Genomic DNA, 57,671 nt, shown 5'->3' on the forward strand with positions numbered 1-57,671 from the left:
GAGCAGGGCGAGGACGACCTTGGTGTAGAGCGTCGACTGCAGGTACGGCTCGGGCTTCTCGGGCTGGGCGAGCCACTGCTCGACGTCCGTGATCCCGGCGTCGGTGATGGCGTAGCGCTTGCGCTCGGGGCCGCCGCCGTGCTCGACGCCGTCGACCTCGACGAGGCCGTTCTTCAGCAGGCGCGACATGGTCGAGTAGACCTGGCCGTAGTGCAGCGGGCGGTCCTGGCCGAAGCGCTCGTCGAAGGCGCGCTTGAGGTCGTAGCCGTGGCACGGGCCGGACTCGAGGAGGCCGAGGAGCGTGTGTCCGATTGACATGATCAGACTCTACACCGTGCGTATACACGCGGTGTATACGCACGGTGTAGTGATGGCTTGATGTAATTGTCGTGGGCCGGCTTCCGCTGGTGGGGCCGCTCAGTCCTCGGCTTCCGGCTCCGGCCCCTGGCCGGTTTTCGCCGGGCGGCCGCGCTTGCGGATCGCGCCGACGTCCCTCGGCAGCCGGCCGGCGTCCGCCAGGGCCTTGCGGAGCAGGAACTCGATCTGCGCGTTCGCGCTGCGCAGCTCGTCGTTCGCCCAGCGGCTCAGCGCGTCGTGGACAAGCGGGTCGAGCCGCAGCAGCACCTGTTTGCGCTGCTGCGGCCGCCGGGGACGGTCCTCCGTCACTGGTAGAGGGTGCCGGTGTTCAGGACGGGCTGGGCGGCCCGGTCGCCGCACAGCACCACCATCAGATTGCTGACCATGGCCGCCTTCCGCTCCTCGTCCAGTTCCACGATGCCCTGCTCGCTGATCCGCACCAGTGCCTGCTCGACCATGCCCACCGCACCCTCGACGATCAGCTGCCGGGCGGCCACGACCGCGCCCGCCTGCTGGCGCTGGAGCATCGCCGAGGCGATCTCGGGAGCGTAGGCGAGGTGGGTGAAGCGCGACTCGATGATGCGGACGCCGGCCGCCTCGACCCGGGCGTGCAGCTCGGCGGCGAGCTTCTCGGTGATCTCCTCGGCGTTGCCGCGCAGCGAGAGGGCGTCGTCGTCGTGCGCGTCGTAGGGGTACTCGATGGCGATGTGCCGCACGGCCGCCTCGGTCTGGGTGGAGACGAACTCCTGGAAGTCCTCCACCTGGAACATCGCCTGCGCGGTGTCCTCCACCCGCCACACCACGACGGCGGCCAGCTCGATGGGGTTGCCGTACGCGTCGTTGACCTTCAGTACGGCGGTCTCGTGGTTGCGGACCCGGGTGGAGAGCTTCTCGCGGCTGGTGAAGGGGTTGACCCAGCGCAGGCCCTCGGTGCGGATCGTGCCGCGGTAGCGGCCGAAGAGCTGGACGACCTGGGCCTCGCCCGGGGCGACGGTGTTCAGCCCGCACATCCCGACGATCGAGGCGATGATCACGAGGATGCCGAGGGGGACGAGCGTGACGGAGAGGGGCTTGCCGATGACGGCCCCCGCGACGATGGCGCCGGCGCCGCCGAGCAGCCCCACGAGGCCGAGCAGCAGGGCGAGGCCGCCGCCGATGTCGTTGGCCGGGACCTCGCGGACCGGCGGCCTCGAAGTGGTGTCCGGCGTGGTGCCGGGAGTGGTCTCGGACATGGGAAAGCCCCCCTGTTGACGCTGGCTGCGCGGCGGCCGGAGCGCGCCTCGCACTGTCTAGCAAAGTGATAGCACATTATCGCCCTGTACGGTTTGCCGCACTACGCCGTACCGGGTTCCCGCCATCCGGGGTGCTGTATGTCACGTCCGTTATTGCCGTGATCGATGGGCGTTTGGCGGCAGATGCGGTGTTAGCTTCGTGAGCTGGGTTGGGGGCGGACGGACTGGAGCTACGGGAGAGATGGGCCGAGCGGACGCGCGACGAGCGCAGAAGAAGGGCAGTCGCCCTGAACAGGGCGGCAGGAAGCCCAAGAAGACCGGCATACGCCGGTTCTTCACGTGGAAGTTGCTGCTTGCCTACTTCTTGGGCGTGATCGCCCTGGGCATGGGGTCGTTCTACGCGCTCTACCTGTACGTGGACGTGCCCGGCAAGGGCAACGCCGCGGCGAAGGCGCAGAGCAACGTCTACAAGAACCAGAAGGGCGAGGTGATCGCCCGCCTCGGCGAGGTCAACCGCGAGGAAGTCCCGCTGTCGAAGGTTCCCGAGGACGTCCGGAACGCCGTCGTGGCCGCCGAGAACAAGAACTTCTGGACCGACCCCGGCGTCGACCTCAAGGGCACCACGCGCGGCATCGTCAACACCCTGATGGGCCGTGGCAAGCAGGGTGGTTCGACGATCACCCAGCAGTACGTCAAGAACTACTACCTGGACCAGCGCCAGACCGTCACCCGCAAGGTGAAGGAACTGATCATCTCGCTGAAGGTCCAGGATCAGACGTCGAAGGAGGACATCCTCGCCGGCTATCTGAACACTAGTTACTTCGGCCGCAACGCCTCCGGCATCCAGGCGGCGGCCCGCGCGTACTACGGCAAGGACGTCGACAAGATCACCCTTGAAGAGGGTGCCTACCTGGCCGCGTTGCTCCAGGCGCCGAGCCAGTACGACTGGGGGACGGCCAGCGAGGCCGGCAAGAAGAACGTCGAGGCGCGCTGGAACTACGTGCTCGACAAGATGGTCGAGAAGAAGTGGCTCGACCCGGGCAAGCGCCAGTCGATGAAGTTCCAGCCTCCCGGCCAGCCCAAGGCCCCGGAGGGCCTGACCGGCCAGAACGGCTACCTCGTGCAGGCGGCCCGGCAGGAGATGATCCGGGACCTCAAGCGCCAGGGCCGGCCGGAGAGCGACTTCGCCGCCGGTGGCTGGACGATCACGCTCAGCATCGACCCGAAGAAGCAGGCCGCGCTCGAGAAGGCCGTCAAGAACAAGCTGACCGACGACCTGGACCCGAAGGCCCGTGAGGTGGACGGTCACGTCCAGCCCGGCGCCGTGTCCGTGGACGTCAAGACCGGCCAGATCGTGGCGCTCTACGGCGGCCAGGACTTCATCAAGCACCAGACGAGCAACGCCACCCGCGGCGACTTCCAGCCCGCCTCCACCTTCAAGCCGCTGATCCTCGCCTCGGCCCTGCAGAACGGGTCGAAGACGCAGGACAAGAAGCCGATCACGTCCTCCACGATCTACGACGGCACCAACAAGCGCCCGGTGGTGGACAAGGGCGTTCCGGTCGGCTTCGCGCCGGAGAACGAGGACCAGCAGAGCTACGGACCGATCACCGTTCAGCAGGCGATGAACGACTCGGTCAACTCCGTCTTCTCGCAGATGGCCGTCGACGTCGGCCTCGACAAGGTCAAGAAGACCGCCGTCGAGCTGGGCATGAAGGGCGACTTCGAGGAGGTCCCCTCCCTGTCGCTGGGTTCCATGGGCGCGAGCCCGCTGGAGATGGCGGGCGTCTACGCCACGCTCGACAACCACGGCAAGAAGATCAACCCCAGCATCATCAAGTCCGTGTCCTGGAAGGGTGAGGCGTACAAGCTCCCCAGCCCGCTCACGAACGAGCGCGTGGTCTCCCGCAACACCGCCGACGGGATCACCGGTGTCATGACCGGTGTGGTCGACGACGGTACGGCGCGGGTCGTGTCCAGCTCCGAGTACCAGGTGGCGGGCAAGACCGGCACCTCCGACGACAACAAGTCCGCCTGGTTCGCCGGCTACACCCCCGGCCTCGTGACCACCGTCGGCCTGTTCGGCGAGGGCCCCGGCGGCAAGCAGGTCACCCTGCAGGGCACCGGCGGCGGCGGTCGTGTCAACGGTGGTACGTACCCGGCACGGATCTGGGCCGCGTACACCTCGTCCGTCTTCGACGACGACGAGGACAAGTCGAAGTTCGACCTGGACACCGAGGACGGCTTCGTGCCGCCGCAGGCACCGGTGGGGACCCCGTCCGCGGGCCCGACCCCGCCGGCCGCCCGCAACACCCCCTCCGGCACGCCCTCGGGACGCACCCAGTCGCCGACGTCGACGCCCGGCCGGCAGACCCCCTCGGGCAAGCCGACGCCGCCGTCGACCAGGCCGACTCCGCCCAGGCCCACCCCACCCACCCCGGGCCCCACGGCGCCCACCGGCACCACGGGTGACGCGTCGGGCACCCGCCCCAACGGCGGCATCGAGATGCCCTGAGCCGACGGCATCGGCACGAGGACCGGCCGCCCTCCCCACCGGGGGAGGGCGGCCGGTCCTTTGCGCGCGAGCCTCAGCCGCCGTTGACCGTGGTGGCGATCCGGTCGCCCACGTTCTTGTCGATGTTGCGCCAGTACTGCAGCGCCCGGTCCAGCACGGGCCTGCTCACGCCGTCCCGCAAATGGCCGCTCACATTGGAGACCAGCCGCTCGCGCGCCGCGTCGTCGAGGACCTGGCGGACCATGGTGCCGGCCTGGCCCCAGTCGTCGTCCTCGCGGTGCGGCCGGTAGGCCTCGCGCACCATCTCGCCCGACGCCGCCCAGCCCGCGATGTCCCCGAAGCGGTCGGTGTCGGCCGCCGGGCCGCCGTAGGAGTTGGGCGCGTACGGGCGGGCCACGTTCGCCGGCTCGTAGCGCATGGGGCCGTCCTTGGCGTACGAGTTCACGGCGGAGCGCGGCCGGTTGGGCGGGAGCTGGGCGTAGTTCGGGCCGATGCGGTAGCGGTGGGTGTCGGGGTAGGAGAAGAGCCGGCCCAGCAGCATCTTGTCGGGGGACGGGCCGATGCCCGGGACCAGGTTGGACGGCTCGAAGGCGGCCTGCTCGATGTGGACGTGGAAGTCGTCCGGGTTCCTGTCGAGCGTCATCCGCCCGACCTCGATCAGCGGGTAGTCGCCGTGCGGCCACACCTTGGTCAGGTCGAAGGGGTTGAAGCGGTAGTCCGCCGCGTCCTCGAACGGCATGACCTGCACATGCATGGTCCACGACGGCGCGTCGCCGTTCTCGATGGCCTCGTACAGATCGCGCCGGTGCTTGTCGGCGTCGTGCCCCGCCAGCTCGTCGGCCTCCGCCTGGGTGAGGAACTCGATGCCCTGGTCGGTCTTGATGTGGTACTTGACCCAGAACCTCTCGCCGCCGCCGTTGACCCACATGAACGTGTGCGAGCTGTAGCCGTTCATGTGACGCCAGGTCCTCGGCACGCCCCGGTCGCCCATCAGCCAGGTGACCATGTGCGCGGACTCCGGGGAGAGCGTCCAGAAGTCCCACTGCATGTCGTTGTTGCGCAGCCCCGTCCGCGGGTGGCGCTTCTGGCTGCGGATGAAGTCCTGGAACTTCTGCGGGTCACGGACGAAGAAGACCGGGGTGTTGTTGCCGACGAGGTCGTAGTTCCCGTGCTCCGTATAGAACTTCAGCGCGAACCCGCGCGGATCGCGCCAGGTGTCCGGCGACCCCTGCTCGCCGGCCACCGTGGAGAAGCGCGCCAGCATCTCCGTGCGCCTGCCGGGCTGGAAGAGGTCCGCCTTGGTGAACTGGCTGACGTCGTTGGTCACCTGGAAGGTGCCGTAGGCCCCGCCGCCCTTGGCGTGGACCACCCGCTCGGGGACCCGTTCGCGGTTGAACTGGGCCATCTTTTCGATCAGATAGTGGTCCTGGAGCAGGATGGGGCCGGTGTCACCGATGGTGAGCGAGTGTTCATCGCTCTCCACCGGGATGCCGACGTTGTTCGTGGTGTACGGGGTGTTCTGCGCCGAGTCGGTCATGGGACGCCTCCCGGAACGGGTGATGGCGAGGACGGGCAGCCGCCGCCCTCCACCCGAGCCAGTGAACTCCTGCCGACAGCGTGTCGGCAACACGGCCTTGGACACTGTCCGGAACTTCACCCCGTACGGACCAACCGGGCCGCCGGCCGCCTCAGCGCCCCGCCGCCGGCAGCGCCAGCTCGAACCACACCACCTTCCCCGTGCTCAACCGGGTGGCGCCCCACCGCCTGGCCAGCTTGTTCACCAGATACAGCCCGCGCCCGCCCTCGTCCGAGGGCCGGGCCTGGCGCAGCCGCGGCAACTGCGGCACATCGTCGCCGACCTCGCAGCGCAGCACGTCCGTGCGCAGCAGCCGCAGCGTGATCGGGCGCTCCGCGTACCGCACGGCGTTGGTGATCACCTCGCTGACCAGCAGCTCCACCCCGTCCGAGAGCTCCTCCAGGCCCCAGCGCGTGAGCGCGCGCCGCGCCAGGCGGCGCGCCTGACGGGCGGTCTGGGGACGCGGGTCCAGGAACCAGTACGCGACGTCGCTCGGGGCGATGCCCTCGAAGCGCGCCGCGAGCAGGGCGATGTCGTCGTCCCGGTCGCCGGGGCCGAGCATGCCGAGCACCTCGTCGCACAGCGGCTCCAGCGGGGGCGGATTCGGGCCGGTCAGCCGGGCCGTGTCGATCAGCCGCTCGCGCAGCTGCTCTATGCCGGTCCACACGTCCCGTATCCGCGACTCCACCAGGCCGTCCGTGTACAGCAGCAGCGTCGCCCCGGCCGGCGCGTCCAGCTCCACGGCCTCGAAGTCCACCCCGCCCACGCCGATCGGCGCGCCCGGCGGGACGCGCAGCACCTCCGCCCGGCCGCCGCGGTGCAGCAGCACCGGCGGCGGATGCCCGGCGTTGGCGATCACGATGCGGTGGGCGACCGGGTCGTACACCGCGTACAGGCAGGTGGCCATGCGGTCGCTGCCCAGGCGCTGCGCCTGCTCGTCGAGGTGGTGCAGCACCTCCTGCGGGGGCAGGTCCAGGCCCGCCAGGGTCTGGGCCGTGGTCCGCAACTGCCCCATGATCGCGGCGGACGTCATGGAGTGGCCCATGACGTCCCCGACGACCAGCGCCACCCGGTTGCCGGGCAGCGGGATCGCGTCGTACCAGTCGCCGCCGACACGGGCGGTCTCGGCGGCCGGCAGATAGCGGCTGGCCAGCCGGACACCGGTCGGCTGCGGCAGGGAGTCGGGGAGCATCGTGCGCTGCAGCTCGTCCGCGATGTAGACCTCGCGGCCGTAGAGGACGGCCTTGTCCACGCCGAGCGCGGTGTGCGTGGCCAGCTGCGCCGCGACCAGCAGGTCGTCGCCCTCGAACGCGGGCCGGTCCAGGCGGCGGATGAACACCGCCGCGCCGATCACCCGCCGCCGGCCGCGCAGCGGCGCCAGGATCGTGCGATGCCGCTCCGGTACGTGCCGGTCCTCGCCGAGCAGCTCCGGCAGGGCCGCCCGCGCGGCTGAGGAGTCCCCGAAGACGGGCCTGACACCCCGCAGCACCTCCGCGAGCGGCCCGCCTATGCGCACCTCGCACCGCTCCGCGGCCTCGACGGCCAGCTCCGGCCCGGGATCGGGCCGCTCCTGCGGGCCGTCGCCGTCGTCCAGCGCGCGCACGTACTCGGGCAGCCGGTCCGTGCGCCGCAGCCGCAGCACGACGGGCCCCACGGGCCGCTCGTCGCCCACGGGCAGGGGGTCGCGCAGATAGACGAGGATCGCGTCGGCGAAGGTCGGCACGGTCGCCCGGCACAGCCCCAGCACGATCTCGTCCAGATCGATCCCACGGGCGATGCGGCGCGTCGCGGCCCCGACGAAGCGCAGCCGCTCGCCGCCGCCGGAGGTGCCCGCGGTGGCCCGCACGGTGTCGGCGGTCCCCGGCCCGTCACCGCCGGTGCCGTCGTGGGGCGGCGCCCCGCCACCGGGCCCGTCCGCGCCGCGGGCGGCACCGGCGGGCGCACCGCCACGCCGCCGCGGCCCGGAGCCACCGGAGCCGCCGTCGACGGCTCCGGGCGCGGCCTGCGCCTGACCGTCCACGGCCCGCCCCTGCCCCCGCGCCCCACGGCCACCACCGGCGGCCCCGCCCCGCCGGGCCGCGCGGCCCCGGCCGCGGGTCCCGCCCGGGGCGGCGGTGGACTCGGCGGGGGCGTGGCTGCCGCTGTCCGAGGGCGCGCCCTCGGGCCCGGCCGGGGCCGGGTCGGGGTGGGCCTCGCCGCGGGCCGGGCCGTCGGTGGGGTCGGCGTGGGCCTCGGCGCGGTCGCGCGGATGCTCGCCGTCCGGCTGCCGGGGCAGCCGCGCGCCGACACCGGGCACGTCCGCGCCCGAGCGCGGCGCGGCGGCGGTGCGCTGTCTTCCGTGGGAGTTGGGATGCTCCGTCACGCGTGGGGTTCCATCCGTCGGGGCCGTGCGCACACGCGCGGTCAGGCGCGGCGCAGGTTGAGGAAGAGCTGGATCTCGGGTGGTACGTCCGTACTCGCCGGGGCGTACGCCAGCGAGCTCTCCCCGGCGATGTCGAAACCCGCGTCACGCACGACCTGGCGCAATTCGTCCCGCAGGTAACCCGATACCCGGATCGTGTTCCCCAGGAACGGGATCGCGTAGTCGTCCACGTCGGCCTCGACCATCGAGAGCGCCAGCAGCCCCCCGGGTCTGAGCAGGTCGTGCAGCATGCGCAGCGCGTGCGGGATCTCCGGGCGCGGCAGCATCAGCAGGGCGAAGAACGCGGCGATGCCGTCGAACGTGCCCAGGTGCCCGTCGCGCAGATCGGCCAGGTCGCCCAAGTGGAAGGTGGCCTCCGGCACATGGCCGCGGGCGAGGTCGAGCATGCCGGGGGAGATGTCGTTGCCGACGACCTGGTGACCGGCCGCCACCAGCTGACGGGCCGTCGGCAGGCCCGTACCGCAGCCGACGTCCAGGACGCGGGAGCCCGGCGGCAGGGCGGCGGCCAGCCAGGCACCGGCCGCGAGCTGGCCCTCCTTGTGCGGGAAGGCCTCGTCGTAGCGGTCGCCGATGGCGTCGAACGCCTCGGCCTGGCCGCTGCGGTCCAGCCCTAACCGGGCGTAGCCGTCGTAGTCCCGCTGGTCGTCACCGCTCACGGCTCCGCCCTTCCTGTGACTGTGACTGTCTTTCATCGTGCCGTGCTGTGCAGTATCGCGGAGGCCGATCCTACGGTTGTCTCGCGGGGGATCGGCAAGCGGTTACCGCCCCGATTCACGCCCCGATGCGCGCCGGAGTGCGGTCCCAGTCGTCGGGCAGGGCCGGCACCGGCCAGGCCGGGTCGGGCCGCCAGTCCTCCCAGCCGGCGGTGAACGGCGGACCCCAGGACTCGATCAGACCGACCGCCGCGCGCCCGGCGGCCCGTACCCGCTCGGCCCGGTCGCCGGGCATCAGGCCCGCGTGCTGCGCCTGCGCGAACTCGTCCTCGTCCTTCCACTCCCAACTGCGGTCGGGGTAGACGGCGATGTCCAGGAAGTGGTCCTCGGAGTCGACTCCGCCGGCCCAGCGCGTGAGGGGTTCCTCGAGATTCACGTACCAGTTCCGAAAGCGCCAGTCGAGGTCCCAGAAGAGCCAGACCGACCAGGGCTCGCCGGGCCGGGCGAGCTTGAGCACCCCGGGGCCGAACCAGCGGGTGACCGCGGTGGTGCGGGGCTTGGTGTAGCGGGTGGCCAGGGGCTCGTGGTGGATGGGGGTGCCGTCGGCCAGCAGCGGCTTGACGCAGTCGGTGCCGGGGGCCATCCAGGCCGCGAGCAGCTCGTCGGTGTCCTGGACCACGGTGACGGGACGGCAGATGTGGACGTCGCTGGAGGCGTTGGAGCGGTAGCGCCAGAGGATCTGGTCCCCGGGCGCCCAGTGGGCGCTGCCCGCCGATTCCGTCGCGTCGTCCGTCGTCTCCGCTGCCATGCGCAGATCTTAGGTGCCCGTGCCACGAAAGCGCCGTGATGTGCGCCGCAAAGGTACGGTCCAGCGGGCGCCTGCCGGGCGCCCGCCGGAGCCGGCCGGGCTTACGGACGGGTCATGCGCAGGACGTCCAGGGCCTCGTCGAGCTGTTCCCTCGTCAGCAGCCCGCGGTCCACATAGCCCGACTCGAGGACGACCTCGCGGATGGTCTTGCGCTCGGCAAGGGACTTCTTCGCCACCTTCGCCGCCTCCTCGTAGCCGATGTACCGGTTGAGCGGGGTGACGACGGAGGGCGAGGACTCGGCGTACTCGCGGGCCCGCTCCACATTGGCGGTGATGCCGTCGACCGTGCGGTCGGCCAGCAGCCGGGAGACATTGGCCAGCAGCCGCACGGACTCCAGGAGGTTCTTCGCCATCACGGGGAGCATCACGTTGAGCTCGAAGTTGCCGGCGGCGCCCGCCGTGGCGACGGTGGCGTCGTTGCCGGTGACCTGGGCGGCCACCATCAGCACCGCCTCGCAGATGACCGGGTTGACCTTGCCCGGCATGATCGAGGAGCCGGGCTGGAGGTCGGGCAGGTTGATCTCGGCGAGGCCCGTGCGCGGGCCGGAGCCCATCCAGCGGATGTCATTGGCGATCTTGGTGAGGCCGACGGCGATGGTGCGCAGCTGGCCGCTGGTCTCCACCAGCCCGTCGCGGGCGCCCTGGGCCTCGAAGTGGTCGCGGGCCTCGGTCAGCGGCAGCCCGGTGGCCCGGGTGATCTCGGTGATGACGGCGCCCGCGAAGCCGGGCGGGGTGTTGATGCCGGTGCCCACCGCCGTACCGCCCAGGGGGAGTTCGGCCAGCCGGGGCAGCGAGGAGCGCAGCCGCTCGGCGCCGTAGCGGACCTGGGCGGCGTAGCCGCCGAACTCCTGGCCCAGGGTGACGGGAGTGGCGTCCATCAGGTGGGTGCGGCCGGACTTCACGACCGTCGCGAACTCCTCCGCCTTGCGCTCCAGGGAGGCGGCGAGGTGCTCGAGCGCCGGGATGAGGTCGCCGGTGACGGCGGCGGTGGCGGCGATGTGGATGGAGGAGGGGAAGACGTCGTTCGACGACTGACTGGCATTGACGTGGTCGTTGGGGTGGACGGGGCGGCCGAGCCGCTCGGTGGCGAGCGTGGCGATGACCTCGTTGGCATTCATGTTCGAGGACGTGCCGGAGCCGGTCTGGAAGACGTCGATGGGGAAGTGGTCGTCCCAGCGGCCCTCGACCACCTCGGCGGCGGCGGCCCCGATGGCCTCCGCGACGTCCTCCTCGATCACCCCCAGCCCGGCGTTGACCTTGGCCGCGGCGGCCTTGATCCGGCCCAGGGCCTCGATGTGCGCGCGCTCCAGGCGCTGCCCGCTGATGGGGAAGTTCTCGACGGCGCGCTGGGTCTGGGCCCGCCACTTGGCGTCCGCGGGCACCCGCACCTCTCCCATCGAGTCATGTTCGATCCGGTACTGCCCACTGTCGCTCATCGTCGTCATACCTCCTGACAAACACAGCGTTTGTCTCGTTCACCGTGTTCCCAAAAGCCACTACCGACTAGTAAATACCGCGAGTAACAACTGAACTCGTGGAGGCTTCATGACACGCAGACCCACCCTGCGCTGTTCCCTCGCCGCCCTCGCGGCCTTCGCCGCGGCACTCGGCGCCACCGCCGTCACCGGCCCGGCCGCCCACGCGGCCCCGAGCGCCACCACCGCCACCGTCCCACTCTCCCCCGAGCTGGAGAAGGTCCGCGCCGCAGAGGCCCTCAAGCTCTACGGCGACGCCGCCCAGCGCCCGCTCGAGGCACGCAAGACCTCCCTGGTCTCCCTCGGCGACAGCGAGATCTCCGGCGAGGGCGTCGGGACGTACGAGCCGGGCACCAACGGCCCCTCCAACTGGTGCCACCGCTCGCCCGACGCCGCCATCCACCGCACCGCCATCCCCGCCGACGTCACCTACAACGTCGCCTGCTCCGGCGCGTCCACCGTCAACATCCGCATCGGCGGCAGCAAGCAGTACGCCGACGAGCTCGTCCAGAGCGACAACCTCGCGGTCAAGGCCCGCAACACGCGCGTCAAGATGGTGCTGCTCGTCGCCGGCGCCAACGACGACCTCCAGTTCGGCCCCGTCATGACCGACTGCGTCACCCGCTACCTGACGCTCCAGGGCCCCTGCGAGCCGAAGTACGCCCCGGGCTGGCAGGCGCGCGTCGACGCGCTCGTGCCCAAGGTCGAGCGGACCGTACAGGACCTGCGCAAGGTCATGACGGACGCGGGCTACGCCGACGGCGACTACAAGCTCGTCGTCATGGGCTACCCGAGCCCCATCGGCCCCGACTTCCAGGACAACCCCCGCTTCCCCGGCAAGATCCCCGGCGGCTGCGTCGGCCACACCTCCGACGCCGCCTGGGGCCGCAACACCGCCGTGCCCGCCTTCGAACGCGGCATGGCACGGGTCGCCCGCGACACCGGTGCCCTCTACCTCGACAACTCCCGGCTCTTCCACGGCCACGAGGTGTGCATGGAGGACACCTGGGCCCGCGGCCTCTACGTCGACCTGACCAACCCCATCCCGCCGAACGAGAACTCCGTCCGCCAGTCCTTCCACCCCAACGCCCGCGGCCACGGCGCCTTCGCGTCGTGCCTCACCCAGCTCTACCGCTCCGGCTACCAGCAGGCCGGCTGCGCCGACCCCGCGAGCACCGGTGAGCCCGTGCTGTACAAGGGCGGCTGGGACGACGCGTTCCGGCCACTGAAGAGCGCGGCGACGGGCACGTGCGTGGACGCCTACGGCGCGGCCTCCGCCAACGGCACGCAGGTGGGCGGCTGGCCCTGCTCCGGCAGCCGCAACCAGCAGTGGTGGTACGACGCGGGGCAGAAGTCCCTGCACAGCGCGCTCTCGCACGACCGGTGCGTGGACGTGCCCGGTGGCGCGTACCGCGCCGGGACGGCCGTGGCGCTGTGGAACTGCCACGGCGGCGCCAACCAGCAGTTCGTGCCGGCCGGTGGCACCTTCCGGCCCGCGGCGGCGCAGGACCTGTGCCTGACGCTCGCGTCGGCGAAGGACGCGCTGCGGCTGCAGAAGTGTGACGGGTCGCCGTCACAGCGCTTCGCGTAGCCCCAGCCCCGCCCTTTCTCCCCCAGCTACCGCTGGGAGGTGCCCCCAGTTTCCCAGGGGGCTGCCGCCCCTAGCACCCCCGCTTGTCCTCAAACGCCGGACGGGCTGATTTCAGCCCCTCCGGCGTTTGAGGAGCGGGGTTCGGGGCGGAGCCCCGGTTACGGGAAGGGGCGGGATCGGGGAAAGGACCCCCTAGTTGCCACCTCGCACGGGAATCGACGTGAACGTCGGCGCCGGGGAGGGGTCGACGAAGAAGTCGTTGCCCTTGTCGTCCACGACGATGAACGCCGGGAAGTCCTCGACCTCGATCTTCCAGACCGCCTCCATGCCGAGCTCCTCGTACTCGACGACCTCGACCTTCTTGATGCAGTCCTGGGCCAGGCGCGCGGCCGGGCCGCCGATCGAGCCGAGGTAGAAGCCGCCGTGCGCGCCGCAGGCGTCGGTGACCTGCTTGCTGCGGTTGCCCTTGGCGAGCATGACCTTGGAGCCGCCCGCGGCCTGGAACTGCTCGACGTAGGAGTCCATGCGGCCGGCCGTCGTCGGGCCGAAGGAGCCGGAGGCGTAGCCCTCGGGGGTCTTGGCGGGGCCCGCGTAGTAGACCGGGTGGTCCTTGAGGTACTGCGGCATCTCCTCGCCCGCGTCCAGCCGCTCCTTGATCTTCGCGTGTGCGATGTCGCGGGCGACGACCAGCGGGCCGGTCAGCGAAAGGCGGGTCTTGACCGGGTACTTGGTGAGCTCCGCGAGGATCTCGTCCATCGGGCGGTTGAGGTCGATCTTGACGACGTCGTTGTCGTCGAGGTGCTCGTCCGTGGTCTCCGGCAGGAAGCGCGCCGGGTCGGTCTCCAGCTGCTCCAGGAAGACGCCCTCGGCGGTGATCTTCGCGACGGCCTGGCGGTCCGCGGAGCAGGAGACCGCGATGGCCACCGGGCAGGACGCGCCGTGCCGGGGCAGGCGGACCACACGGACGTCGTGGCAGAAGTACTTGCCGCCGAACTGGGCCCCGATACCGATCTTCTGCGTCAGCTCGAAGACCTTCTCCTCCAGCTCCTTGTCCCGGAAGCCGTGACCGAGCGGCGAGCCCTCCTCGGGCAGCTCGTCGAGGTAGTGCGCGGAGGCGTACTTCGCGGTCTTCAGCGCGTACTCGGCGGAGGTGCCGCCGACGACGATCGCCAGGTGGTACGGCGGGCACGCGGCGGTGCCCAGGGAACGGATCTTCTCCTCCAGGAACTTCATCATGGAGCCCTCATTCAGGACCGCCTTGGTCTCCTGGAAGAGGAAGGACTTGTTGGCCGAGCCGCCGCCCTTGGCCATGAAGAGGAACTTGTACGCGCCGCCGTCGGTCGCGTACAGCTCGATCTGCGCGGGCAGGTTGGAGCCGGTGTTCTTCTCGTCCCACATGGTCAGCGGGGCCATCTGCGAGTAGCGCAGGTTGAGCTTGGTGTACGCGTCGAAGATGCCGTGCGAGAGGGCCTTCTCGTCCTCGCCCCCGGTCAGCACGTTCTGGCCGCGCTTGCCCATGACGATCGCCGTGCCGGTGTCCTGGCACATCGGCAGCACGCCGGCGGCGGCGATGTTGGCGTTCTTCAGCAGGTCCAGGGCGACGAAGCGGTCGTTGGCCGAGGCCTCGGGGTCGTCGAGGATCTTCCGCAGCTGGGCGAGGTGCGCCGGGCGCAGGTAGTGCGAGATGTCGTGCATCGCCTCGGCGGCCAGCTTCCGCAGCGCCTCGGGCTCCACCTTCAGGAAGGTGCGGCCGTCGGCCTCGAAGGTGGACACGCCCTCGGAGGTGACCAGACGGTACGGGGTGTCGTCCTCGCCCAGGGGCAGGAGGTCCGTGTAGGCGAACTCTGAGCGGGCGGACTGGGCAGACATCGCGGCGTTTCCCTCACTCTGCGGATGGTGTTGCCGGCTTCCTCGGCGGCGTCAACCAGGGTAGGCCGCCCCGCGGCCGGGGAGTTTGTGAGGTAAGGCTCAGTACGTGACCGGCGCGGTCGGCCACTATCGCGATCTATCGCGTTTGGCTACGCTGCTTTCCGTGGACGCTGTGGACAAGCCATCACCCGAAGACCGTGTATCGCTGACCAAGACGGCCGGACAGGCCGCCGGGCCCGCCCTGCGCGCCTCGGACGCCGACCGCGACCGGACCGCCGACATCCTGCGCGAGGCGCTGGCCGAGGGGCGGCTCACCGCCGAGGAGCACGCCGAGCGGATCGGCGCCGTCTACGAGGCCAGGACGCACGGCGAACTGGAGCCGCTGGTGCGCGATCTGCCCACGGGGCGGTCGATACCCGCCGGACCCGCCCCCGTGCGCCCGCACGACGCTTCCGTGCGCCCCGCCGTGCACGCGGCCGAGAACCTGATCGCGGTCTTCGGCGGCGCCGCCCGCAAGGGGCGCTGGCGGGTGCGGCCGCGCACCAACGCGTTCGCCCTGTTCGGCGGGGTGGAGATCGACCTGACCGAGGCCGTCTTCGAGCACCGCGAGGTCGTCATCAACGCCTGCGCCGTCTTCGGCGGCATCGAGATCAAACTCCCCGAGAACATCTCCCTACGCTGCACCGGAACCGGAATCTTCGGCGGCTTCGACGTGCGGACCGGCGACGACGCGGACCCCGACGCCCCCGTCGTGATGGTCACGGGCTTCGCCCTCTTCGGCGGCGTCGAGGCGCGGCGGCGACGGGGCAAGCGGCTGAAGAACCTGCGGACGGCCAACTGACCGTGACGCGACGGCAACCGACCGCATTCCACTCATGGCAACGGTGTGAATAAGCTCGCGCACAGCGGGTAAAGCTTGGTGCATCGTCTCTCGTACGGCTGCGGGTGCGAATGGCCGTGCACGTCGAGGCGGGCAAAGGTGACTCAATCGGCCAAGCAAAGCCGTCGTCAGGAGTGGACCGTGCTGCTACCGCATCAGCCCCTGCAGGAAGCCGCCGTACCGTCCCAGCGGATTTCCGCTCGGGAACAGGCCGGCCCCTGGCATTCGGAGGCGGTGTGCCGCCGGGATGAAGCCGGGCTCTTCTTCGCACCATCAAAGGAACCCACGGCCGCCCGCCTTTCACGCGAGGAGGCCGCCAAGCGCGTCTGCGCCCGTTGCCCGGTCATGGTCGCGTGCCGCGAGCACGCCTTGCTCCAGCCCGAGCCGTACGGGGTCTGGGGCGGGCTCACCGCCGCCGAGCGCCGGGTCGTGCTGGCCCGCCGCCGGCGCCGCGAGGCGGAGCTGCAGCGTGCCACGCGCATCGCCGCCGCGGGCTGAGTCCCCGCGGTTCGTCGACCACGGTCGTCACCGCTTACCAACGGGCCGGGCCCCGCCGTTCTACGGCGGGGCCCGGCCCGTTGCTGTGCGGTGTGCGGCGTGCGTCAGCTGGGGCGCTCGAAGTCCACCGAGCTGTAGGCGCGCAGCTTCGACAGCCGGTGCTCGGAGTCGATCAGGCGGATCGTGCCGGACTTGGAGCGCATCACCAGGGACTGCGTGGTGGCCGTCTCGCCGCGGTAGCGCACGCCACGCAGCAGCTCGCCGTCGGTGATGCCGGTCGCCACGAAGAACACGTTCTCGCCGCTGACCAGGTCCTCGGTGTGCAGGACACGGTCCAGGTCGTGGCCGGCGTCGAGGGCGCGCCGGCGCTCCTCGTCGTCCTTCGGCCACAGCTTGGCCTGGATGGTGCCGCCGAGGCACTTCATCGCGCAGGCCGCGATGATGCCCTCCGGCGTGCCGCCGACGCCCAGCAGCAGGTCCACGCCGGTGCCCTCGCGGGCGGCCATGATGGCGCCCGCCACATCGCCGTCCGAGATGAACTTGATGCGGGCGCCCGCCTCGCGGATCTCCTTGACCAGACCGTCGTGACGGGGGCGGTCCAGGACCACGACCGTGACGTCCTCGGGGGAGGAACGCTTCGCCTTCGCGATGCGGCGGATGTTCACGCCCACGGGAGCGTCGATGTCGACGAAGTCGGCGGCCTCGGGGCCGGTGACCAGCTTGTCCATGTAGAACACCGCGGACGGGTCGAACATGGTGCCGCGCTCGGCGACGGCCATCACGGAGACGGCGTTGGCCATGCCCTTGGCGGTCAGGGTGGTGCCGTCCACGGGGTCCACGGCGACGTCGCACTCCGCGCCGGTCCCGTCGCCCACGCGCTCACCGTTGTAGAGCATGGGGGCGTTGTCCTTCTCGCCCTCGCCGATGACGACCACACCGTTCATCGACACGGTGTGGATCAGCGCGCGCATGGCCCGCACGGCCGCGCCGTCCGCGCCGTTCTTGTCGCCACGGCCCACCCAGCGGCCCGACGCCATGGCGCCCGCCTCGGTGACCCGGACGAGCTCGAGCGCCAGGTTGCGGTCGGGCGCCTCCGGGCTGACCTCGAGCTGGGACGGCAAGTGATGGTCGCTCATCGGGGCGCACCTTTCTGTACGGCAACGGCCGTGGGGCCCCTCCTTCCCCGGGTGGGCCAGGAGGGTGAGGGTGCTCATGACTTTATCGGTTCATTGCCAAGGTGAGCAGGGCGCCCCACGCATGAGCGGCGTCAGGTCGCTGTCAAGATCGATCCCGGTATGGGGGACGATGGGTCCGTGGCAGGTAGGAACGGCAAGACCCAGACGATTCGCAACATGGTGCTGTCGATGGCGGTGGTCGTCCCCGTGGCGGGGCTGAGCTACCTCTTCATCCCGCACGACGAGAGCAAGGACCCCATCAGGACGGTGAGCTACCGGGTGGAGCTGGACACCGCCCGGCGCGCCGCGCCGTACGCGGTGGCCGCCCCCGAGGGGCTCGGCAAGGACTGGCGCGCGACCTCGGTCTCGTACAAGGCCGGCGGCAAGGACGGCTCGGTGTGGCACCTGGGCTTCCTGGACCCGCAGACGCAGTACGTGGCGGTCGAGCAGAGCGACGGCCCGGCGCGCCCCTTCATCGACGAGGTCAGCCAGCGCGCCGAGAAGACCCATGAGACGGCCACGGTGGGCGACACCACCTGGCAGCGCTACGAGGGCCCCAAGTACAACGCCCTGGTGCGGGAGGAGAAGGGCGTGACGACGGTCGTCACGGGCACCGCTTCGTACGAGCGGCTCAAGGAAATGGCCGCCGCGCTCAAGGCCGGGAAGGCGGACGCCCAGCAGGCGAACACCCCGGGCTGAGCGGCGGCGGCCGGTGCCTGTCCCACGGGGGGAAGTGGGACAGGCGGGTCTGCCGCCCCGGGGGGGGTAGGGCGGCAGAGGATCTTCTACGTCAGACGGTCGTGACGGCCTGGTCGTAGGACAGGCGGGGCGAGCGCGGGTAGAAGGCGTCCTCGCCCGGCTTGCCGATGTTGATGACCATCAGCGGGGTGTGGTCGTCGTCCAGGAACTCCTTCTGCACGCCCGCGAAGTCGAAGCCCGTCATCGGGCCGGCGGCCAGACCGGCGGCGCGGATGCCGAGGATGAAGTAGCCGGCCTGCAGCGTGGCGTTGACCAGCGCGGCCTGCTCGCGGACCGGGCGCTCGCTGAAGAACAGCTCCTTGGCCTGCGGGAAGTGCGGGAGCAGCGCCGGCAGCTCCTCGTGGAACTCGTTGTCCGCGGCGAGGATGGCGACCAGCGGCGCGGTACGGGTCTTGGCCTGGTTGCCGTCGGCCATGTGGGAGACGAGGCGCTCACGGGCCTCGGCCGAGCGGACCAGGACGATGCGCAGCGGCGACTGGTTGAAGGCGGTGGGGGCGAGCTTGATCAGGTCGTAGATCGCCTGGACCTGCTCGTCGGAGACAGGCTCGTCGGTGAACGTGTTGGCCGTGTGGGCCTCACGGAAGAGAAGGTCCTGGGCAGCGGAGTCAAGGGCGATAGTCATGACGCCACTGTAGGGAGCAGATGTATGAATTTTCAACTAAATCGGGGGTAGGTGAGACGCAGCTCACGCCGTGCTGTTGTCTACCGGCTGTTGTCTACCGGTTCGCCTCGGAGGTGCCGTCGTTCTCCTGCTCGGTCTCTTCCTCCGCCAGCGCCGCGTCCAGCCTGGCCCGGGCGCCGTCCAGCCAGCGACGGCACACCTTGGCCAGCTCCTCGCCCCGCTCCCACAGGGCCAGCGACTCCTCGAGCGTGGTGCCCCCGGCCTCCAGCCGGCGCACCACGTCGATCAACTCGTCCCGCGCCTGCTCGTAGCCCAGCGCATCCGTCGCGTCCGCGTCCGTTGTCGTCGCCATGGCCCACAGCCTAGGCGGGCGGTGTGACAACGGCCCGCACCGCGAACTCGCCTTCCGCCACGCGCGCCCGCAGCTGCTCGTCGGCCGCGACCTCGTCCGCCGCCCGCACCACGGAGCCGTCGGCGTGCTGCAGGACCGCGTAGCCGCGGCGCAGCGTCGCCGCCGGCGACAGCGCGACCACGCGCGCGTGCGTGTGGGTCAGCTCGGACGCCGCCCGGTCCAGCAGGTGGCCCAGCGTGCGGCGGCCGCGCGCCGCGAGGGCGGCCACCTGCTCCTCGCGCTCGTCCACCATCCGCTGCGGCCGCTCCATGCAGGGCCGCGCCCGCGCCGCCGCCAGCCCGCGCTCCTCGCGGTCCAGGTGCGCGGTCACACACCGCAGGGCCCGCTCGCGCAGGTGCCGTACGCGCGTGAGCTCCTCGCCGACGTCCGGCACGACCCGCTTCGCCGCGTCCGTGGGCGTGGACGCGCGCAGGTCGGCCACCAGGTCGAGCAGCGGGGTGTCCGGCTCGTGACCGATCGCCGACACCACGGGCGTGCGGCACGCGGCCACGGTGCGTACGAGCTCCTCGTCGGAGAACGGCAGCAGGTCCTCCACGCTGCCGCCGCCGCGCGCCACGACGATGACGTCGACCTCGGGGTGCGCGTCCAGCTCCTTGACCGCCGCCACGACGGACGGCACCGCGTGCACGCCCTGCACGGGGACGTTGCGGACCTCGAAGCGGACGGCGGGCCAGCGGTGCCGGGCGTTCTCCAGCACGTCGCGCTCGGCGGCGGAGGCGCGGCCGCAGACCAGGCCGATGAGCTGGGGCAGGAACGGCAGGGCGCGCTTGCGCCCGTCGGCGAACAGGCCCTCCGCGGCCAGGGACTTCTTCAGCTGCTCCAGCCGTGCCAGCAGCTCGCCGACGCCGACCGGGCGGATCTCGGCCGCGCGCAGGGAGAGCTGGCCGCGCGGGGCGTACCACTCGGGCTTGGCGTGCACCACGACGCGGGCGCCCTCGGAGACGACGTCGGCGACGCGGTCGAAGACGGCGCGGTAGCAGGTGACGGACAGGGAGATGTCGTGCGAGGGGTCGCGCAGCGTCAGGAACACGACGCCGGCACCGGGGCGGCGCGACAGCTGGGTGATCTGTCCCTCGACCCAGATGGCCCCGAGCCGGTCGATCCACCCGCCGATGAGGCGCGAAACCTGACCGACGGGAAGCGGTGCGTCGGGCGACGTATGGGCAGCCATGGGGGCGAGCGTAGCGCTGACCACCGACAGGCCCGTTTACGGGCAGCCGCCCCCGCCGCCTGTTTGTGGGCAATCGTTCCGCAGGGCGGAACGGGTGGGCACAAACGTGACCACCGGCCCGCACCCGGATCGGTCACCACTGTCACGGTTCCCCGGAACGGAGGCGCTGCCCCGCCAGCACGGCGAGGCCCGCCCCCAGCCACACGGCTCCCACGACCTGCGCCGCCGTAGACGCCTCGACGACGACGCCCACCACCACGGCCAGCCCCACCAACGGCACCACGACATGCCGCACCACCCCGACCTCCCGCTCCCCCCTCCCCCGTACCCCGAACCACCCGATCACCGACAGGTGCAGAAGGCCGAAGGCGCACAGCGCTCCCACGTCCACCACCGACACCAGGCGGTCCAGGCCGTCGTCCCGGCGGGCCGCCCAGACCGCCGCCACCAGCGTCACCGCCGCCGCCCCCAGAAGCGCCGGGCGCGGCACGCCCGAGCCGCGGTCGACCTTGGCCAGGAGGACCGGCAGCCGGCGGTCGCGGGCCATCGCGAAGAGCAGGCGGCCCGCGGCCGCCTGGCCGGCCAGCGCCGCGAAGGCCGCGCCGACGGCCTTGCTGGCCGCCACCAGGTCGTGCAGCCAGGGGCCCGTCGCCGAGTCGACCGTGTCGTAGAAGGCCGAGCCCTGGCCCGCCGGCTTCGCTGCCAGCTCCGCCGGGGACATGGGGGCGAGGAGCGCCGCGAGGTAGGTCTGGAGGACGAAGAGCACGCCCGCCACAGCCAGGCAGGTGACCACCGCGCGCGCCACCTTCTCCGAGCCGCCCGCCGACTCCTCCGCGAAGGAGGCGATCGCGTCGAACCCCAGATACGACAGCACCGCCACCGACACCGCCCCCACCACCGCCGCCGCGTCGAAGCCGCCCTCCCCGGTCAGCGGCGACAGCCACCCGCGCCGCGCCCCGTCCTGGGCGAGCGCGACGGCCGCCGCGACCACGAAGACGACCAGCACGGCGATCTCCATGGCGAGCACCAGGAAGCCCACGAGCGCGGCCGCCCGTACGCCTGTGAGGTTCAGCGCGGTCGTCACGAGCACCGCGGCCGCCGTCCACACCCAGCTCGGGACCGACGGCACCAGCGCGTGCATCGCGATGCCGGAGAAGAGGTAGGCGACCGCCGGGATCAGCAGGTAGTCCAGCATCGCCATCCAGCCCGCGACGAAGCCCGCCCCGTCGCCCAGGCCCACCCGCGCGTAGGTGTAGACCGAGCCCGCCCGCGGGGCCACCCGCACCATCTGCGCGTACGAGTAGGCCGTGAAGGCCATCGCGGCCGTGGCCACCACGTAGACGAGCGCCACCGCCCCGTGCGACTTCGCGTCGAGCGTGCCGAAGACGCCGACCGGGGCCATGGGGGCGATGAACAGCAGACCGTAGACGACCAGGTCACGGAAGGTGAGGGTGCGGCGGAGGGTGCCGTCGCCGCCGCCCGGGGGTGGGGTGGCCATGGGGTCAGTATTCGGGGGCGGCACCGGGCGGTGGCCGGGCCACGCCGGTGGGGCCGGGCCCTTACGATGGACGGCATGACTGCTACGCCCGCCCGTAAAGTCCTCCTCGCCGCCCCTCGTGGCTACTGCGCGGGCGTGGACCGTGCCGTGATCGCCGTCGAGAAGGCGCTCGAGCAGTACGGCGCCCCCGTCTACGTACGGCACGAGATCGTCCACAACAAGTACGTGGTCAAGACGCTGGAGAAGAAGGGCGCGATCTTCGTCGACAGGACGGATGAGGTGCCCGAGGGCAACATCGTCATGTTCTCCGCCCACGGTGTCGCGCCGGCGGTGCACGAGGAGGCCCGGCGGGGCAAGCTGGCGACGATCGACGCCACGTGCCCGCTGGTGACCAAGGTGCACAAGGAAGCCGTCCGCTTCGCCAAGGAGGACTACGACATCCTTCTGATCGGCCATGAGGGCCATGAGGAGGTCGTCGGCACCAGCGGTGAGGCGCCCGACCACATCACCATCGTCGACGGGCCGGAGGACGTGGCCAAGGTCGAGGTCCGCGACGAGAACAAGGTCGTGTGGCTGTCGCAGACCACCCTGTCGGTGGACGAGACGATGGAGACCGTCGACGCCCTCAAGGGCCGCTTCCCGAACCTGCTGTCCCCGCCCAGCGACGACATCTGCTACGCCACGCAGAACCGCCAGATCGCCGTCAAGCAGATGGGCGCCGACGCCGACCTCGTCATCGTCGTCGGCTCCCGGAACTCCTCGAACTCCGTCCGCCTCGTCGAGGTGGCCCTGGGCGCCGGCGCCCGCGCCTCCTACCTCGTCGACTACGCCGAGGAGATCGACGAGGCATGGCTGGAGGGCGTCTCCACGGTCGGTGTGACCTCGGGCGCCTCGGTGCCGGAGATCCTCGTCGAGGGCGTGCTGGAGTGGCTGGCGCAGCGCGGCTTCGAGGACGTCGAGCTGGTCACGGCCGCCGAGGAGTCGATCACCTTCTCGCTCCCCAAGGAGCTCCGCCGTGACCTGCGGTCCGAGGCCGCCGGGCTCGTGGGGCGGCCGGGTACCCCGTCCGGGGGATGAGGCGATCCGAGGGGTGACGGCCGCGCTCAGCCCGTAGCGTGGCGGTATGAACGTATTCGGCGTGGACATCGGCGGATCGGGCATCAAGGGCGCTCCGGTGGACCTGGAGCGCGGCGAGATCGCGGAGGAGCGCTTCAAGGTGCTCACTCCGCACCCCGCCACCCCGGACGCGGTCGCCGACTGCGTCCGGCAGGTGGTCGAGCACTTCGGCAGGCCGTCCGGGCCGGTCGGGGCGACCTTCCCCGGCGTGGTCGTCGGCGGGACGACCCGGACGGCGGCCAATGTCGACAAGGGCTGGATCGGCCAGGACGCCGCCGAACTGATCGGCGGGCGCATCGGCGCGCCGGTGACCGTACTGAACGACGCGGACGCCGCCGGGCTGGCCGAGATGACCTTCGGGGCCGGCCGGGGCCGTACGGGCACGGTGATCGTGCTGACCTTCGGTACGGGCATCGGCAGCGCGGTCTTCACCGGCGGCAGGCTGGTGCCCAACACCGAGCTGGGCCATCTGGAGCTGCAGGGCCACGACGCGGAGACCCGCGCCTCCACCCGGGCGAAGGAGAAGGAGGACCTCAACTGGAGCCGCTGGGCCAAGCGGGTGGGGCGGTACCTGGCCCATGTGGAGATGCTCTTCTCGCCCGAGCTGTTCGTGATCGGCGGGGGCGTCAGCCGGAAGGCGGAGAAGTTCCTGCCGCTGATCGAGGGCGTCAGCGCCGAAATCGTCCCCGCTCAGCTGGAGAACAACGCGGGGATCGTGGGGGCTGCGATGGCCGCTTCCGCAGCCGGCTCCGGGCCCGTCTCCGTGCCCTGATCAGCATGACCCTGCGGACGAGCGCGATCAGTGCGGCCAGCAGTGTGCCCGCGTAGAGCCATCCGGCGTTCAGCGACAGCAGGGTGACCAGGCTCATCACCCGGCCGCCGAAGCCGCCCGTGCCGTCGCTGAGCGGCACCGCGCCCACCGCGAAGGCGATGGGCACGCTGACGGGCGCGGTCATCAGCTCGGCCGGGCGCACCCACAGCGCGCAGGCGGCGCTGCCGAGCAGGAAGAACACCCCGTACACCTTGGCGTTGCCGCCCACCAGCGTGGCGTCCAGGTAGCCGATCGAGAGCATGGCCAGGGCGGTGAGCAGCCCGCTGCCCAGGCCCGTCAGGCGGGCCGCCGGCAGACGGCCGAGCGGCGGGGCGGAGCGGCCGGGGCGGCCGGGGCGCGGCCGCCGGAAGGCGACCCCCTCGCGCTGCCCGACGGGCGCGGCGGGACGGGGCACGGGGGACCCACGGCGGACCTTGCGCTGCGGCATACGCGTGCTGGGTTGCTCCACGCGACCAAACTAGGCGGGCACGGATGCGGAATCCGTCGTTGGACACGCCGTTTGAGCCACCTTGGCCATGTGTTCGAGGAATCCTCCGTCCGGGGCGGGTGCGGGAGCGGGACCCGTAGACTGGATGACCGGGCGCGTCACGGGGCGCGGAACCCTCGCTACTACGGGAACTACGGGAAGTCGCCACGTGTCGCTCACGATCGGAATCGTCGGTCTGCCGAATGTCGGCAAGTCGACCCTGTTCAACGCCCTGACCAAGAACGACGTGCTGGCGGCCAACTACCCGTTCGCCACCATCGAGCCCAACGTGGGCGTCGTCGGCGTGCCGGACGCCCGGCTGGCCAAGCTGGCGGAGATCTTCGGCTCGCAGAAGATCCTCCCCGCCACGGTCGACTTCGTCGACATCGCCGGCATCGTGCGCGGCGCCTCCGAGGGCGAGGGCCTGGGCAACAAGTTCCTCGCGAACATCCGTGAGTCGGATGCGATCTGCCAGGTCATCCGCGCCTTCAAGGACGAGAACGTCGTCCACGTCGACGGCAAGGTCTCGCCCAAGGACGACATCGAGACCATCAACACCGAGCTGATCCTCGCCGACCTGCAGTCGGTGGAGAAGGCGATCCCGCGCCTGACCAAGGAGTCGCGCCTCCAGAAGGAGAAGGTCGCCGTCCTCGCCGCCGTCGAGGAGGCGAAGGGGATCCTGGAGGCCGGCCAGACCCTGTTCTCGGCGGGCATCACCAAGGGCACCGAGCGCGGTGACCTCCTGCACGAGCTGCACCTGCTCACCACCAAGCCCTTCCTCTACGTCTTCAACGTGGACGAGGACGAGCTGGTCGACGAGGACTTCAAGAACGAGCAGCGCGCGCTGGTCGCCCCGGCCGAGGCCATCTTCCTCAACGCCAAGATCGAGTCCGAGCTCATCGAGCTGGACGACGAGGAGGCGCTGGAGCTGCTCCAGTCCATGGGCCAGGACGAGCCCGGCCTGGCCACCCTGGGCCGCGTCGGCTTCGACACCCTGGGCCTGCAGACCTACCTCACCGCCGGCCCCAAGGAGACCCGCGCCTGGACCATCAAGAAGGGCGCCACGGCCCCCGAGGCGGCCGGTGTGATCCACACCGACTTCCAGAAGGGCTTCATCAAGGCCGAGGTCATCTCCTTCGACGACCTGGTCGCCACCGGCTCCGTCGCCGAGGCCCGCGCCGCCGGCAAGGCGCGCATGGAGGGCAAGGACTACGTGATGGCGGACGGCGACGTGGTGGAGTTCCGCTTCAACGTCTGACGCTTCAGGCAGCAGTAAAGGGCCGCACTCGTCCGAGTGCGGCCCTTCGCGTTTCCGCGCCGCTCCCCGCCGTCCGGGGCCCGGATCCGGGGTTCTCGGCGACGCGCCCGGGTTTTGTTGCATAGTTGCGGATTTGCCGCCGGTGAGTGCTTGCCGCATGTGCCCCGTTGATCTCAACTGCACGGGCCTGAGCTGCCATTCACCACATCCGGTGATTCCTTGGCCTAGAGTTGCGGATCACAACCTACGGTTGCCAAGCTGTTGCGGACTGTCAACCCCTTGGGAGTGGACGTGGCCTTCGGTGACCAGCCCGCATACCTTCGCGTCGCCGGCGATCTCCGCCAGAAAATCGTCGCCGGCGAGCTGCCGCCGCACACCCGGCTCCCCTCCCAGGCGCGCATCCGGGAGCAGTACGGAGTCTCCGACACCGTGGCCCTGGAGGCCCGGAAGGTCCTGATGGCCGAGGGGCTCGTCGAGGGGCGCTCCGGGTCGGGGACGTATGTGCGGGAGCAACCCGTGCCGCGGGCCCTGGTGCGTACGGGGTACCGGGCGGTGGGGGAGTCCACGCCGTTCCGGCAGGAGCAGGCGGACGACCGGGTCAAGGGCACCTGGGAGTCGCGCAGCGAGCAGGGGCCGGCCGATACGGCCACCGCGCGGCGGCTGCGGATCGCGCCCGGTGACCGGGTGATGCGGACCGACTATCTCTTCCGGTCGGTGGGGGAGCCGTGCATGCTCTCCACCTCCTGGGAGCCGCTCGCCCTCACCGGCCGTACGCCCGTGATGCTGCCCGAGGAGGGGCCGCTGGCCGGGCGGGGGGTGGTCGAGCGGATGGCCGCCATCGACCTCATCGTGGACAACGTCACCGAGGAGGTCAGCGCGCGCCCCGGGCTGGCCGAGGAGACCCTCGCCCTCGGCGGGGTCCCCGGGCATGTCGTGCTGGTGGTCTCGCGGACGTACTGCGCGGGCGGCTGCCCGGTCGAGACCGCCGATGTGGTGATGCTCGCCGAGCGCTACCGGGTCGCTTACCACCTGCCGGTGAAGTAGCCGTGAACCGCGTATGAACTGACGCGAAAGTCGGCTTCGCAAGACCCCGAAACCCTGCCCGCTGGTCCGTACCAGCGGGTAGGAAGTGTGTGCTTTGCCCCGTTTCGCCCCGGTATCAAGTGTGCAACTTGGATGTTGCAAACCTCACATAGTCCCTGGTCAGGGGCTTTTGGCGGAACCAACTCGGCCAAATCGCTCGTACGCTGGTGCGGTTTGTGTCCCGCCCGTGAGGGAGTAGAAGGAAAAGGAGATCCGGGGTTTGAGCACCGAACAGGGTTCCCACTCGAATTACCGCCGGACCCTCGGCACGACGGCGCTGACCGCCGTCGGGCTCGGGTCGATCATCGGCTCCGGCTGGCTGTTCGGTGCCGAGCGTGCCGCCGTGCTGGCCGGCCCCGCCGCCATCTTCGCCTGGGTCATCGGCGCCATCGTGGCGCTGACCATCGCCCTCACCTACACCGAGCTCGGCTCGATGTTCCCGAAGGCCGGCGGCATGGTCCGGTACGGACAGTTCTCGCACGGCTCGCTGGCCGGCTACATGGCCGCCTGGGCCAACTGGATCGCGATCGTCTCCGTCATCCCCGGTGAGGCGACCGCTTCGATCCAGTACATGAGCTCGTGGGACTTCGGCTGGGCCGAGAGCCTGTTCGACGGCAAGGAGCTCACCGGCACCGGCATCGCGGCCGCCAGCGTCCTGGTGGTCTTCTACTTCTTCCTGAACTGGTTCGCGATCACCCTGTTCGCCAAGACGAACAACGCGATCACCGTGTTCAAGGTCGTCGTACCGGTGCTGACCGCGGGCGCGCTGATCTTCGCGCACTTCGACACCAGCAACGTCACCGACCACGGCGGGTTCGCCCCCAACGGCTGGAGCGCCGTCTTCAGCGCCGTCGCCGTCGCGGGCATCGTCTGGGCCTTCAACGGCTTCCAGTCGCCGCTCAACATGGCCGCCGAGGCCCGCAACCCCGGCAAGTCGCTGCCGAAGGCCGTCATCGGCTCCATCCTGATCGCCCTGGTCATCTACATCGCCCTGCAGATCGCCTTCCTGATGGCGGTCCCGGCGGCGGACCTCTCCGGCGGCTGGAACGCCCTGGCCTACAAGTCCCCGCTCGCGGACCTCTCCGTCGCCTGGGGCCTGAACTGGCTCGCCCTGCTGCTCTACGCGGACGCCTTCGTCTCGCCGTCGGGCACCGGCATGATCTACGCGGCCACCACCTCGCGCATGATCCACGGCGTCCAGGAGAACGGCCACCTGCCGAAGGTCTTCGGCAAGGTCGACCCCAAGACCGGCGTCCCGAAGCCGGCCCTGCTGCTCAACCTCGTGATCTCCTTCGTCTTCCTGGCCGTCTTCCGCGGCTGGGGCTCGATCGCCGAGATCGTCGGTGTCGCCACCGTCATCTCGTACATCACCGGCCCCGTCGCCGTGATGTCGCTGCGCCGCATCGCGCCCGACATGAAGCGCCCGGTCAAGCTGAAGGCCATGCCGGTCATCGCGCCCATCGCGATGATCTTCGGCTCGCTGGTCATGTACTGGGCCCGCTGGCCGCTGACGGGCAAGGTCATCTTCATCATGGCCATCGGTCTGCCGATCTGGGCCTGGTACGAGCTGCGCAAGCCGTGGGCCGAGCTGAAGCCGCACCTGAAGGCCGGCGCCTGGATGGTGGCCTACCTGCTGGTCATGGCGTTCGTCTCGTGGGCCGGCGGCACCGAGTTCGGCGGCAAGGGCTACCTCGCCCAGGGCTGGGACATCCTCGTCGTTGTCCTGATCGCACTGGCCTTCTACGCGTGGGGCGTGAGCAGCGCGTGGCGCAACCCGACGCTTGTTCAGGTCGAGAAGGAAATGACGGAGGCCCAGGCGGCCGACGAGGCCGACGAAGCGGAGCTCGCCCCGGCCAAGTAACCCTCACGGGTGGCCGAATGCGTACCTCTTCGTGAAAACCCATATCCGCTGCGTAAAGGTCGGGCGTACGCTCGGGCATATGCGGACTGCGGTTTCTTCGGAAGTCACCGAAGGGCGTGCGCCGGTGCGCGCGGCGACGGCGGGAGGGCAGGAGCGATGACTGACACCGGACCGGTCCTGCCCTGGCTGGTGATCCGCCAGGACGAGAACGGCAACCGCTACCGCGTCGGGCGCTACGCCACCAGGACGGAGGCCGAGCGCGTGGCCGACCGGCTGGACGCCCACGGGCGCCAGCAGCTCTACATAGTCGAGCGGGTCGGCCGGGCGGTCTCCTAGCCGCTTCCCGGGGAGGCCGGCGCGCACAGGCGCGCGGCATCCCCGGGTGTGCGCCCCCGGGGCGGCGCCTTCCCAGGCCCGGCGCCGTCCCGGGTCCGGCCCGGCGAGGCCCCGGGCCGTAGGCTTGCCCCTCATGACGACGGTGCGCGTGGTGGTGGGCGGAGCGGTGTTTCACCAGGGGCGGCTGCTGGCCGCGCGGCGCAGCGCCCCGCCCGAGCTGGCCGGCCGCTGGGAGCTGCCGGGCGGCAAGATGGAACCCGGCGAGACGCCCCGCGAGGCGCTCGTACGGGAGCTGCGCGAGGAGCTCGGCATCGAGGCCGAGCCGCTGGAGCGCCTCGAAGGCGAATGGGCCCTCAAGCCCGGCTATGTCCTCCAGGTGTGGACGGCGCGGCTGCTGGCGGGCGAGCCCCGCCCCCTCGAGGACCACGACGAGCTGCGCTGGCTCACCCCCGACCGCGTCGGCGACGTCGACTGGCTCGAGCAGGACCGCCCCGCCGTGGCCCTGGCCGCCCGGCTGCTCGCCGAGGCGGACGTCATCCCCCCGTACCCCCGCTGACCTGCGGCTCATACGCCCCGTAGGCACCCGGCGTACGCCGAATGCGCCCTTTGCGACGGACAGGCCCCCGGCAGGAAGATAGGCCGACCCCTATACCGGGTATGTGCTGATTATTATCCCCAAAGCCGGACATGCCGGGGGTGGGGTCGACAGCGTTCCCGGGAAGTGGTCGGCGTGAGTGACAGCGCAGGGACCCTGGCATGGACGCCCGGCTTCGCCGAGTGGAGCTTCCCCGCCGAGGCCGGCGCCGTACGGACCGCGCGCACCCTCGTCCGCGACACCCTGCGCGAGTGGGGCCTGGAGGCCGTCACCGATGTGACGGTCCTGCTGGTCAGCGAGCTCGTCACCAACTCCCTGCGGTACGCCAGCGGCCCCATCGGCGTCCGGATGTACTCCCACGCGGGCCCCACGCTCCTCGTCGAGGTCTCCGACCCGCTGCCCGACCCGCCCCGCGAGCGCGTGGCCGACGCCGACGACGAGGGCGGACGGGGACTGCAGCTGGTGGCTTTGGCCTCCAGACGCTGGGGAACCCGACCGGGCAATACCGGCAAGACGGTGTGGTTCGAGCTGAGCCTGCCCGGTTAGTAACCCGGGGAGGAGACATAGCGGGTTGAGACCGTGCTGTGATCGTGAAGTCCGTGTTCCGAAGGGCCCCTGTGCTGGATACTCGGCCTTCTGATGCCGGTGCGAGCACATGAGCCGGAGGGGACGGGCACGTGAGCGAAAAGCCAGCGGGTACTGCGGGCAGGTCAGAGGGTACGGACACCACCTCGCTGTGGCAGAACAGCCCGCCCGGGTCCCTCTACGACTACATCCGCGTGGCCTCGTTCTCCCTCGGCTCCGACGGCCGTATCGAGCAGTGGAGCCAGCGGGCGAGCGAGCTGTTCGGGATAGCGGCCCGGCACGCCGTCGGCAAGGACCCCGCGGAGGTCTTCGCGTCCACCGACGCCCGCACCGGGCCCCTCCGGCCCACCGTGCCCTTCCTCGCCGAGGGCGGCCTCGACGGCCGCGCCTGGACCGGCCTCGTCCCCTACCAGCGCGACGGGGGCCAACCGGGCCTCGCCGAGATCTATGTGATGCCCAGTGAGAACGCCGACGGCGACCGCGCCGCGCTCTGCGTCGCCGTCGACGTCCGGGCGCTGCGCGGAATAGAGACGGACATCGCCGCTTCGGAAGCCGTTTTCGGCCAATCTCCGCTCGGCTTTTTCTTCTTCGGTACCGACCTGACCCTGCTGCGCGTCAACGAGAGTTTCGCCCAGACTTTCGGCCGCCCCGCCTCATGGCACCGCGGCCGCACCCCGCACGACTTCCTGCCCCGCACCGAGGCCGAGCGGCTGACGGCCGCGCTGCGCCAAGTCCTCGACACCGGCAAGCAGATGACGGACATCCAGCTCGTCGGCCCCGTGCCGGGCCACACCGAGCGGCGCCGCTGGTCGGTCTCGCTCTACCGGCTGCACAGCGGCAGCGGACGCCCCATCGGCGTCGCCGCCATCGCCACCGACATCACCGGCCGCCGCCGCGCCGAGCGCGAGGCCGCCGGCGTCCGGCGCAACCTGGCGCTGCTCAACGAGGCGGGCGCCCGCATCGGCAACTCCCTCGACCTCGAGACCACCGCGCGCGAGCTCCTCGACGTGGCCGTCCCGCAGTTCTGCGACCTGGCCTCCGTCGACCTCTACCAGGGCCTGCTCGTCGGTGACGAGGCGCCGCCGGGCCTGGCCGACGGCAGCGCGGAACTGCGCCGGGTGGCCTACTCCAGCGCCGTCTCCGGGGCGCCCGTCGACCCCGACGACAAGCCCATCCAGGTCGGCGAGGTGCACCGCTACCCCTTCCACTCGCAGTGCGCCCAGGCCCTGCGCACGGCCCACGTCCAGGTCGTCCCCGGCCGCGAGAACGACGAGGGCGGCTCCGAGCTGGGCGCGGTCGTGCAGTCCACCCTCGCGGTGCCGATGGTGGCGCGCGACACCGTCGTGGGGCTCGCCCAGTTCTCCCGGACCAAGGGCAGCGAGCCCTTCGGGGAGCGCGACACCGCCCTCGCCGTCGAGCTCGCCGCCCGGGCCGCGGTCTGCATCGACAACGCCCGCCTCTACCGGCGCGAGCACGAGCGGGCCCTGATCCTCCAGCGCAGCCTGCTGCCCCCCGGCGACCCGGAGGCCGCCGGCGTCGACATCGCCTGCCGCTACCTGCCCGGCAACGCCGCCACCGAGGTGGGCGGCGACTGGTTCGACGTCATCGAGCTGCCCGGGCACCGCACGGCGCTCGTCGTCGGGGACGTCATGGGCCGCGGCCTGCGCGCCGCCGTCGCCATGGGCGAGCTGCGCACGGCCGTCCGCACGCTGGCCATGCTCGACCTCGAGCCCGCCGAGGTCCTCTCCGCCCTCGACGAGATCGCCCACGGCCTGGGCCGGCCCGGCGGCAAGCAGTCCGCCTCGCGCGGCGTGCGCGGCAGCGTCCGCCCCGCCGACCTCTCCGAGGTCTACCTGGCGACCTGCGTCTACGCCGTCTACGACCCGGTCACCCGGCGCTGCACGGTCGCCAACGCCGGCCACCTGCCGCCGGTGCTGGTCGAGGCGGGCGAGCCCGCCATGCTCCTGGAGGTGCCGCCCGGCATGCCGCTGGGCGTCGGCGGCGAGCCCTTCGAGGAGACCGAGGTCGAGCTGCCGGACGGTGCGCTGCTGGCCCTGTACACCGACGGGCTGGTCGAGTCGCGCGACCATCCCCTGGACGAGGGCCTCCAGGCCTTCCGCGATGCCCTCTCCGACCCCGAGAGGCCCCTGGAGGACGTCTGCGACCACGTCCTGAGCGCCCTGGACACCCACCACGGCGAGGACGACATCGCCCTGCTCATGGCCCGCCTGCGGGGCCTGCGCCCCGGCTGCGTCGGCGACTGGACGCTGCCGCCGGAGCCGCGCTCGGTGGCCCGGGCCCGCGAGCTGGCCCGCGACCAGCTGGAGAGCTGGGAGCTGGTCGACCTGATCGACACCACCGAGCTGCTGGTCAGTGAGCTCGTCACCAACGCCCTGCGCTACGGCGAGGGGGAGATCCGGCTGCGGCTGCTGCTGGACCGCACCCTGGTCTGCGAGGTCTGGGACGGCGGCCACGTCCAGCCGCGGCGGCGGCGGGCCCGCGACACGGACGAGGGCGGGCGCGGGCTCCAGCTGGTGGGCCTGCTGAGCGCGGCGTGGGGCAGCCGCCGCACGCCGCACGGCAAGACGGTCTGGTTCGAGCTGGGCCTGCCGGACGAGGGCTCGCCGGCCCCGGACGCGGTGGAGGCCCTGCTGAGCCTGTACTGACCGGGGGCCGGGACTGACAGGGGGCGCGGTCACGCGTCACCCGCCAGCCGCCCCCGCGTGCCTCCGCCGCCGAACGTCGCCGGCAGCAGGCCCGCCAGGATGATGCCGCCCAGCAGGGCCCCGCCCAGGATTCGCGTCGGATGCGGCGTCGTCGGCGCCGCGTACGCCGTCACATTGGCCTCGGCGACCGCGCGCGCCTCACGCGCCAGCTCGGCGGCGCGCCTGGCCTCCTCCAGGGCCGGGGCGCCCGTGGCCAGCGCCAGGTGGCGCTCCGCCTCGGCGAGCCGGGTGCGGGCGCGGCAGCCGATCGCCCCCCGGTGGGTGGTGATGTAGTCGCGGGCCTCCGCCACGTCCGCGCGGGCGGCGAGGACCGCCCGCCCCGCCCGCGCCGTGGGCCCGGACCCGGCCGGGGCGGTCGTGGTGAGGACGTGCGCGTGCCGCAGCACGGCGGCGGTCAGGACGCGGGCCTGGGAGAGGGCCGCCTCGGCGGCGCGCAGGGAGACCGCGGCATGGTCGGTGTCGCCGGTGGTGAGCGCGGCATGGGCCTCGACGAGGGCGGTGTCGGCGAAGGCGAGCCGGTCGCGGGCCTCGCCGGGGTGGGCGGCGACCGGGGCCAGGGCCGTGTCGGCCCGGTACGGGGCGAGCGCGGCGAGCACCGCCTCGGCCGTGGCGACGCGCGGTTCGATCAGGCGGGCCGTCGCCTCGGCCTGGGCGAGGATCAGCGTGGCGTTGGCCTTGAGGTCCCGCAGCCGGTCGAAGGCCGCGGACTCCGCGTCCAGGCGCCGGTTGGCGCTGGTGCAGCGGGAACAGATCTCGTCCAGCAGATGGCGCTGTATCTCCGCGTCCTCGTAGGGGGCGTCGTCCAGCTGCTGGCGCAGCCGGAAGGCGTCGGCCAGCTCGCCCCTGGCCCAGTCCACGGCCTCCGCGAAGGGCCGGGTGGCCTCCTCGCCCAACTGCGCGGTCGCGAAGACGAGTTCCTCGGCGCTGGTGCGCACGGCGTCGTCCGTGCACACGAGGTTCACCGCGGCCTCCGCCGCCAGCTCGGGCAGCGGGGTGAGCGGCTGGGCCATGCGGGCGAGCCCCGGCTGGGTGGTCGTGGCCACCAGGACGGGACCCTCGCGCGCCCCGGACCGGCGCCGCGCGCCACGGGCGCGCCGGGAGCACACGTACAGCGCCGCCATGCACAGCGCGGCGCCCCCGGCGGCCGGCAGCCAGACGCCCCGCTCGCCGGGGACGAGGCCGTCGCCGCCGGGATCGACGCTGCCGGGGCGGATGACGGGGGTGCGGACCGGTTCGCCCTGGAGGACGGCGCGGTAGCCGTCGGCGGCGCCGACGGCCGCGCCGGCCCAGTCGTGCTGCTTGAGGGCGGGCTCGATGGCCGTGGTGGCGACCTCCTTGAGCTGGCCCTTGCGGAATCCGGACTCCTTGTCGGCGGAGACGGCGTACTGGCGCGGGTGCGTGGCGATGGCCAGGAGCACGTCGTGCGGGCCCAGGCCGTTGCGGTCGGCGGTGGCGTCGGCCCAGCCGCGGCCGGGCCGGCCGGAGAAGTCGCGCACGTAGGTGACGTAGAGCTGGACGTGGTGGCTGGCGTTGAGCCGCTCGAGGGCGGCCTCGACCTGGTGGCGGCGGCGCCCGAGGGCGCCGACGGTGTCGGTGATGCGGCCCGAGGCTTCCAGGTCGAGGGGCGTGTCGGCGCGCGCGACGGGCGTGGTGGGGAGCAGGAAGGCGCACAGCGCGAGGAGGGCGCTGACCATGGCCCAGCTCGGCGCCCTCGGCCCCCACCACCACGAAAGCCGCGTCACATTTTGGAGAGTATGACCGGATTGGCCGATCCGCTACCGGGAGGGAGCATGGTTCTACGGAGCGTGTTCACGCCCGTTTCCCCAGGCCCCGGCCACCCCGCCCACCGGCGGCGACGCCCCCGGGGCGCTGCGCTCCCGGCCTTTCGCGCTCCCCGGCGCGCCTGCCTACGCTCCCCGGCGGCGGATCTTGTTCCCCAGCCAGACCAGCGGGTCGTACGAGCGGTCGACCACCCGCTCCTTCAGCGGGATCAGCGCATTGTCCGTGATCTTGATGTGTTCGGGGCAGACCTCCGTGCAGCACTTGGTGATGTTGCAGTACCCCAGCCCGTGGTCCTCGCGCGCCCCGCGCCTGCGGTCGACGCCCGCCTCGTCGGCCGCGTCCAGCGGGTGCATGTCCAGCTCGGCGACGCGCATCAGGAACCGCGGCCCGGCGAAGGACTGCTTGTTCTCCTCATGGTCGCGGACCACATGACAGGTGTCCTGGCACAGGAAGCACTCGATGCACTTGCGGAACTCCTGCACCCGGTCCACGTCCTGCTGGTGCATCCGGTACTGCCCCGGGCCCAGCTCGGCGGGCGGGACGAACGCCGGGACCTCACGCGCCTTGGCGTAGTTGTACGACACGTCCGTCACCAGGTCCCGCGTGACCGGGAACGCCCGCATCGGGGTGACCGTGATCGTCTCGGCGGGGTCGAAGACCGACATCCGGGTCATGCACATCAGCCGCGGCCGCCCGTTGATCTCGGCGCTGCACGAGCCGCACTTGCCGGCCTTGCAGTTCCAGCGGACGGCCAGGTCGGGGGCCGCGGTGGCCTGCAGGCGGTGGATGATGTCGAGGACGACCTCGCCCTCGTTGACGGCCACCTCGTAGTCGACGAGGCCGCCGCCGTCCGCATCGCCCCGCCACACCTTGAAGCGGGCCTGATAACTCATGACGTGAGCTCCTCGTCCGTCAGGTACTTCGTCAGCTCTTCCTTCTCGAAGAGCGCCAGCAGATCGGCCCGGATCGGCGGCGTCTCCAGCCGCTCCAGCCGGACCAGCCCGAGCGCGGAGTCCGTCACCGCGGGCTGCGCGGACTCATCCGCCAGCCGGCACACCAGATGCACCCGCCGCCACCGCCGGTCCATCCCCGGATGGTCGTCACGCGTGTGCCCGCCCCGGCTCTCCGTGCGCTCCAGGGCCGCCCGCGCCACGCACTCGCTGACCAGCAGCATGTTGCGCAGGTCCAGGGCCAGGTGCCAGCCGGGGTTGAACTGCCGGTGCCCCTCCACCCCGGCCCGCCGGGCCCGGGCGCGCAGCCCGGCGAGGCGGTGCAGCGCCTCCTCCATCTCGCCGGCCCGGCGGATGATGCCCACCAGGTCGCTCATGGCCTGCTGCAACTCCTGGTGCAGGGTGTACGGGTTCTCGGGCGCGGCCCCGCCCTCGGCGCCCTTCCCGGTGTCCGCGGCGAGCCCGGCCTCCGCGCCGAACGGCCGCAGTGCCTCCGCCTCCGCCAGCTCGATGTCCGCGTCCGAGACGGCCGGCGCCGCGCCGGTGGCGAAGCCGGCCGCGTACCGGGCCGCGTACAGCCCGGCGCGCCGGCCGAAGACCAGCAGGTCGGACAGGGAGTTGCCGCCGAGCCGGTTGGAGCCGTGCATGCCGCCCGCGACCTCGCCCGCCGCGAACAGCCCGGGCACCCCGGTCGCGGCGGCGGTGTCCGGGTCGACCTCGACGCCCCCCATCACGTAGTGACAGGTCGGGCCGACCTCCATCGGCTCGGCCGTGATGTCCACGTCCGCCAGCTCCTTGAACTGGTGGTGCATGGACGGCAGCTTCTGCTTGATCAGCTCGGCCGGCATCCGGGTCGAGACGTCGAGGAAGACCCCGCCGTGCGGGGAGCCGCGCCCGGCCTTGACCTCGGCGTTGATGGCGCGGGCCACCTCGTCGCGGGGGAGCAGCTCGGGCGGGCGCCGGTTGTGGTCCGGGTCGGTGTACCAGCGGTCGCCCTCGTCCTCGGACTCGGCGTACTTCTCCTTGAAGACGTCCGGGACGTAGTCGAACATGAACCGCTTGCCGTCGCTGTTGCGCAGCACCCCGCCGTCGCCGCGCACGGACTCGGTGACCAGGATGCCCTTGACGGACGGCGGCCAGACCATGCCCGTGGGGTGGAACTGCACGAACTCCATGTTCACCAGGCGGGCCCCGGCCAGCAGGGCCAGCGCGTGCCCGTCGCCGGTGTACTCCCAGGAGTTGGAGGTCACCTTGAAGGACTTGCCGATGCCGCCCGTGGCCAGCACCACCGCCGGTGCCTCGATGACGAAGAAGCGGCCCGACTCACGCTCGTAGCCGAAGACGCCGCTCACGCGCCGGCCGTCCTTCAGCACCCGGGTGACCGTGCACTCCTGAAAGACCTTCAGCCGCGACTCGTAGTCGCCGTACCTGCGGTGGTCCTCCTGCTGCAGGGAGACGATCTTCTGCTGGAGCGTGCGGATGAGCTCCAGGCCCGTACGGTCGCCCACGTGCGCCAGGCGTGGGTACTCGTGGCCGCCGAAGTTGCGCTGCGAGATCTTGCCGTCGGCGGTGCGGTCGAACACCGCGCCCCACGTCTCCAGCTCCCAGACCCGGTCCGGGGCCTCCTGCGCGTGCAGCTCGGCCATCCGCCAGTTGTTGAGGAACTTGCCGCCGCGCATGGTGTCGCGGAAGTGCACCTGCCAGTTGTCGTTGTGGTTGACGTTGCCCATGGAGGCGGCGATGCCGCCCTCCGCCATGACCGTATGGGCCTTGCCGAACAGCGACTTGCAGATGACCGCGCAGCGCAGCCCCTGTTCGCGCGCCTCGATGGCGGCGCGCAGCCCGGCGCCTCCGGCGCCCACCACGACCACGTCCCAGGACTGCCGGTCCACCCGTGTCATCGAAAAGGGTCCCTCTCCTAGAAGAAGCGCGGATCGTCGAAGGCGCCGCTGGCGACCAGGTACACGTAGAAGTCGGCCACCGCCACGCTCACCAGCGACGCCCAGGCCAGCTGCATGTGGCGGGCGTTGAGCAGGCTCACCCAGCCCCACATGCGGTAGCGGACCGGGTGCTTGGAGAAGTTGCGCAGCCGCCCGCCCACGATGTGCCGGCAGGAGTGGCAGGAGAGGGTGTACGCCCAGATCAGCGCGATGTTGGCGAGCAGGACGAGCGTGCCCAGGCCCATGTGCCCCCACGCGCCGTTCTCGTCGCGGAAGCCCAGGGCGGCGTCGTAGGTGAGGATGCCCGCGACCAGCACCGCGAAGTAGAAGAAGTAGCGGTGGATGTTCTGCAGGACCAGCGGGAAGCGGCTCTCGCCGGTGTACTTCGCGTGCGGCTCGGGCACCGCGCAGGCCGGGGGAGAGGCCCAGAAGCCCCGGTAGTAGGCCTTGCGGTAGTAGTAGCAGGTGAGCCGGAAGCCCAGCGGGAAGATCAGCACCAGCAGCGCGGGCGACAGCCCCCACCACGAGCCGACGAGCTCCCAGTCGGCGCCGCCCGGCATCTCCGCGCAGTTCTCCGCCAGACAGGGCGAGTAGAACGGCGAGACGTAGGGGGCGGCGTAGTAGTCGTCACCGGCGAAGGCGCGCCAGGTGGAGTAGACGATGAACGCCAGCAGCCCGGCGGCCGTGGCCGCGGGCTGCAGCCACCAGCGGTCGCCCCGCAGGTGGCGGGCCGGGATCGCGGCGCGCGTGGCGTGGTGGACGCCGCGCGCGGCGGGATCCCCCGCGTCGGCGGCGGATACGTCGGGTTCGGTACCAGTGGCCAAGGGGGACTCCGGTCAGGAGTGGGACGGTGGTCTCGCCGCTGCGCGGTGGCGGTCAGGGCGCGCGGCGGTCCCGGCAGCCGAGCCCCTCGTCGTCCGCGTCCAGCCACAGCGAGGCGTCGTACGGGGCGTCGGGGACCGGCACCATCTGCTGCAGCCCGGGCCGCCCGGCGTGCGGGCGCTCCGCCGGCGGACCGCCGTCGCGCAGCAGGGCGACGCTCTCGCGCAGATGACCGGCGTCGGTGCGGATGCGCCGTACGTCCAGCACGCCCTTGCCCAGGCGCTGCTCCAGGCGCCCGATCGCGCGGTCGAGGTCGTCGAGGCACCGCTGAACAGCAGTCAGTTCGTCTTTGACGGACATGATGTGGCCTTCCGCGTCGGGGGTTGCGGGTGGCGCCCGGTCATGCGACTGAGAGTGTCGCGCGTCACACCCCTCGAGGGGAAGATAGCCGCCGCGATCGCGCCTGCGCGGGAGCGCGTTCGCCGCGGCCCCCTTTGGGTGTGCCCGCGTTCGTCCAGGTGGGTGGCGTGCGTGGAGACGGCGACGTGTCGGCGCCCGTTCGCCTGAGGCGTCGCTTTCAGTTGACGCCGTCTGTGCACGACGCCGGACCGGCCCTGCGGAGGTAGCCCCATGTCGTCCCAGCGCACGCGGTCCCTTACGCGCCGCTCGGCCCTGCTGTTCACGGCCGGCCTGCTGCTCCCGCTGCCGGTCCTGGCGGGCTGCGGCGGCGCGGGGGACGACGACGCGGACGGCGCGGCCGCCCCGCAGGACATCGCCGTGGCCCCCCGCGCCAAGGTCGCCGACAAGGGCACCCTGACCTGGGCCGTGAACGCGCTGCCCACGACGTACAACACCTTCCAGGCCGACGCGGACGAGGCCGCCCAGCGGGTCGCCGGCGCGGTCCTGCCCACCCTCTTCACCCTCGACGGCCGCGGCCGCCCGCAGCGCGACCCCGACTATCTGGCCGCGGCCTCCGTCACCCGGCGCGAGCCCCGCCAGGTCGTGGTCTACAAACTCAACCCCAAGGCCGTGTGGAGCGACGGCAGCGCGATCACCGCCGCCGACTTCGAGGCCCAGTGGAAGGCGCTGCGCGGCAAGGACAGCGCGTACTGGACGGCCCGCAACGCCGGTTACGAACGCATCGACCGGGTCGAGCGCGGCGCGAACGACCAGGAGGTCAAGGTCACCTTCGCGAAGAGCTACGCCGACTGGGCCTCGCTGTTCACCCCGCTGTACCCGAAGTCGGTCATGGGCAGCGGCAGCGCCTTCAACGACTCCGCGCGCAAGGAGCTCAAGCTCGCCGCCGGGCCCTTCCGGGTCGCCGAGCGGGACAACAAGCAGGGCACGCTGACGCTGGCGCGCAACCCCCGGTGGTGGGGCGACCCGGCCAAGCTCGACCGGCTCGTGCTGCGGGCCGTGCCGCCGGAGAAGCGGGTCGAGGCGCTGGCGAGCGGGAAGCTGGACCTCGCCGAGATCACCCCGGGCGCCGCCGAGCGCATCACCAAGGCGAACACCCCCGCCAAGAAGGACAAGTCCGACAAGGGCGGCGCCATCATCGGCCCCAGTGCCGCACCCGGCCCGTCCCGGCCGAACCAGAGCCGCCTGGACGGCGCGAACAAGCCCGTCGCGGCCGACGTGACGGCCCTGCGCGGCCTGGTCGTCCGCCGCTCCCTGGAGCCCGCCTACACCCAGCTCGCCCTCAACGGCACCTCCGGCCCGCTCGCCGACGAGCGGGTGCGGCGCGCGATCGCCCGGGCCATCGACCGCAAGGCCATCGCCGAGTACGTCCTGGCCCCCCTCGGGCTGCCCGCCGAGCCGCTCGGCAGCCACGTCCTCGTGGCCGGCCAGCAGGGATACGAGGACACCAGCGGCGCCATCGGCTCCGTGGACCCCAAGGCCGCCCAGGCGCTGCTCGCGGACGCGGGCTGGAAGGAGGGGCACGGCGCCGCCCCGCAGAAGAAGGCCGGGGACGTCGGCCCCCTGGTGGGACGGCCCAGCCTGCCGGCCGCCGGGGACAGCCCGGAGCCCGACGAGAGCGAGGCCGACGAGAACGAGCCCGACGAGAACGAGGCCGGGGATGCCGGGGAGACCAGGGACGGGCAGGACGCCTCGCAGGGCGACGAAGAGGAGGGCGCGCAGGGCGACGGCAAGGGTGCCCTCGACACCGGCGACAAGGCCGGCGCCTCCCCGGCCCGCTACAAGGACGGCAAGAAGCTGATCCTCCGCTTCGTGCTGCCCAAGGGCGCGGGCGCCGAGCCGCTGCGCGCCGTGGGCGAGCGCATCGCCCGCCAGCTGGACGCGATCGGGGTCCGCACGGAGATCCTCAAGGTCGACGACGCCGCCTTCTTCAAGGACCACGTCGCCTCCGGCGACTTCGACCTGGCCCTCTACGGCTGGCCCACCGGCGCCTTCCCGGCCACCGACGCCCGGCCGATCTTCGCCAAGCCGCAGCCCGCGCCCGACGGCTCGCTGATCGTGGAGCAGAACTACACCCGCGTCGGCACCGACCAGATCGACCGCCTCTTCGACCAGGCCTCCACCGAGCTCGACGCCGACGCCTCCCACGACCTCGTGACCCGGGCCGACGCCCGGATCTGGGCCGCGGCGGGCTCGATCCCCCTCTACCAGCGGCCGGAGCTGGTGGGCACGCGCCGCACCGTCGTGAACGCCGGCGCCTTCGGGCTGGCGACGCCGCGGTACCAGGACATCGGCTTCCTGCGCTGACGCTCCCGGGGCTCCGCCCCGGACCCCGCTCCTCAAACGCCGCAGGGGCTGGATTTTCCAGCACCTGCCGTGGAGAAAACACCAGGTCAGTGGTGGTACAGACGGCCTGGGGCGGCTGGATGCGGCAGCGCCCCGTACCATGGGGAGTGGCCGTGGCGTGATCTGCCCGGCGGGCGCGCGTACCGGACCGTACGCGACGCCATCCTCAACCCGGGAGAAGCGCCGCAAGTTATGCCCACCCGCCACGACATTCGTAACGTCGCCATCGTCGCCCACGTCGACCACGGCAAGACGACCATCGTCGACGCCATGCTCAAGCAGGCCGGTGCCTTCGCCGCGCACCAGCTCGACTCCGTCGACGACCGGGTCATGGACTCGAACGACCTGGAGCGTGAGAAGGGCATCACGATCCTCGCCAAGAACACGGCGGTGAAGTACCACCCCAAGGACGGCGGGGACCCGATCACGATCAACATCATCGACACCCCCGGCCACGCCGACTTCGGTGGCGAGGTCGAGCGCGGTCTGTCGATGGTGGACGCGGTCGTGCTGCTGGTGGACGCCTCCGAGGGCCCGCTGCCGCAGACCCGCTTCGTGCTCCGCAAGGCCCTGCAGGCCCGGATGCCGGTCATCCTGTGCATCAACAAGACGGACCGCCCGGACTCCCGCATCGACGAGGTCGTCAACGAGACCTACGACCTCTTCCTCGACCTGGACGCGGACGAGGACCAGATCGAGTTCCCGATCGTCTACGCCTGCGGCCGTGACGGCATCGCGTCGCTGACCAAGCCGGAGGACGGCACCGTCCCCGCGGACAGCACCAACCTGGAGCCGTTCTTCTCCACCATCCTGGAGCACGTCCCGGCCCCGACGTTCGAGGAGGACGCGCCGCTCCAGGCCCACGTCACCAACCTCGACGCCGACAACTTCCTCGGCCGCATCGCGCTGCTCCGCGTCGAGCAGGGCGAGCTGCGCAAGGGCCAGACCGTGGCCTGGATCAAGCGCGACGGCACGATCTCCAACGTCCGCATCACCGAGCTGATGATGACCGAGGCGCTCACCCGCAAGCCCGCCGAGGTCGCCGGCCCCGGTGACATCTGCGCGGTCGCCGGTATCCCCGACATCATGATCGGCGAGACCCTGGCCGACCCGGAGAACCCGGTCGCGCTGCCCCTGATCACGGTCGACGAGCCCGCGATCTCCATGACCATCGGCACCAACACCTCGCCGCTGGTCGGCCGTGGCGGCACGGGCAAGGGCGCGGACGCCAAGTCCGCGGTCAAGGACCGCAAGGTCACCGCCCGCCAGGTCAAGGACCGTCTGGACCGCGAGCTGGTCGGTAACGTCTCGCTGCGCGTCCTGGACACCGAGCGCCCCGACGCCTGGGAGGTGCAGGGCCGCGGTGAGCTGGCGCTGGCCATCCTGGTCGAGCAGATGCGCCGCGAGGGCTTCGAGATGACCATCGGCAAGCCCCAGGTCGTCACCAAGGAGGTCGACGGCAAGATCCACGAGCCCGTCGAGCGCCTGACGGTCGACGTGCCCGAGGAGCACATGGGCGCCGTCACCCAGCTCATGGGCACCCGCAAGGGCCGCATGGACAACATGTCCAACCACGGCTCCGGCTGGGTCCGCATGGAGTTCGTCGTCCCGTCCCGCGGCCTGATCGGCTTCCGCACGGAGTTCCTGACGAACACCCGCGGCACCGGCATCGCCCACTCCATCCACGAGGGCCACGAGCCGTGGTTCGGCGAGCTCAAGACCCGTAACAACGGCTCCCTGGTCGCCGACCGCGCCGGTGCCGTCACCGCCTTCGCGATGACGAACCTCCAGGAGCGCGGCGTGCTCTTCACCGACCCGGGCACCGAGGTGTACGAGGGCATGATCGTCGGCGAGAACTCGCGCGCCGACGACATGGACGTCAACATCACCAAGGAGAAGAAGCTCACCAACATGCGCTCCTCCTCCGCCGACTCCTTCGAGGCGATCGTCCCGCCGCGCAAGCTGTCGCTGGAGCAGTCGCTGGAGTTCTGCCGCGACGACGAGTGCGTCGAGGTCACCCCCGAGGCGGTCCGCATCCGCAAGGTCGTCCTGGACCAGAAGGAGCGCGGCCGCACCGCGTCCCGCGCCAAGCGCTAAGCGCTCGGCGCCCGAGGGCACCGCAGTACGACGGCCCGTCGCCCCGCCACCACGGCGGGGCGGCGGGCCGTCGCCGTTCCCGGCGCCCCGTACCCGCGGCCCCGGCGCGGGTCAGTCGGCCCGGGCATGCGCCCGGTCGTCGTCGGGGAGCTCCTCCAGGAGCCCGGAGCGCGCCACGAGATAGGCGAGCTGCGCCCGGCTGCGGCTGCCCAGGGTCTCCGCGGTCTTCTTGATGTGGGTGGCCACCGTGCGGCTGCTGATGCCCAGGCGGCCGGCGATCGCGTCGTCGGTGTAGCCGCTCACCATCAGGCTCAGCACCGCGCGGCGGGTCTCGTTGGTGAGCAGCTGGGGGCGCTGGTGCGTCGGCTCGTACACCACCGGCTCCGCCCGGCCCCAGGCGTGCTCGAAGGTGGTCACCAGGAAGCGGATGATCCCCGGGTGGGAGACGGCGAGGGCCGCGCCGTCGCGCTCATGCTGGTGATCGGGGATGAAGGCGATCTTCCGGTCGCACACGATCATGCGGTCGAAGACCTCGTTGAGGGTGCGCAGCTCCGCGCCCGCCGCCGACACCTGCTCGATGTAGGCCAGCGTCGGACCGTGCGTGCGCACGGTGTGCTGGTACAACGTCCGCTGCCGCACGCCCCGTTCGCCCAGCGCCAGGTCGCGCGGCAGGGCCTCGGCCAGCAGCTCGGCGGCCCGGCCGCCGCCCGGCTGCGCGGTGAGCAGCTCCTCGCGGCAGGACCGCACCGCCTTCTCCAGGGCGGCGCTGATCGCGTCCTTGCCGGTGATCAGGCGGATGGAGTCGTCCCGCTGCCGCTGCGCCTCCCGGTAGACGTTCGCCACGCCCGCGAGTGAGGCGTGCAGGGCGGTCAGGGCCTGCTGTCGCTCCTGGATGGCGCGCTCGACCGGGCGGGCCAGCGCGGCGGCCGCGACGTCCGGGGGTACGGGGGTCAGTACGCCGGGGTCACCGGCCACGGGTCTCAGCAGCCCCAGGGCGACAAGGCACTCCGGCGCTTCGCCCGCCTCACCCGCCTCTCTGTTCCCGGTGAGAGCTCTGCGGTAGTAGTCCAGGCCCGTGGCGCACACCTCGACGTGCTCAAGTGTGTCGTGAAGATCCCCTTTTATGCACATGTGCTCCTCCTTCATGTTTCTGAGTTGCGTGATCATGATGCCACTGACGCCTATGTTCCGATTCGGTCGCCGGGCAGGATTGTTTTATCGACGCGGGGCCGCCCGGAAGCCCCGCCGAAGTAAAAAAGGGGGACGGGGGAAGATGAAGCGCGGTATTTCTTTGCGAAAAATTCTTGGTGCGTTCACACTCGCCGTGATCGCGGCAATCGGCGTAGCGGCTCCTGGGGTTGGGGCTACGGGATCCGAGGCGGCCGGACAGGTCGTCGCCCAGGAAACGGCTCCGGGCGATTCCGCCTGGGGATGACGGATCCATAAACCACGGACCTCAGGACGGAAGAGATGACTGCTATTTCCCGCGATGTGCGGCCCGATGCGGTATTCGAAACCTATGGGCAAAAGATAGACGAACTCAAGGCGGACGGGCTCTACCGGGAATTCATCCCGTGCGGACACCTCGCCGAGGACCCCGGCCACACCCTGCACCTGGGGCGCAAGGTCCAGGTCTGGTGCAGCAACGACTACCTCGGCCTCAGCCAGCACCCGGACCTGATCAAGGTCCAGACCGAGTCGACCGGGCTGCACGGCACCGGCAACGGCGGGTCGCGCAACATCGCCGGCACCAGCACCACGCACGTCGAGCTGGAGGCCCGGCTGGCCGCCTGGCACGGCAAGGAACGTGCGCTGATCTTCTCCAGCGGCTATGTGGCGAACTTCGAGACGCTGAGCACGCTGCTCGCGGCGGTCCCGGACATGGTCGTCTTCTCCGACGCCCTCAACCACCGCTCCCTGATCGAGGGCATCGTGCGCAGCCGGTGCCAGAAGGTCGTCTTCCCCCACAACGACGTCGCGGCGCTCGAGGCGGCCCTCGTCGAGCACGCCGACCGCCCCAAGATGATCGTCTTCGAGTCCGTGTACTCCATGGACGGCGACTGCTCGCCCGTGACGGCCATCCTCGACCTGGCCGAGCGCCACGGCGCGCTGACCTTCCTCGACGAGACGCACGCCATCGGCATGATGGGCCCCACCGGCGCCGGCCTGTCCGAGGCGCTCGGCGACCACCGCGCCACCTTCATCCAGGGCGTGTTCGGCAAGGCGGTCGGCACCGTCGGCGGGTACGTCGTCGGCCCCGACGTCGCCCTCGACTTCGTGCGCTCCACCGCGCCCGGCTTCATCTTCACCACCGCCCTGCCCAAGGCGAGCATGGACGCGACCCTGCGGGGCCTGGAGATCGTCCAGGACGGCAACGACCTGCGCCGGGACGTGATGGCCAACGCGGGCTACCTCAAGGAGCGGCTGCGGGCCGAGGCCATCGACTTCATCGACGCCGACAGCCACCTCGTCCCCGTCATGGTGCCCGGCAGCGACCGCGTCCGGCGGGTCTCCCAGCGGCTGTTCAGCGAGTTCGGGATCTACGTCCAGCCCATCAACTTCCCCTCCGTACCCAAGGGAGGCGAGCGCTTCCGTGTGACCGCGCCGCCCTACCGGACGTACGAGCAGATCGACTACTTCGTCAGCGCGCTCAAGCAGTGCCTGGCGCAGGACTGAGAGAGGCCCAGCGTTGAAGATCAGCGACATCACCCCGTTCATCGGCGCCGAGTTCACCGGTGTCACCTACGCCGACCTCACCCGGCAGGAGGTCTTCGACCAGCTCGTGGAGCAGCTGCACCAGCGCGAGCTGGTCGTCGTACGCGAGCTGGAGCTGACCCCGGAGCAGCAGATCGACCTGGCGTCCCGGCTGGGCCGCCCGGTGCCCTTCGTCATCTCCAAGTACCGGCACCCCGACTACCCGGAGATCATGATCTCGTCCAACGAGATCAAGAACGACAAGCCGGTGGGCGTCGCCCGCGTCGGCAACTTCTGGCACCAGGACTCCACCTTCGTGGCCGACCCCGCCCCCTACACGATGCTGCACGGGGTGAACGTCCCGCAGACCAGCGGCCACACCCTCTACGCCAGCGCGCTGGACCTCTACGACCGGCTCCCGCAGGAGTGGAAGGACAAGCTCGCCGGCCGCACCGGTGTGCACACCGTCGGCAAGCGGCTGCGCATCCGCCCCGAGCACGTCGGCCTCTCGGTCGCCGAGTTCCGCGCGCTCATCGACATCGAGCACCCCAAGGTGGAGCACCCGCTGGTGCCGACCGACCCCACCAGCGGCCGCCCGTACCTCTACGGCTCCCGCGAGTACATGGACTCCGTGGTGGGCTTCGACCACAACGAGAACGAGGCGTTCTTCGAGGTCGTCGACGGGCTGCTCGCCGACGAGGACCACGTCTACACCCACCGCTGGACGCCGAACGACCTCGTGGTGTGGAAGACCCGCACGACGTACCACCAGGCCACCGAGGTTGAGCCGGGCGTGTCCCGGACCGTCCACCGGGTCAGTATCGAAACGGCCGAGTGATCCGTGGGCGGCATAGTCGACTTCGACATATGTCTCCCCGCGTCGTACGTCGGCGTGCAGGACATGCACGCCGCGTCCGGCGTCCCCGTGGCGGACATCAAGAGGATCACGCACAACGACGGCTTCCCCGCGCTCGGGGAGCACGAGCAGGCCTGGCGGCTCGCGGCGAGCGCGGCCCGCACCGTACTGGAGCGGACCGCGGTGCGGCCCGCCGACATCCGGCAGGTGATCTACGCCGGCTCCGGCGACTGGGACCTGCCGTTCTGGTCGCCGGCGGCCCGGGTGGCGCACGAGCTCGGCATCGAGCGGGCGCACTGCTACGAGGTCACCAACTTCTGCAACGCCGGCATGACCGCCCTGCGCGTCGCCTCGGACTCCATCACGCTGGGCCGCGGCAGCTACGCACTGGTGCTGATCGGCGACCGGCTCAGCCGCATGGTGGACCACTCCGACCCCGAATCGAAGGCGCTGTTCAACTTCGGCGACGCCGCCGCCGCGGTGCTGGTCTCCGGCGGCGACCTCTCCTTCAGCCTGCTGCACTCGGTGATGCGCACCGACCCCAGCTGGTCCGACTACTACTACGGGGAGTACCGCGAGGGCCGGGTCACCATCCGCCGGGCCGCCCACCGCAAGGGCCTGGCCACCGCCTACGTCGAGAACTTCACCGCCCTCGTCGACGAGACCCTCGACGCGCTCGGCAAGGACCTCTCGGACGTCGCCTACTTCCTGATCAACCACGGCGACAAGGACATGCACGAACGGCTGGTGCGCACCCTGGGCCTGCCGCCGGAGAAAAGCGTCTTCAACTACCACAGGCTGGGCCACATGGGCGGCGCGGACACCCTGATCGCCCTGCAGGACCTGCTGGCCGACAAGAAGCTGGAGCGCGGCGACCTGGTGCTGCTGGCCAGCAGCGCCATGGGCTTCAGCTGGGGGATCACCGCCTTGGAGTTTCACGCATGAAGATTCTCGTCATCCATCAGGTCCCCTACCGCAAGATGTCCTACCACCTCGGGCTCGACCACGACCGCCACGAGGTCACCTACATCGGCTATCCGCAGCGGATGGCCGACCTCCCCGCGGACCTGCGCTGCCGGCGCATCGAACTCACCGAGGGCGAGGACCTGGTCGAGGGCGTCACCAGCCGCGTCACCGCGCAGGACGGCTTCGAAAAGCTGCTCTCCCTCTCGGAGTTCGGCATGCTCCAGTCCTGGCACATCCGCCGTCACCTGGGCCTTGAGGGCCCCTCGCTGGAGCAGATCGAGCGGGTGCGCGACAAGGTCAGCATGAAGCGGGCCCTGGCCGACTCCGGCGTCCGGCACCCCCGCTTCGTGGAGGCGCCGGCACCCTGCGACGCGCTGCCCTGGACGGGCCGGACCGTCATCAAGCCCCGGCAGGGCGCCTCCAGCGAGGGCGTCACCGTCCACGCCACCGCCCGGGAGGCGCTGACCGCCTACTGGAAGCTCCAGGAGCGCCTCGACTTCCAGCTCGAGGAGTACATCGACGGCGACATCCTGCACATCGACGGCCTGGTGAGCGACGGCACCCCGGGCGACCTGGTGATCAGCAGGTACATCAACAAGCCCGTCGAGTACCTCGACGGCGCGGTCATCGCCTCCCACCAGATCCCCGACCCCCACGGCCGGTTCCGGCACTTCGCCGAACAGGTCGTCAAGGCCCTGGAGATCGAGTCCGGCTGCGTCCACCTCGAGCTCTTCGAGACCGCGGAGGGCGAACTGGTCTTCCTGGAGATCGCCAACCGCATGGGCGGCGCCGGCGTCGTCAACGCGCACCTGGGCCACACCGGTGTCCACCTGCCCTCCCACGAGATCGCCATCCGGCTGGGCCTCACCCGGCCCGCCCCGGCCGCGCCCAGCGGGCGCTACCACGGCTGGCTGGTGGTCCCCGGCCACCACCTCGGCACCACGGGCCACACGATCACCGTGCCCGAGCACGTGCGGCAGCACCCCGCCGTCGACGCCCTGCACGTCCTCGCCCCCGACCAGCCGCTGCCGGACCACATCACCTACCACGAGTGGCTGGTGCCCGTCTTCATCGAGGCGTCGCACGCCGACCCCGGCGAACTGGCGGCGTTCTTCCGCGAATGCGCCCGGACCATCACCGTCGAGCCCGCCCCGGCCGGGGGCTGATGTGAGGACGGTCTGGCAGGACGCCAAGGCCCGCCGCATGCTGGGCGCCATCCTGATGTCCAGCCTCGGCTTCGGCCTGAACGTCCTCGCGCTCGGTCAGGTCCTCTTCGAACTCACCGGCAGCACCCAGGCGTTCGTGACGGTCCTCGCCTCCCAGGGCATCGGGGCCATCTGCGTGCTGCCGTTCTGCGGACCGCTGGTCGACGCCCTCAGCTCCACCCGCGTCTACATCGCGGCGGCGGCGGCCAAGGCCGCCTGCGTGCTGTCGATCGTGGGCATCACCGTCGCGCACACCGGCGACCCGGTGCCGTTCATCATGGCGGCCGCCGTCCTGCTGGCCGTCTTCGACAACGTCGAACGGGCCGCGCTGTTCAAGTTCACCGCCCACCACATCAGCAAGTCCGCCGTGGTGAAGTTCAACGCCGTCAACGGCATGGCCTTCCAGGTCGGCGTGGTCATCGGGATGGCCCTGCTGGGCGTGGTCCTCGCCTACGGCTCGCCCACCAAGGCGCTGCTGCTGAGCGTGGGAGCCTCCGCCGCCTGCGCGCTCGTCGCCTCGCGCGTACGGCTGGAGAAGTCGGAGAACACCCGGCCGCTGTCCGCCGCGCTGCTGCGCACCGCCCTGCTGGGCCTCCTCGGCGACTGGCGGCAGATGTTCCGCCAGTACCGCAAGGAGCTGGTCGTCTTCGCCATGGTGGTCACCTGCACGGCCGACTTCCTCTTCGCCAACAGCATGAGCACCCTGGTCGTGCCGCTGGTCGACCGGTTCTACGACGGGCGCAGCTGGTACATCTCCGCCCTGGAGGCCACCTTCGGCACCGGCATGATCACCGCCTCCTTCTTCACCTCCCGCACCGCCAGGCAGCGGCTGCTGCCCCTGTGGCTGGCGGTCCAGGCCGCCGCCGCGCTGCTGCTCTCCCGCACCGGGGAACCGGTGATCCACTTCGGGGCCTTCCTGGTGGCCGGCTTCGCCAACCTCAACAGCCTGGTCTGGCTGCTCGCCTCGCTGCAGCAGCACGCGGGCGAGGGCGACAAGGCCAAGATGGCCTCGCTGCGGCTGCTGGCGATCGGCCTGGGCTCGGTGGTGCTGATGCCGTTCGTGGGGCAGGCCGCCAAGGTCTCGCTCGGCACCGGCTATGTCAGCGTCGCCGCGATCATGCTGGTCTTCGCGCTCGGCAGCGTCTGGGTGGCCGCCCGCTTCCGGCCCCGGGCCACCACCGGCTGAACCCCCGGCCCCGCTCCGGACCGTACTCGTCAACCTAGGGAACACTGATGCTCACCCGACCCACGCTCGCCAAGCTGGCCGCCGGCGCGGCGGCGACCGCGGCCGCCCTTGTGACCACCACCTCCACCGCCGCCGCCTGTCCCCCCGGCAGCGGCGGGGAGCTGCGGGTCTTCGCGGAGGAGCCGGGACACCTCGTCCCCGGCAACGTCAACCAGAGCGAGAGCCTGATCGTCGACTCGGTCCTCTACAGCGGACTGGTGCGCTACGACCCCAAGACCCTCCAGCCGGTCAACGTGCAGGCGGACTCGATCACGCCGTCCGCCGACCAGAAGGTCTGGACCGTCAGGCTCAAGAAGCACCTGACCTTCCACAACGGCGAGCCGGTCGACGCCGACGCCTACATCAGGGCGTGGAACCACACCGCGTACGGCCCCAACGAGCAGGCCAACAACGACTTCTTCCGCAGCATCCAGGGCTTCGGGGACCTCCAGGCCGGCCCGGACCCGGACGGCAGCGGCCCGCTGCGGCCCGCCCCGCCCAAGGCCAGGCAGCTCTCCGGGCTGAAGAAGATCGACGACCGCACCTTCAAGGTCACGCTGAACGAGCCGTACAGCGGCTTCAAGGCCATGCTCGGCTACGTCGGCTTCCACCCGATGGCCAAGGCATGCCTCGCCGACCTCAGGGCGTGCGACGAGAAGCCGATCGGCAACGGCCCGTACCGGATGGAGAAGTGGGAGCACAACAAGGTCATCGAGACCGTCCGCTTCGAGCGCTACGCGGGTGACAAGGGCAAGTCCCGGCGCATCACCTTCAAGCTGATGGAGAACGTCTCGGACGGCTACGCGGCCTTCGAGAAGGGCGAGCTGGACGTCGTCCGCAAGCTGCTGCCCGGCGACAAGCTGCCCGAGGCCCGGCAGAAGTACGGCGCGAACCTCATCGAGGTCCCCATGGCCTCCCTGCAGCGGATCGCCTTCCCCACCTACGACGCGCGGTTCAAGGACAAGCGGGTCCGCCAGGCGATCTCCATGGCCGTCGACCGCAAGGCCATCATCGACAAGATCTACCACGGCGCCCACGTCCCGGCCGACGGCTTCGTCTCCCCGGTCTTCCCCGGCGCCCGCAGCTCCTGCGCGTACTGCGCGTACGCCCCGGACAAGGCCCGGCAGCTGCTGGCGGAGGCCGGCGGCTGGCAGGGCGGCAAGCTCGAGCTGTGGACCAACGCCGGCGCCGACCACCAGGTGTGGATGGCCGAGCTCGGCGAGCAGCTGAAGAGGAACCTGGGCATCGACTACGAGGTCAAGGCCGACCTGCCCTACTCGCCGTACGTGGAGAAGATCCACGCCAACGCGATGACCGGGATGTTCCGCAGCGGCTGGAACTCCGACTACCCCAGCATGGAGAACTTCCTGACCCCGCTGTACGGCAAGAACGGCTCGACGGCCGTCACCGGCTGGAGCGACCCCCGCTTCGACGAGCTCGTGGCCAAGGGCAACCGGGCCGCCACCCCCGCGGAGGCCGTCTCCTTCTACCAGCAGGCGGAGGACCTGGTGGCCGAGGACATGCCCGCCATGCCGGTCTGGTACGTCAAGGGATCGACGCTGTACTCGGACAAGTTCACCGACGCGGTCGTCAACCCGGTGGGCGGCGAGCCCATCCTCGCCAACTTCACGCGAAAGTAAGGTGTATGCGATGTCAGACCGGTTCATAGCCGTACATCAGGTCAGGGAGCCCAAGGGCGTGCCGAGCGCGGACGACTTCGCGTTCGTCCCCGGCGACATGCCCGTCGCCGGCCCCGGCACGGCCCTGGTCGAGAACCTCTACCTCTCCGTCGACCCGTACATGCGTGAGTGCATGAACGGCGTGTGGGGCCTGCACAACCCTCTTGAGGGGCGCTCGATCGGGCGGGTCCTTCAGTCGCACGACCCGCGCCTGGCCGTCGGTGACCTGGTCTTCCACCGCCAGGGCTGGCGCACGCACGCCGTCCTCACGCCCGAGGAGGCCCGCGTGCTGCCCCGCGCCGAGGGCGTTCCCCTCAGCGCGTTCCTCAGCGTGCTGGGCGGCACCGGTCTGAGCGCCTACGTGGCCCTGACGCGGATCGCCCGGTTCACGGAGGGCGAGTCCCTCTTCATCTCCGCCGCCGCCGGCGGCGTGGGCACCGCGGCCGGGCAGCTCGCCCGGATCCTGGGCGCCGGCCGGGTCGTCGGCAGCGCCGGCTCGGCGGCCAAGGTCAGGCACCTCACCGAGGACCTCGGCTTCGACGCCGCCTTCGACTACCACGACGGCCCGGTCACCGAGCTGCTGCGCAAGGCGGCCCCGGACGGCCTGGACGTCTGCCTGGAGAACGTCGGCGGCGATCACCTGGAAGCGGCGATCGACGTCGTCCGCCCGCACGGCCGCATCGTGTGGTGCGGGGCCGTCTCGACGTACAACAACCCCGAGGAGCCGCCCGCGGCGCCCCGCAACCTCTACGACGTGGTCGGCAAGAGCCTGCGGCTGGAGGGCTTCCTGGTGCGCGAATACCCGCACCTTCAGGAGGAGATGGAGTCCGTGCTCATCCCGCACATCCGGTCGGGACGGCTCGTGCCGGACGAGACGGTGGTGGACGGGTTCGAGAACGTGGTGGACGCCTTCCTCGGCATGCTCCGAGGGCAGAACACCGGAAAGATGATCGTCCGCACCGCGCAGGCGTAAGCCGCCGCGTGCTCCCGGACGCGGCAGGGGGAGGGGGATGCCCCCGCCCCCTGCCGCGTCCGGGCCGTTTTCACAGGGGAGAAGCCGAGGATGACCGCCAAGCCCGTCGTCGTGATCGTCGACGCCTACTCCACCGCGCGCCATCTCGTCCCGCTCTTCCGCGAGCGCGGCTACGACCTGGTGCACGTACAGAGCCGGCCGACCGTCCCCCCGGCGTACGCCCCCTCGTTCCGCCCGGCCGCCTTCGGCGCCAACATCGTGAGCACCGGTCCCCTGGAGCAGGTCCTCGACGCCGTCGCCGCCCACCGGCCCGTCGCCCTGCTGGCCGGGGCGCGCAGCGGCGCGGACACCGCGGACGCCCTGGCCGAGAGCCTGGGCCTGCGGTCGAACGGCACCCGGCTGGGCGCGGTCCGCCGGGAGCGGCCCCTCATGGCCGAGGCGCTGCGGGCCGCCGGGGTGCGGGGCGCCGGCCGGCTCCTGGAGCCCGGGGGGCCGGCCGAGTGCACGTACCACGTCAACACGGTGAGCCTGGACGGCCTGCACCACGTGAGCGACATCTGGACCTCCCGGCAGCCGGGGGAGGCCGGGGGGCGGGATCCGGTCAGCGGTCTGCGGCTGCTGCCCTGTCGCGGCCCCGAGCAGGACCTGATCGTCGAGGCCGGCTTCGCGATGCTGGACGCCCTCGGCATCCGCAACGGCCCGGCCCGCGTCGGCTTCGAGCTCGCTCCCGGCGGCCCGCGGCCGGTCGACATCGGCACCGGCATCTGGGGGGTGCTGCCCGTCCTGGCCCGGCAGGCGATCGGGGAAAGCCAGTTGGAGTGGACGGTGGACGCCCACGTCGCGCCGGAACGGTTCCGGATGCGCGCCGCGGGCGACTACGTGATCCGTCCCGGAGCCCTGGTCTGCCTCTGACGTGCGGAGCGGTGGACCGCTATCCGGATGGGGGAGTTCCGGTATAGGGGGCTTCGCCGCGGCCTGTCCGCATGGCGGTCAGCTCGCTCCGGATGTTGTGTTAACAGTCCGTTTCGCGGGTGTCTGTCTATGATCGCTTTGTCCGTATTTTGGGCGTGTGTCGGTGATCGCTGTGACCAAAGCGAGACCCTTTAAGTGTGGTTTACAAGGCGGTCGTACTTAATAGTTGGGTTCACTGAGCTCGGGTCAATGGGTCACGCGCTGTGGGGAGCGCCGACTCACGAGCACACTGAAGGTGCCGGTTCCGTCTCCGCTGTCAGGGGTGTCAGCGTGGGGCCGGCGCCTCTCTTGTAGCGAATAGTGGACTCTTGAGGAGGCATACCCATGCGCGGTGCCAAGAGCGCCAAGTGGGTCGCGGGCGCGATAGTCGTTGCGCTGAGCGCGACCGCTTGCAACGGCGGCGACGGTAAGAGCAGTTCCGGTTCGGGCAAGCCCGAGGGCTATGTGTCGGTCGACGTCGGCGAGCCGCAGAACCCGCTCTACCCGACGGACACCAACGAGACGTTGGGCCACTACGTCATCACCGCCCTCTACTCGCCGCTCGTGAACTTCGACGACAAGGGCAAGATCCACAACGTCGCGGCCGAGTCCATCACCACCGAGGACTCCAAGACCTGGACGATCAAGCTCAAGTCGGGCTGGACGTTCCACAACGGCGAGAAGGTCACCGCCCAGTCGTATGTCGACGCCTGGAACTGGGGCGCCAACATCAAGAACAACCAGAAGAACGGCCTCTGGTTCAACGACATCAAGGGCTACGAAGACGTCCACCCCGAGAAGGGCGACCCCAAGTCCGACAAGATGTCGGGCCTGGTGGCCAAGGACGAGACCACCCTGAGCGTCGAACTCACCCACGCCGTCCCGTACTTCCAGTACAAGCTCGGCTACGTCCCCTTCATGCCGCAGCCGAAGGCCTTCTTCAAGGACCCGAAGGGCTTCGGTCAGAAGCCGGTCGGCCAGGGCCCGTACAAGTTCGAGAAGTGGGACCACAAGAAGCTCATCCAGGTCGCCGCGTACGACGGCTACAAGGGCGAGGACAAGCCCAAGAACAAGGGCGTCCAGTTCAAGCAGTACTCCACCGTCGAGGCGGCCTACCAGGACCTCGTGTCGGGCAACCTCGACATGATCCGCCAGATCGGCCCCAAGGACCTGCCCAAGTACAAGTCCGACCTGGGCGACCGGGCGATCGACAAGCCGTACGCGGCCGTCCAGTCCATCGTCCCGGCCTTCTACAGCGAGCCCTTCAAGGGCGTCGACCCGAAGGTCATCCAGGGCCTGTCGAAGGCGATCGACCGGGAGACCATCACCAAGACGGTCCTCCACGGCACCCGCACCCCGGCCACCAGCTTCACCGCGCCCGGCGTCGAGGGCAACCAGAGCGACCTGGGCGTCGACGTCTTCAAGTTCGACCCGCAGAAGGCCAAGGAGCTCATCAAGGAGGGCGGCGGCGTTCCGGGCAACAAGATCTGGATCCAGTTCAACGGCGACGGCGGCCACAAGGAATGGGTCACGGCCGTCTGCGAGAACATCCGCCAGAACACCGGCGTCGAGTGCCTCGCCGACCCCAAGCCGGACTTCCAGGCCGACCTGGACCTGCGTGACCAGAACAAGGTCAAGGCGATGTACCGCGGTGGCTGGGTCGCCGACTACCCGCTGAACGTCAACTTCATGCGCGAGCTCTACCGCACGGGCGCCGAGGCCAACAGCGGCCGCTTCTCCGACAAGAGCATCGACGAGCTCTTCGACAAGGGCGACAACGCCAAGACGCTGGAGGAGTCGGTCAAGCTGTACCAGGAGGCCGAGAAGGCCATGGCGCAGAAGATGCCGGCCATCCCGCTGTGGAACTACCGGATCAACGGCGGCCACTCCAAGGCCGTGGACAACGTCAAGGTCGACTACCGCGGTGACTTCGTCATCACCGACGTCACCACCAAGTAGTCCGCCCACGGAGTAATTCCGATCCGGTCCCCCGCATCCCCCGCACTGCGGAACGGGGCGGGAAGGCACCGGGGGCCGCTCCTCCCACAGCACCGCTGTGCGCGAGCGGCCCCCGGCGCCGTCGTATCCACATGGAGGCACCATGGGGCGTTATGTCGCGCGGCGACTGCTCCAGATGATCCCGGTGTTCATCGGGTCAACCTTGCTGATCTTCCTCATGATGTACGCACTGCCCGGCGACCCCGTGCGGGCCATGTGGGGAGAACAGGCCATCGACGAGGCGCAGATCGCCTCGATCAAGCACGATCTGGGCCTTGACCTGCCGCTCTGGCAGCAGTACTGGAACTACCTCAGCGGCCTGTTCCAGGGCGACTTCGGCACCCAGATCGCCAGCCAGCGACCCGTCGCCGACGTCATCTCGGACGCGATCCCGGTGACGCTGCGACTGGCGCTGTTCGCGTTCACGTTCACGGTCGTCGTCGGCATCAGCCTCGGCGTGCTCGCCGGTCTGCGCGCCGACCGCTGGCTCGACAAGGGCGTGCTGTTCCTCACCCTGCTGCTGGTCTCGGTGCCGTCCTTCGTGCTCGGCTACCTCTTCCAGTTCATCTTCGCCATGCAGCTGGGCTGGCTGACTCCCACGGTCCAGAACTCCGAGGACTTCGGGCAGTTGGCCATGCCGGCCATCGTGCTCGGCTCCCTCTCGCTCGCGTACGTCACCCGGCTGACCCGGACCTCCATCGCCGAGAACAAGCGCGCGGACTACATCCGCACCGCCGTCGCCAAGGGCCTGCCCCGGCGCCGCGTCGTCGGCATCCACCTGCTGCGCAACTCCCTGATCCCCGTGGTCACCTTCCTCGGCACGGACCTGGGGGCCCTGCTGGGCGGCGCGGTCGTCACCGAGGGCATCTTCAACGTCCAGGGCATCGGCCGGGAGATCTACGAGGCCCTCAACCGCCACGAGGGGTCCACCGTCGTGGGCATCGTGACGCTGCTCGTCATCGTCTATCTCTGTGCCAGCCTGATCGTCGACCTTCTGTATGCCGTGCTCGACCCGAGGATCCGTTATGCCTGAGGCAATCGAGGGCTCCTTCGTGGACCCGGCTTCCATCGTCGGGAAGGCCGAGAAAGCCGAGAAGCAGAACGCCGAGGGCGCGAAGTCCCCGGCGCAGAACGGCGCTCCGGGCGGTGGCCGGGTCGGCAAGCCGCGCAGCCTGTGGAGCGACGCCTGGCGCGACCTGCGCCGCAACCCGCTGTTCGTCATCTCCGCGGTCCTGATCGCGCTGCTGCTGACGATGACCTGCTTCCCCGGCCTGTTCACCAGCGCCTCGCCGCGCAACGGCGACCTGACCGGCGCCTACCTCAAGGAGCCCGAGTTCGGGAAGGTGTTCTCGGGCGAGTGGCTCGGCTACGACGGCCAGGGCCGCAGCATCTGGGCGCGCCTGGTCTACGGTGCCCGGGCTTCGATCATCGTCGGGGTCGTGGTCACGGCCGCCGTCACCCTCTTCGGCGGCTTCGTGGGCATGATGGCCGGCTACTTCGGCGGCTGGATCGACAGCGTGCTCTCCCGCCTCACCGACATCTTCGCTGGCATCCCCTTCCTCCTGGGCGCCATGGTCGTGCTCACCTCGTTCGACGTGCGCACCGTGTGGGTGGTCTCCTCCGCCCTGGCCATCCTGGGATGGACCCAGATCGCCCGCGTCATGCGCGGCTCGGTGATCTCCATCAAGCAGCAGGACTACGTCATGGCCGCCAAGGCCCTCGGCGCCGGCACCGGCCGCATCCTGCTGCGCCACATCCTGCCGAACGCCATCGCCCCGGTGATCGTCGTCGCCACCATCGCGCTCGGCGGCTACATCTCCGCCGAGGCCACCCTGTCCTACCTCGGCATCGGTCTGGCCGACCCGGTCGTCTCATGGGGCATCGACGTCTCGGCGGGCAAGGACCAGCTGCGCAACGCGCCGCACGTCCTGCTCTTCCCGGCGCTGATGGTCTCCGTCACCGTCCTGGCCTTCATCATGCTCGGCGATGCGGTGCGCAACGCCCTCGACCCCAAGCTGCGCTGAGGGAGGCGTACGTGACCACCATCGAGAAGACCGCGAAGGTCCCCGAGCCCCGGCCGTCCGACGCCCCGGGCACCCCGCTGCTCGAAGTCCGCGACCTGCACGTGGAGTTCCACACCCGCGACGGCGTCGCCAAGGCCGTCAACGGCGTCAACTACACCGTCAACGCGGGCGAGACGCTCGCCGTCCTCGGCGAGTCCGGCTCCGGCAAGTCGGTGACCGCGCAGGCCGTCATGGGCATCCTCGACATGCCGCCCGGCAGGATCCCGCAGGGCGAGATCCTCTTCCGCGGCAAGGACATGCTGAAGATGTCCGCCG

At 71.0% G+C, this 57,671-nt stretch carries 49 protein-coding genes (2 of these 49 only partly in view); 28 read left to right on the top strand and 21 right to left on the bottom strand.

All coding sequences use genetic code 11. From position 1 onward, the window contains the following. The 3 genes from ABZ956_RS01065 to ABZ956_RS01075 form a co-directional block, all read right to left on the bottom strand. On the bottom strand, nucleotides 1–318 hold the 5' portion of the coding sequence (locus ABZ956_RS01065) for a PadR family transcriptional regulator (protein WP_361885078.1). 207 nt of this gene lie to the left of the window's left edge; the window shows 318 of its 525 coding nt (coding positions 1–318); the start codon lies at nucleotides 316–318; its stop codon lies beyond the left edge, outside the window. Between the two features lie 99 nt (nucleotides 319–417). Continuing rightward, nucleotides 418–666: a hypothetical protein gene (locus ABZ956_RS01070; RefSeq protein ID WP_361885080.1), complete on the bottom strand. Its 249-nt coding sequence runs from the start codon at nucleotides 664–666 to the stop codon at nucleotides 418–420. Continuing rightward, nucleotides 663–1,589 carry an SPFH domain-containing protein gene (locus ABZ956_RS01075; protein ID WP_361885082.1) on the bottom strand — a complete coding sequence of 309 codons (927 nt, stop codon included), beginning with the start codon at nucleotides 1,587–1,589 and terminating at the stop codon, nucleotides 663–665. The genes ABZ956_RS01070 and ABZ956_RS01075 overlap by 4 nt, the downstream gene beginning before the upstream one ends. Nucleotides 1,590–1,830: 241 nt before the next feature. Between ABZ956_RS01075 and ABZ956_RS01080 the strand changes: the two genes are divergently transcribed. Further along, entirely contained in the window at nucleotides 1,831–4,104 is a 2,274-nt protein-coding gene (locus ABZ956_RS01080) for a transglycosylase domain-containing protein (protein ID WP_361885084.1), read from the top strand. Nucleotides 4,105–4,177: 73 nt separating this feature from the next. On the opposite strand, the gene ABZ956_RS01085 is transcribed toward ABZ956_RS01080, so the two are convergent. From ABZ956_RS01085 to ABZ956_RS01105, 5 genes are all read right to left on the bottom strand, one after another. Next, entirely contained in the window at nucleotides 4,178–5,641 is a 1,464-nt protein-coding gene (locus tag ABZ956_RS01085; protein WP_361885086.1) for a catalase, read from the bottom strand. 151 nt (nucleotides 5,642–5,792) lie between these two features. Continuing rightward, on the bottom strand, nucleotides 5,793–8,042 hold the full coding sequence (locus ABZ956_RS01090) for an ATP-binding SpoIIE family protein phosphatase (RefSeq protein WP_361885088.1): 2,250 nt from the start codon (nucleotides 8,040–8,042) through the stop codon (nucleotides 5,793–5,795). 41 nt (nucleotides 8,043–8,083) lie between these two features. Further along, nucleotides 8,084–8,794: a methyltransferase domain-containing protein gene (locus ABZ956_RS01095; RefSeq protein ID WP_361885090.1), complete on the bottom strand. Its 711-nt coding sequence runs from the start codon at nucleotides 8,792–8,794 to the stop codon at nucleotides 8,084–8,086. Nucleotides 8,795–8,873: 79 nt separating this feature from the next. After that, complete coding sequence (locus ABZ956_RS01100) at nucleotides 8,874–9,563, bottom strand: DUF402 domain-containing protein (protein WP_361885092.1); 690 nt, start codon at nucleotides 9,561–9,563, stop codon at nucleotides 8,874–8,876. A gap of 101 nt (nucleotides 9,564–9,664) precedes the next feature. Next, nucleotides 9,665–11,068 (bottom strand): class II fumarate hydratase, encoded by a 1,404-nt coding sequence (locus ABZ956_RS01105; RefSeq protein ID WP_361885094.1) that lies wholly within the window; start codon nucleotides 11,066–11,068, stop codon nucleotides 9,665–9,667. Between the two features lie 100 nt (nucleotides 11,069–11,168). On the opposite strand from ABZ956_RS01105, the gene ABZ956_RS01110 reads away from it, so the two are divergent. After that, entirely contained in the window at nucleotides 11,169–12,689 is a 1,521-nt protein-coding gene (locus ABZ956_RS01110) for a ricin-type beta-trefoil lectin domain protein (RefSeq protein ID WP_361885096.1), read from the top strand. Between the two features lie 192 nt (nucleotides 12,690–12,881). Here ABZ956_RS01110 and ABZ956_RS01115 read toward each other — a convergent pair whose 3' ends face one another. Beyond that, nucleotides 12,882–14,558 (bottom strand): fumarate hydratase, encoded by a 1,677-nt coding sequence (locus tag ABZ956_RS01115; RefSeq protein WP_361885098.1) that lies wholly within the window; start codon nucleotides 14,556–14,558, stop codon nucleotides 12,882–12,884. 205 nt (nucleotides 14,559–14,763) lie between these two features. Between ABZ956_RS01115 and ABZ956_RS01120 the strand changes: the two genes are divergently transcribed. Beyond that, nucleotides 14,764–15,399, top strand: a complete 636-nt coding sequence (locus ABZ956_RS01120; RefSeq protein WP_361886613.1) for a DUF1707 domain-containing protein — start codon at nucleotides 14,764–14,766, stop codon at nucleotides 15,397–15,399. A gap of 180 nt (nucleotides 15,400–15,579) precedes the next feature. Continuing rightward, nucleotides 15,580–15,936, top strand: a complete 357-nt coding sequence (locus ABZ956_RS01125; RefSeq protein WP_361885100.1) for a WhiB family transcriptional regulator — start codon at nucleotides 15,580–15,582, stop codon at nucleotides 15,934–15,936. 104 nt (nucleotides 15,937–16,040) lie between these two features. Here the strand turns inward: ABZ956_RS01125 and glpX are convergent, their stop codons facing one another. Continuing rightward, complete coding sequence (gene glpX, locus ABZ956_RS01130; protein ID WP_361885102.1) at nucleotides 16,041–17,072, bottom strand: class II fructose-bisphosphatase; 1,032 nt, start codon at nucleotides 17,070–17,072, stop codon at nucleotides 16,041–16,043. A gap of 177 nt (nucleotides 17,073–17,249) precedes the next feature. On the opposite strand from glpX, the gene ABZ956_RS01135 reads away from it, so the two are divergent. Then, a complete protein-coding gene (locus ABZ956_RS01135; protein ID WP_361885104.1) occupies nucleotides 17,250–17,810 on the top strand; it encodes a DUF4245 domain-containing protein in 561 nt (186 codons plus the stop codon). 91 nt (nucleotides 17,811–17,901) lie between these two features. On the opposite strand, the gene ABZ956_RS01140 is transcribed toward ABZ956_RS01135, so the two are convergent. The 4 genes from ABZ956_RS01140 to ABZ956_RS01155 form a co-directional block, all read right to left on the bottom strand. After that, complete coding sequence (locus ABZ956_RS01140) at nucleotides 17,902–18,492, bottom strand: malonic semialdehyde reductase (protein WP_361885106.1); 591 nt, start codon at nucleotides 18,490–18,492, stop codon at nucleotides 17,902–17,904. 94 nt (nucleotides 18,493–18,586) lie between these two features. Then, nucleotides 18,587–18,844 carry an exodeoxyribonuclease VII small subunit gene (locus tag ABZ956_RS01145; RefSeq protein ID WP_361885108.1) on the bottom strand — a complete coding sequence of 86 codons (258 nt, stop codon included), beginning with the start codon at nucleotides 18,842–18,844 and terminating at the stop codon, nucleotides 18,587–18,589. A gap of 10 nt (nucleotides 18,845–18,854) precedes the next feature. Then, nucleotides 18,855–20,075 (bottom strand): exodeoxyribonuclease VII large subunit, encoded by a 1,221-nt coding sequence (xseA, locus tag ABZ956_RS01150; RefSeq protein WP_361885110.1) that lies wholly within the window; start codon nucleotides 20,073–20,075, stop codon nucleotides 18,855–18,857. Nucleotides 20,076–20,217: 142 nt separating this feature from the next. Beyond that, nucleotides 20,218–21,573 (bottom strand): APC family permease, encoded by a 1,356-nt coding sequence (locus ABZ956_RS01155; RefSeq protein WP_361885112.1) that lies wholly within the window; start codon nucleotides 21,571–21,573, stop codon nucleotides 20,218–20,220. 66 nt (nucleotides 21,574–21,639) lie between these two features. Here ABZ956_RS01155 and ABZ956_RS01160 point away from each other — a divergent pair, with 66 nt between their 5' ends. Further along, a complete protein-coding gene (locus tag ABZ956_RS01160; RefSeq protein WP_361885114.1) occupies nucleotides 21,640–22,650 on the top strand; it encodes a 4-hydroxy-3-methylbut-2-enyl diphosphate reductase in 1,011 nt (336 codons plus the stop codon). 46 nt (nucleotides 22,651–22,696) lie between these two features. Further along, nucleotides 22,697–23,461 carry a polyphosphate--glucose phosphotransferase gene (gene ppgK, locus ABZ956_RS01165; RefSeq protein ID WP_361885116.1) on the top strand — a complete coding sequence of 255 codons (765 nt, stop codon included), beginning with the start codon at nucleotides 22,697–22,699 and terminating at the stop codon, nucleotides 23,459–23,461. Here the strand turns inward: ppgK and ABZ956_RS01170 are convergent. Beyond that, nucleotides 23,358–23,969 carry a DUF6542 domain-containing protein gene (locus tag ABZ956_RS01170; protein WP_361885118.1) on the bottom strand — a complete coding sequence of 204 codons (612 nt, stop codon included), beginning with the start codon at nucleotides 23,967–23,969 and terminating at the stop codon, nucleotides 23,358–23,360. The genes ppgK and ABZ956_RS01170 overlap by 104 nt on opposite strands. 187 nt (nucleotides 23,970–24,156) lie before the next feature. On the opposite strand from ABZ956_RS01170, the gene ychF reads away from it, so the two are divergent. The 7 genes from ychF to ABZ956_RS01205 all read left to right on the top strand — a co-directional run bounded on the left by ychF (nucleotide 24,157) and on the right by ABZ956_RS01205 (nucleotide 32,371). Further along, complete coding sequence (gene ychF, locus ABZ956_RS01175; protein WP_361885120.1) at nucleotides 24,157–25,245, top strand: redox-regulated ATPase YchF; 1,089 nt, start codon at nucleotides 24,157–24,159, stop codon at nucleotides 25,243–25,245. Nucleotides 25,246–25,536: 291 nt separating this feature from the next. After that, nucleotides 25,537–26,289: a GntR family transcriptional regulator gene (locus ABZ956_RS01180; protein WP_071965240.1), complete on the top strand. Its 753-nt coding sequence runs from the start codon at nucleotides 25,537–25,539 to the stop codon at nucleotides 26,287–26,289. Between the two features lie 259 nt (nucleotides 26,290–26,548). After that, complete coding sequence (locus tag ABZ956_RS01185) at nucleotides 26,549–28,189, top strand: APC family permease (protein WP_361885122.1); 1,641 nt, start codon at nucleotides 26,549–26,551, stop codon at nucleotides 28,187–28,189. A gap of 156 nt (nucleotides 28,190–28,345) precedes the next feature. Beyond that, nucleotides 28,346–28,525: an SPOR domain-containing protein gene (locus ABZ956_RS01190; RefSeq protein WP_360906555.1), complete on the top strand. Its 180-nt coding sequence runs from the start codon at nucleotides 28,346–28,348 to the stop codon at nucleotides 28,523–28,525. Between the two features lie 133 nt (nucleotides 28,526–28,658). Next, nucleotides 28,659–29,081: a (deoxy)nucleoside triphosphate pyrophosphohydrolase gene (locus ABZ956_RS01195; protein ID WP_361885124.1), complete on the top strand. Its 423-nt coding sequence runs from the start codon at nucleotides 28,659–28,661 to the stop codon at nucleotides 29,079–29,081. Nucleotides 29,082–29,246: 165 nt separating this feature from the next. After that, nucleotides 29,247–29,666 (top strand): ATP-binding protein, encoded by a 420-nt coding sequence (locus ABZ956_RS01200; RefSeq protein WP_360906557.1) that lies wholly within the window; start codon nucleotides 29,247–29,249, stop codon nucleotides 29,664–29,666. 131 nt (nucleotides 29,667–29,797) lie between these two features. Continuing rightward, the gene (locus ABZ956_RS01205; RefSeq protein ID WP_361885126.1) at nucleotides 29,798–32,371 is read left to right on the top strand and encodes a SpoIIE family protein phosphatase; all 2,574 of its coding nucleotides are present in this window, start codon (nucleotides 29,798–29,800) and stop codon (nucleotides 32,369–32,371) included. Nucleotides 32,372–32,400: 29 nt separating this feature from the next. Here ABZ956_RS01205 and ABZ956_RS01210 read toward each other — a convergent pair whose 3' ends face one another. The 5 genes from ABZ956_RS01210 to ABZ956_RS01230 form a co-directional block, all read right to left on the bottom strand. Next, entirely contained in the window at nucleotides 32,401–34,173 is a 1,773-nt protein-coding gene (locus ABZ956_RS01210; protein WP_361885128.1) for a TPM domain-containing protein, read from the bottom strand. Between the two features lie 165 nt (nucleotides 34,174–34,338). Further along, nucleotides 34,339–35,106: a succinate dehydrogenase/fumarate reductase iron-sulfur subunit gene (locus ABZ956_RS01215; protein WP_361885130.1), complete on the bottom strand. Its 768-nt coding sequence runs from the start codon at nucleotides 35,104–35,106 to the stop codon at nucleotides 34,339–34,341. After that, a complete protein-coding gene (locus ABZ956_RS01220) occupies nucleotides 35,103–37,064 on the bottom strand; it encodes a fumarate reductase/succinate dehydrogenase flavoprotein subunit (RefSeq protein ID WP_361885132.1) in 1,962 nt (653 codons plus the stop codon). Before ABZ956_RS01220 ends, ABZ956_RS01215 begins: the two co-directional genes overlap by 4 nt. 17 nt (nucleotides 37,065–37,081) lie before the next feature. Then, nucleotides 37,082–37,927: a hypothetical protein gene (locus ABZ956_RS01225; RefSeq protein ID WP_361885134.1), complete on the bottom strand. Its 846-nt coding sequence runs from the start codon at nucleotides 37,925–37,927 to the stop codon at nucleotides 37,082–37,084. Between the two features lie 52 nt (nucleotides 37,928–37,979). Further along, a complete protein-coding gene (locus tag ABZ956_RS01230) occupies nucleotides 37,980–38,285 on the bottom strand; it encodes a hypothetical protein (protein ID WP_361885136.1) in 306 nt (101 codons plus the stop codon). Nucleotides 38,286–38,555: 270 nt separating this feature from the next. Between ABZ956_RS01230 and ABZ956_RS01235 the strand changes: the two genes are divergently transcribed. Continuing rightward, complete coding sequence (locus tag ABZ956_RS01235; RefSeq protein WP_361885138.1) at nucleotides 38,556–40,649, top strand: ABC transporter substrate-binding protein; 2,094 nt, start codon at nucleotides 38,556–38,558, stop codon at nucleotides 40,647–40,649. A 231-nt stretch (nucleotides 40,650–40,880) separates the two neighbouring features. Next, on the top strand, nucleotides 40,881–42,785 hold the full coding sequence (typA, locus tag ABZ956_RS01240; protein ID WP_361885140.1) for a translational GTPase TypA: 1,905 nt from the start codon (nucleotides 40,881–40,883) through the stop codon (nucleotides 42,783–42,785). A 111-nt stretch (nucleotides 42,786–42,896) separates the two neighbouring features. Here typA and ABZ956_RS01245 read toward each other — a convergent pair whose 3' ends face one another. Beyond that, nucleotides 42,897–43,916, bottom strand: a complete 1,020-nt coding sequence (locus tag ABZ956_RS01245) for a helix-turn-helix transcriptional regulator (protein WP_361885142.1) — start codon at nucleotides 43,914–43,916, stop codon at nucleotides 42,897–42,899. 339 nt (nucleotides 43,917–44,255) lie between these two features. Between ABZ956_RS01245 and hemA the strand changes: the two genes are divergently transcribed. The 12 genes from hemA to ABZ956_RS01305 all read left to right on the top strand — a co-directional run. Next, entirely contained in the window at nucleotides 44,256–45,461 is a 1,206-nt protein-coding gene (gene hemA, locus ABZ956_RS01250; protein ID WP_361885144.1) for a 5-aminolevulinate synthase, read from the top strand. Nucleotides 45,462–45,474: 13 nt separating this feature from the next. After that, nucleotides 45,475–46,317: a TauD/TfdA family dioxygenase gene (locus tag ABZ956_RS01255; RefSeq protein WP_361885146.1), complete on the top strand. Its 843-nt coding sequence runs from the start codon at nucleotides 45,475–45,477 to the stop codon at nucleotides 46,315–46,317. Between the two features lie 3 nt (nucleotides 46,318–46,320). Beyond that, the gene (locus tag ABZ956_RS01260) at nucleotides 46,321–47,280 is read left to right on the top strand and encodes a 3-oxoacyl-[acyl-carrier-protein] synthase III C-terminal domain-containing protein (protein WP_361885148.1); all 960 of its coding nucleotides are present in this window, start codon (nucleotides 46,321–46,323) and stop codon (nucleotides 47,278–47,280) included. Continuing rightward, nucleotides 47,277–48,467, top strand: a complete 1,191-nt coding sequence (locus tag ABZ956_RS01265; protein ID WP_361885149.1) for an ATP-grasp domain-containing protein — start codon at nucleotides 47,277–47,279, stop codon at nucleotides 48,465–48,467. Before ABZ956_RS01260 ends, ABZ956_RS01265 begins: the two co-directional genes overlap by 4 nt. A gap of 1 nt (nucleotide 48,468) precedes the next feature. After that, the gene (locus ABZ956_RS01270; RefSeq protein ID WP_361885151.1) at nucleotides 48,469–49,692 is read left to right on the top strand and encodes an MFS transporter; all 1,224 of its coding nucleotides are present in this window, start codon (nucleotides 48,469–48,471) and stop codon (nucleotides 49,690–49,692) included. A 47-nt stretch (nucleotides 49,693–49,739) separates the two neighbouring features. Then, nucleotides 49,740–51,371, top strand: coding sequence for an ABC transporter substrate-binding protein (locus ABZ956_RS01275; RefSeq protein WP_361885153.1), 1,632 nt, complete (start codon nucleotides 49,740–49,742; stop codon nucleotides 51,369–51,371). A gap of 10 nt (nucleotides 51,372–51,381) precedes the next feature. Then, entirely contained in the window at nucleotides 51,382–52,383 is a 1,002-nt protein-coding gene (locus ABZ956_RS01280) for an NADP-dependent oxidoreductase (protein WP_361885155.1), read from the top strand. Nucleotides 52,384–52,473: 90 nt separating this feature from the next. Then, nucleotides 52,474–53,295 carry a hypothetical protein gene (locus ABZ956_RS01285; protein WP_361885157.1) on the top strand — a complete coding sequence of 274 codons (822 nt, stop codon included), beginning with the start codon at nucleotides 52,474–52,476 and terminating at the stop codon, nucleotides 53,293–53,295. A gap of 384 nt (nucleotides 53,296–53,679) precedes the next feature. Further along, entirely contained in the window at nucleotides 53,680–55,293 is a 1,614-nt protein-coding gene (locus tag ABZ956_RS01290; protein WP_361885159.1) for an ABC transporter substrate-binding protein, read from the top strand. A 142-nt stretch (nucleotides 55,294–55,435) separates the two neighbouring features. Continuing rightward, on the top strand, nucleotides 55,436–56,365 hold the full coding sequence (locus ABZ956_RS01295) for an ABC transporter permease (RefSeq protein ID WP_361885161.1): 930 nt from the start codon (nucleotides 55,436–55,438) through the stop codon (nucleotides 56,363–56,365). Further along, a complete protein-coding gene (locus ABZ956_RS01300) occupies nucleotides 56,358–57,356 on the top strand; it encodes an ABC transporter permease (RefSeq protein WP_361885163.1) in 999 nt (332 codons plus the stop codon). The genes ABZ956_RS01295 and ABZ956_RS01300 overlap by 8 nt, the downstream gene beginning before the upstream one ends. An 11-nt stretch (nucleotides 57,357–57,367) precedes the next feature. Then, nucleotides 57,368–57,671, top strand: the 5' end (the start) of a protein-coding gene (locus tag ABZ956_RS01305; RefSeq protein ID WP_361885165.1) for an ABC transporter ATP-binding protein. Its footprint extends 755 nt past the window's final position; the window shows 304 of its 1,059 coding nt (coding positions 1–304); its start codon is at nucleotides 57,368–57,370; its stop codon lies off the right edge, out of view.

This window comes from Streptomyces sp. NPDC046261 (genome assembly GCF_040646235.1).
In the GTDB taxonomy this organism is placed as follows: domain Bacteria; phylum Actinomycetota; class Actinomycetes; order Streptomycetales; family Streptomycetaceae; genus Streptomyces.

Bases quoted from the DNA above. Each gene is read 5' to 3' on its own strand.
- ABZ956_RS01290 (WP_361885159.1), top strand. From the start codon at position 53,680: ATGCGCGGTGCCAAGAGCGCCAAGTGGGTCGCGGGCGCGATAGTCGTT.
- ABZ956_RS01075 (WP_361885082.1), bottom strand. From the start codon at position 1,589: ATGTCCGAGACCACTCCCGGCACCACGCCGGACACCACTTCGAGGCCG.
- ABZ956_RS01295 (WP_361885161.1), top strand. From the start codon at position 55,436: ATGGGGCGTTATGTCGCGCGGCGACTGCTCCAGATGATCCCGGTGTTC.
- ABZ956_RS01115 (WP_361885098.1), bottom strand. From the start codon at position 14,558: ATGTCTGCCCAGTCCGCCCGCTCAGAGTTCGCCTACACGGACCTCCTG.
- ABZ956_RS01160 (WP_361885114.1), top strand. From the start codon at position 21,640: ATGGACGGCATGACTGCTACGCCCGCCCGTAAAGTCCTCCTCGCCGCC.
- ABZ956_RS01220 (WP_361885132.1), bottom strand. From the start codon at position 37,064: ATGACACGGGTGGACCGGCAGTCCTGGGACGTGGTCGTGGTGGGCGCC.
- ABZ956_RS01085 (WP_361885086.1), bottom strand. From the start codon at position 5,641: ATGACCGACTCGGCGCAGAACACCCCGTACACCACGAACAACGTCGGC.
- ABZ956_RS01080 (WP_361885084.1), top strand. From the start codon at position 1,831: ATGGGCCGAGCGGACGCGCGACGAGCGCAGAAGAAGGGCAGTCGCCCT.
- ABZ956_RS01275 (WP_361885153.1), top strand. From the start codon at position 49,740: ATGCTCACCCGACCCACGCTCGCCAAGCTGGCCGCCGGCGCGGCGGCG.
- ABZ956_RS01300 (WP_361885163.1), top strand. From the start codon at position 56,358: ATGCCTGAGGCAATCGAGGGCTCCTTCGTGGACCCGGCTTCCATCGTC.
- ABZ956_RS01100 (WP_361885092.1), bottom strand. From the start codon at position 9,563: ATGGCAGCGGAGACGACGGACGACGCGACGGAATCGGCGGGCAGCGCC.
- ABZ956_RS01245 (WP_361885142.1), bottom strand. From the start codon at position 43,916: ATGTGCATAAAAGGGGATCTTCACGACACACTTGAGCACGTCGAGGTG.
- ABZ956_RS01215 (WP_361885130.1), bottom strand. From the start codon at position 35,106: ATGAGTTATCAGGCCCGCTTCAAGGTGTGGCGGGGCGATGCGGACGGC.
- ABZ956_RS01235 (WP_361885138.1), top strand. From the start codon at position 38,556: ATGTCGTCCCAGCGCACGCGGTCCCTTACGCGCCGCTCGGCCCTGCTG.
- ABZ956_RS01145 (WP_361885108.1), bottom strand. From the start codon at position 18,844: ATGGCGACGACAACGGACGCGGACGCGACGGATGCGCTGGGCTACGAG.
- ABZ956_RS01105 (WP_361885094.1), bottom strand. From the start codon at position 11,068: ATGACGACGATGAGCGACAGTGGGCAGTACCGGATCGAACATGACTCG.
- glpX (WP_361885102.1), bottom strand. From the start codon at position 17,072: ATGAGCGACCATCACTTGCCGTCCCAGCTCGAGGTCAGCCCGGAGGCG.
- ABZ956_RS01155 (WP_361885112.1), bottom strand. From the start codon at position 21,573: ATGGCCACCCCACCCCCGGGCGGCGGCGACGGCACCCTCCGCCGCACC.
- ABZ956_RS01140 (WP_361885106.1), bottom strand. From the start codon at position 18,492: ATGACTATCGCCCTTGACTCCGCTGCCCAGGACCTTCTCTTCCGTGAG.
- ABZ956_RS01095 (WP_361885090.1), bottom strand. From the start codon at position 8,794: ATGAAAGACAGTCACAGTCACAGGAAGGGCGGAGCCGTGAGCGGTGAC.
- ABZ956_RS01280 (WP_361885155.1), top strand. From the start codon at position 51,382: ATGTCAGACCGGTTCATAGCCGTACATCAGGTCAGGGAGCCCAAGGGC.
- ABZ956_RS01285 (WP_361885157.1), top strand. From the start codon at position 52,474: ATGACCGCCAAGCCCGTCGTCGTGATCGTCGACGCCTACTCCACCGCG.
- ABZ956_RS01265 (WP_361885149.1), top strand. From the start codon at position 47,277: ATGAAGATTCTCGTCATCCATCAGGTCCCCTACCGCAAGATGTCCTAC.
- xseA (WP_361885110.1), bottom strand. From the start codon at position 20,075: ATGGCTGCCCATACGTCGCCCGACGCACCGCTTCCCGTCGGTCAGGTT.
- ABZ956_RS01230 (WP_361885136.1), bottom strand. From the start codon at position 38,285: ATGTCCGTCAAAGACGAACTGACTGCTGTTCAGCGGTGCCTCGACGAC.
- typA (WP_361885140.1), top strand. From the start codon at position 40,881: ATGCCCACCCGCCACGACATTCGTAACGTCGCCATCGTCGCCCACGTC.
- ppgK (WP_361885116.1), top strand. From the start codon at position 22,697: ATGAACGTATTCGGCGTGGACATCGGCGGATCGGGCATCAAGGGCGCT.
- ABZ956_RS01110 (WP_361885096.1), top strand. From the start codon at position 11,169: ATGACACGCAGACCCACCCTGCGCTGTTCCCTCGCCGCCCTCGCGGCC.
- ABZ956_RS01195 (WP_361885124.1), top strand. From the start codon at position 28,659: ATGACGACGGTGCGCGTGGTGGTGGGCGGAGCGGTGTTTCACCAGGGG.
- ABZ956_RS01190 (WP_360906555.1), top strand. From the start codon at position 28,346: ATGACTGACACCGGACCGGTCCTGCCCTGGCTGGTGATCCGCCAGGAC.
- hemA (WP_361885144.1), top strand. From the start codon at position 44,256: ATGACTGCTATTTCCCGCGATGTGCGGCCCGATGCGGTATTCGAAACC.